34 protein-coding genes, 1 tRNA gene and 1 riboswitch are annotated in these 41645 nt (G+C 59.5%); of the genes, 15 read left to right on the top strand and 20 right to left on the bottom strand.

What is annotated here, in order from left to right; all coding sequences use genetic code 11:
* Positions 1 to 118: 118 nt before the first annotated feature.
* From LBK75_05255 to LBK75_05240, 4 genes are all read right to left on the bottom strand, one after another.
* Positions 119 to 2086, bottom strand: coding sequence for an Ig-like domain-containing protein (locus tag LBK75_05255; GenBank protein MDR1157700.1), 1968 nt, complete (start codon positions 2084 to 2086; stop codon positions 119 to 121).
* An 82-nt stretch (positions 2087 to 2168) separates the two neighbouring features.
* Positions 2169 to 3575: a hypothetical protein gene (locus LBK75_05250; protein ID MDR1157699.1), complete on the bottom strand. Its 1407-nt coding sequence runs from the start codon at positions 3573 to 3575 to the stop codon at positions 2169 to 2171.
* A 371-nt stretch (positions 3576 to 3946) separates the two neighbouring features.
* On the bottom strand, positions 3947 to 4849 hold the full coding sequence (locus LBK75_05245; GenBank protein MDR1157698.1) for an SH3 domain-containing protein: 903 nt from the start codon (positions 4847 to 4849) through the stop codon (positions 3947 to 3949).
* Between the two features lie 173 nt (positions 4850 to 5022).
* On the bottom strand, positions 5023 to 5328 hold the full coding sequence (locus LBK75_05240; GenBank protein ID MDR1157697.1) for a hypothetical protein: 306 nt from the start codon (positions 5326 to 5328) through the stop codon (positions 5023 to 5025).
* 348 nt (positions 5329 to 5676) lie between these two features.
* Positions 5677 to 5814, top strand: a riboswitch (TPP riboswitch).
* Between the two features lie 60 nt (positions 5815 to 5874).
* Between LBK75_05240 and LBK75_05235 the strand changes: the two genes are divergently transcribed.
* Genes LBK75_05235 through LBK75_05220 form a run of 4 tightly spaced genes read left to right on the top strand, consistent with a single transcriptional unit; the run spans position 5875 to position 8731 of the window.
* On the top strand, positions 5875 to 6180 hold the full coding sequence (locus LBK75_05235) for a thiamine-binding protein (GenBank protein ID MDR1157696.1): 306 nt from the start codon (positions 5875 to 5877) through the stop codon (positions 6178 to 6180).
* Positions 6181 to 6196: 16 nt separating this feature from the next.
* Positions 6197 to 6928, top strand: a complete 732-nt coding sequence (locus LBK75_05230) for an ABC transporter permease (GenBank protein ID MDR1157695.1) — start codon at positions 6197 to 6199, stop codon at positions 6926 to 6928.
* Positions 6929 to 6974: 46 nt separating this feature from the next.
* Entirely contained in the window at positions 6975 to 7958 is a 984-nt protein-coding gene (locus LBK75_05225; GenBank protein MDR1157694.1) for an ABC transporter substrate-binding protein, read from the top strand.
* Positions 7955 to 8731 (top strand): ABC transporter ATP-binding protein, encoded by a 777-nt coding sequence (locus tag LBK75_05220; GenBank protein MDR1157693.1) that lies wholly within the window; start codon positions 7955 to 7957, stop codon positions 8729 to 8731. Before LBK75_05225 ends, LBK75_05220 begins: the two co-directional genes overlap by 4 nt.
* Positions 8732 to 8828: 97 nt before the next feature.
* Here the strand turns inward: LBK75_05220 and LBK75_05215 are convergent, their stop codons facing one another.
* The 3 genes from LBK75_05215 to LBK75_05205 form a co-directional block, all read right to left on the bottom strand.
* Positions 8829 to 10037 carry a CapA family protein gene (locus LBK75_05215; protein ID MDR1157692.1) on the bottom strand — a complete coding sequence of 403 codons (1209 nt, stop codon included), beginning with the start codon at positions 10035 to 10037 and terminating at the stop codon, positions 8829 to 8831.
* 187 nt (positions 10038 to 10224) lie between these two features.
* Positions 10225 to 10818: a flavodoxin family protein gene (locus tag LBK75_05210; GenBank protein ID MDR1157691.1), complete on the bottom strand. Its 594-nt coding sequence runs from the start codon at positions 10816 to 10818 to the stop codon at positions 10225 to 10227.
* A 111-nt stretch (positions 10819 to 10929) separates the two neighbouring features.
* A complete protein-coding gene (locus LBK75_05205) occupies positions 10930 to 11466 on the bottom strand; it encodes a hypothetical protein (protein ID MDR1157690.1) in 537 nt (178 codons plus the stop codon).
* Between the two features lie 477 nt (positions 11467 to 11943).
* Between LBK75_05205 and LBK75_05200 the strand changes: the two genes are divergently transcribed.
* From LBK75_05200 to LBK75_05190, 3 genes are all read left to right on the top strand, one after another.
* The gene (locus LBK75_05200) at positions 11944 to 13137 is read left to right on the top strand and encodes a PLP-dependent aspartate aminotransferase family protein (GenBank protein ID MDR1157689.1); all 1194 of its coding nucleotides are present in this window, start codon (positions 11944 to 11946) and stop codon (positions 13135 to 13137) included.
* 109 nt (positions 13138 to 13246) lie between these two features.
* Positions 13247 to 14176 carry a LysR family transcriptional regulator gene (locus LBK75_05195; protein MDR1157688.1) on the top strand — a complete coding sequence of 310 codons (930 nt, stop codon included), beginning with the start codon at positions 13247 to 13249 and terminating at the stop codon, positions 14174 to 14176.
* 96 nt (positions 14177 to 14272) lie between these two features.
* Positions 14273 to 15433 carry a cobalamin-independent methionine synthase II family protein gene (locus LBK75_05190; GenBank protein ID MDR1157687.1) on the top strand — a complete coding sequence of 387 codons (1161 nt, stop codon included), beginning with the start codon at positions 14273 to 14275 and terminating at the stop codon, positions 15431 to 15433.
* A 173-nt stretch (positions 15434 to 15606) separates the two neighbouring features.
* Here the strand turns inward: LBK75_05190 and LBK75_05185 are convergent, their stop codons facing one another.
* The 7 genes from LBK75_05185 to LBK75_05155 all read right to left on the bottom strand — a co-directional run bounded on the left by LBK75_05185 (position 15607) and on the right by LBK75_05155 (position 22525).
* Positions 15607 to 16041, bottom strand: a complete 435-nt coding sequence (locus LBK75_05185; GenBank protein MDR1157686.1) for an FMN-binding protein — start codon at positions 16039 to 16041, stop codon at positions 15607 to 15609.
* A gap of 17 nt (positions 16042 to 16058) precedes the next feature.
* Positions 16059 to 16715 (bottom strand): ABC transporter ATP-binding protein, encoded by a 657-nt coding sequence (locus LBK75_05180; protein MDR1157685.1) that lies wholly within the window; start codon positions 16713 to 16715, stop codon positions 16059 to 16061.
* An 18-nt stretch (positions 16716 to 16733) separates the two neighbouring features.
* Positions 16734 to 17867: an ABC transporter permease gene (locus LBK75_05175; protein ID MDR1157684.1), complete on the bottom strand. Its 1134-nt coding sequence runs from the start codon at positions 17865 to 17867 to the stop codon at positions 16734 to 16736.
* A 73-nt stretch (positions 17868 to 17940) separates the two neighbouring features.
* Complete coding sequence (locus tag LBK75_05170; GenBank protein MDR1157683.1) at positions 17941 to 19230, bottom strand: ABC transporter permease; 1290 nt, start codon at positions 19228 to 19230, stop codon at positions 17941 to 17943.
* 11 nt (positions 19231 to 19241) lie between these two features.
* Positions 19242 to 20501: a DUF2318 domain-containing protein gene (locus LBK75_05165; GenBank protein MDR1157682.1), complete on the bottom strand. Its 1260-nt coding sequence runs from the start codon at positions 20499 to 20501 to the stop codon at positions 19242 to 19244.
* A 157-nt stretch (positions 20502 to 20658) separates the two neighbouring features.
* The gene (locus tag LBK75_05160) at positions 20659 to 21264 is read right to left on the bottom strand and encodes an iron transporter (protein MDR1157681.1); all 606 of its coding nucleotides are present in this window, start codon (positions 21262 to 21264) and stop codon (positions 20659 to 20661) included.
* A 52-nt stretch (positions 21265 to 21316) separates the two neighbouring features.
* On the bottom strand, positions 21317 to 22525 hold the full coding sequence (locus LBK75_05155; GenBank protein ID MDR1157680.1) for an FTR1 family iron permease: 1209 nt from the start codon (positions 22523 to 22525) through the stop codon (positions 21317 to 21319).
* 218 nt (positions 22526 to 22743) lie between these two features.
* On the opposite strand from LBK75_05155, the gene LBK75_05150 reads away from it, so the two are divergent.
* Together LBK75_05150 and LBK75_05145 are read left to right on the top strand one after the other, a co-directional pair.
* Positions 22744 to 23310: a DUF3793 family protein gene (locus LBK75_05150; GenBank protein MDR1157679.1), complete on the top strand. Its 567-nt coding sequence runs from the start codon at positions 22744 to 22746 to the stop codon at positions 23308 to 23310.
* Positions 23311 to 23329: 19 nt separating this feature from the next.
* The gene (locus LBK75_05145; protein ID MDR1157678.1) at positions 23330 to 23749 is read left to right on the top strand and encodes a flavodoxin; all 420 of its coding nucleotides are present in this window, start codon (positions 23330 to 23332) and stop codon (positions 23747 to 23749) included.
* A gap of 66 nt (positions 23750 to 23815) precedes the next feature.
* Here LBK75_05145 and copZ read toward each other — a convergent pair whose 3' ends face one another.
* From copZ to LBK75_05120, 5 genes are read right to left on the bottom strand one after another with little or no spacing between them, the layout of a single operon-like run.
* On the bottom strand, positions 23816 to 24022 hold the full coding sequence (gene copZ, locus LBK75_05140) for a copper chaperone CopZ (protein ID MDR1157677.1): 207 nt from the start codon (positions 24020 to 24022) through the stop codon (positions 23816 to 23818).
* Between the two features lie 57 nt (positions 24023 to 24079).
* On the bottom strand, positions 24080 to 24736 hold the full coding sequence (locus LBK75_05135; protein ID MDR1157676.1) for a hypothetical protein: 657 nt from the start codon (positions 24734 to 24736) through the stop codon (positions 24080 to 24082).
* The gene (locus tag LBK75_05130; GenBank protein ID MDR1157675.1) at positions 24733 to 27210 is read right to left on the bottom strand and encodes a heavy metal translocating P-type ATPase; all 2478 of its coding nucleotides are present in this window, start codon (positions 27208 to 27210) and stop codon (positions 24733 to 24735) included. Before LBK75_05130 ends, LBK75_05135 begins: the two co-directional genes overlap by 4 nt.
* 34 nt (positions 27211 to 27244) lie before the next feature.
* A complete protein-coding gene (locus LBK75_05125; GenBank protein MDR1157674.1) occupies positions 27245 to 28120 on the bottom strand; it encodes a DUF2318 domain-containing protein in 876 nt (291 codons plus the stop codon).
* Between the two features lie 46 nt (positions 28121 to 28166).
* Positions 28167 to 29561 carry a sulfite exporter TauE/SafE family protein gene (locus LBK75_05120; protein ID MDR1157673.1) on the bottom strand — a complete coding sequence of 465 codons (1395 nt, stop codon included), beginning with the start codon at positions 29559 to 29561 and terminating at the stop codon, positions 28167 to 28169.
* A gap of 326 nt (positions 29562 to 29887) precedes the next feature.
* Between LBK75_05120 and putP the strand changes: the two genes are divergently transcribed.
* The 5 genes from putP to LBK75_05095 all read left to right on the top strand — a co-directional run bounded on the left by putP (position 29888) and on the right by LBK75_05095 (position 35609).
* Positions 29888 to 31459 (top strand): sodium/proline symporter PutP, encoded by a 1572-nt coding sequence (gene putP / locus LBK75_05115; protein ID MDR1157672.1) that lies wholly within the window; start codon positions 29888 to 29890, stop codon positions 31457 to 31459.
* A 109-nt stretch (positions 31460 to 31568) separates the two neighbouring features.
* Positions 31569 to 32129 carry a nucleotide exchange factor GrpE gene (gene grpE, locus LBK75_05110; protein ID MDR1157671.1) on the top strand — a complete coding sequence of 187 codons (561 nt, stop codon included), beginning with the start codon at positions 31569 to 31571 and terminating at the stop codon, positions 32127 to 32129.
* On the top strand, positions 32122 to 33798 hold the full coding sequence (locus LBK75_05105; GenBank protein ID MDR1157670.1) for an Hsp70 family protein: 1677 nt from the start codon (positions 32122 to 32124) through the stop codon (positions 33796 to 33798). Before grpE ends, LBK75_05105 begins: the two co-directional genes overlap by 8 nt.
* Positions 33795 to 34292, top strand: a complete 498-nt coding sequence (locus LBK75_05100) for a tetratricopeptide repeat protein (protein ID MDR1157669.1) — start codon at positions 33795 to 33797, stop codon at positions 34290 to 34292. Before LBK75_05105 ends, LBK75_05100 begins: the two co-directional genes overlap by 4 nt.
* Entirely contained in the window at positions 34293 to 35609 is a 1317-nt protein-coding gene (locus LBK75_05095; protein MDR1157668.1) for a DnaJ domain-containing protein, read from the top strand.
* 101 nt (positions 35610 to 35710) lie between these two features.
* Here LBK75_05095 and LBK75_05090 read toward each other — a convergent pair.
* A tRNA-Pro gene (locus tag LBK75_05090) sits at positions 35711 to 35787 on the bottom strand.
* 151 nt (positions 35788 to 35938) lie between these two features.
* Between LBK75_05090 and LBK75_05085 the strand changes: the two genes are divergently transcribed.
* Positions 35939 to 41584 carry a family 43 glycosylhydrolase gene (locus LBK75_05085; protein MDR1157667.1) on the top strand — a complete coding sequence of 1882 codons (5646 nt, stop codon included), beginning with the start codon at positions 35939 to 35941 and terminating at the stop codon, positions 41582 to 41584.
* The last annotated feature ends 61 nt before the right edge of the window (positions 41585 to 41645 follow it).

Raw genomic sequence — 41645 nt, 5'->3', positions numbered from 1 at the left:
ACCGAAAGGTTGCGCGCCAGCCTACACATCGAAACAAAAACCCAAGCACAAGCGGGGGCGCCCACCAAAACCAAAGGCCGAACTGGATTTATAGTACAAAGACGCGTAAAACTCATGGTCAGGAGACACTGACGACGACGCCGGAGGTGATGTCGCTGCCGTCCGTTGTGTGGATCGTGACGAGCGCCGTACCGGCCTTCAGCCCCGTGAGCTGGCCGCTCTCGTCCACCGTCACGACGGTCGGATTGCTGGAAGCAAATTCATAGCTCTCACTGTCGGTTCGGAAATTGAGCTGACTCTTCTGCTTCATGCGGAGAGAGATGCGGGCCGAACTGTGCGCTTCAGCGTAAGTGGCAAGCGGCGTCAGCCGTTCAAACCGCGCCTCAAGGTACCGGTCTACCACCGCGTTGAAGACATAGATCGCCTCCGCCTGGGTCAGCTTGATGCCATTCTCATACCAGCCTTCGAACACATAGTTCTCCTCCGGTGCGGCCGCCACCGTGACGCTCTCGCCCGGCGTGTACCGGCCGGCGCCGGCCACCGTGCCGCCCCTGCCTGCCGAAACCGTGATATCATAGGCTGTGCCCTCGTAGGCTACAGGCTCGTCCACAAGGCCGATCTCCCATTTCAGCCACTCAGGCGCGTCCGCGTGCGGCGTGCGGGCCGGCTCGCTGAAGATCATCGTCAGCGCGCAATCCTTGAAACCCTCGCCCATGATCTGCTGATCCGGCGGCGCCTCACCCAGACGCTGCTGGGCGGCGGATGTGTAGATCCAGACGTTCTCATAGCGTTTCTGAGCCGTGCCGCGCTGTCCATCCGTCACAGTTCCCAGATAATCCCATTTATCTTGGAAACTGCTGCTCCAGGCCGCGTCGTCCCAGCGGTAATGGCTGTCGTTGGCGGGGTTGGCCGTGGGGGTACCGGCACTGTACACTTCCACGGTGTAGGCGTGGGTACCCAGACGCCCATAGGCCCAGTCGATCAGCTCCGCAGAGGTCGGGTAGTCGTAGTAGGACTGCTTGACGTAGAAGCGGGCGTTGGGCCGCACGGTCTGCACTGTCTTCTCATAGGTCGCCCGCATGGCCTCTCCCGTCGTCTCAAAGAAGGCGACGTCCTCCGCAGGCATGTTCGTTGCTTCGTCGTTCGGCGCATAGCACCAGGGGTACAACACACACTGGATGCCCGTGTGGGCCGAGATCAGTGCGGCGGGCGGATGCGCAGTGAGGAAATTTTGAATCGCCCGCACCTCCGGCTCGGTGGCCGCATCGGGCCCCGCCGAGGACCAGGCGTTCGCGCCCTTCGAGGGCGTCTCATAGGGCCGGTAGAAGTTCCATAGATAGTCGAAAGACCGGTTCAGGTCGATGTTGCTGCCCTTCAAGTCGTCTCCGAATATACCGTTTCCGTCGCTGTCGCGGCTCTCATAGCCCAGCAAGTTGGCGCTCGGCCGACTGGCCGGCGGCGTGTCAGCCGTACCGCCCAGATACATCTGGCCGATCTTTCCGTCGTCGTTCAAGTCCACATAGGAATCGCTGTATGGCCCGCCAATGTCGTTTTTATCCATGGGCCGCATGTTCTGACGGGTACCGCGGTGGAACGAATTGGCGTAGCCGTCCGGGTTCATGACGGGAATGACATAGGTGACATACCCCTCCATGGCCCGCTTGGCCTCCGGGTCGCCGGCCGCATAGGCGGAGGGCAGCCACCAGGCCGTGTAGGCCACGCTCTCCCCGCTCTCCTGCTCACCGCCGTGAATGTTGCCAATCAGGGCGATCGGCGTCTTACCGGCGGTCTGCGGGGAACGCACATCCGCCGAGATCTCCAAACACCACAGCGGACGCTCCTCCCAGGTGTGGCCGATGGAGTACAGTTTGACGGTGTCTGGATACGTCGCCGCGAGTTCCTTGTAGAGGGTCTCAAACTCCCCCAGTGTATGTCTTTGATCCCAGAACGTCTTGACGTCCTCGGGCTCGCGGATGTTCGGCCCCGCATCGGTCCCCAGCACGGCGGCGGAGAAGACCGCGGACGGAAGCAGGCAGACGGATATGACGAGGATCACGCTGATCCCGATTTTGATTGACTTTTTCAATGCGCACAACCCCCTTACGATATTTGGGCGTTTTCACCCATTTCAGCACTTTTCAGCATCTTTATCAGCCGTGACATTCGTCTCACGACGGAAGGATCTGCGGGCCTTCACTGAAGATCATCACGAGCGCGCTGTTCTTGAAGCCCTCGCCCATGATCTGCTGATCCGGCGGTGCGTGCCCCAGCAACTGCTGCGAGCGCGCATTCCAGATCCACACATCCTGATAGGTCACCCGGCTGCTTGCGCTTCGGCCGTCCGAGATGTCGCCCAGATACACCCAGTCGCCCTCGTTGGCCGACGGCCTCGGATCCTGCCATTGATCCTGCCCGGTACCCCTCGCGTAGACCTCCACGGTGTAGGCGTGAATGCCCAGCCGCCCGTAGGCCCAATCGATCAGCTCCGCCGAGGTCGGGTAATCCTCGTACGACCGCTTGACATAGAAGGTGGCCTTCTCGCCCCGGACTGGTACCACGGTGTTTTCAAAGGCCGCCCGCATCGCCTCGGCCGTGGCCGCGAAGAATGCGTCGTCCGGCGAGGGGGTCGGGGCATAGCACCACGGGTACAGCACACACTGAATGCCCGTGTGGGCCGTAATCAGCGCCGCGGGTCGGCGGACCCGGAGGAAATTCTGAATCGCTTCCACCTCCGGCTCGGTGGCCGCGTCCGACCCAGCGGAGGACCAGGCGTTCGCGCCCAGCGGAGGCGTCTCGTAGGGCCGATTGTAGTTCCACAGGTAGTCGAATGTGCGGTTCAAGTCGATGGCGCTGCCCTTCGGATCGTCGCCAAATATGCCGTTTCCGTCGCGATCGCGGCTCTCATACCCCAGCAGGTTTTCACTCGATCGGTCAGCCGGCGGCGCCTCTTTGGTGCCTCCGGTGTACATCTGACCGACGACGCCGTCGCCGTTTACGTCGAGATAGGGGTCGCTGAACGGCCCGCCGACACCGTTTCTGTCGGTGGGACGCATGTTCTGGCGCGTGTTTACAGTGAAGGAATTGACATAACCGTCCGGATTCATGACGGGGATGATGTAGGTGACGTATTCGTTCATGACCCGCGCGGCCTGCGCGTCGCCGGCCGCGGCGGCGGACAGCAGCCACCAGGCCGTGTAGGCCACGCTCTCCCCGCTCTCCTGCTCACCGCCGTGGATGTTGCCAATCAGAGCGATCGGCGTCTTCCCGTCGGTCCGGGCCGTTTTCACGCCGCCGGAGACCTCAAGACACCACAGCGGCCGTTCCTCCCAGGTGTGGCCGACGGAGTAAAGCTTGGCGGTATTCGGATAGGCCGCCGCGAGGTCCTTGAGAAGTTGTTCCAGCTCCTCAAAGGTATGCCGCTGGTCCCAAAACGCCTTCACCGCCTCGCTGTCGCCGAAAGCCGGCCCCGCCTCCGAGGCAGCTGCTTCATCCACGGCGGAAAACGCCGCGGAGGGAAGCAGACCGAAGGAGAGCACCAGGGTCACCACCAGCAGCAGTTCCAGTACTTTTCTCAATGCACAAACCTCCCTTGTTCATTCTTCTTCCCACAAATTCTACACCCAAGCACTTCTCCCTTTTCTTACCCCCTCTCCCCTTTTGACCAGACGCAAAACAGACGAAAAAAGGAAAAAAGACGCCACAGGATAATCCTTTACAGCGTCTTTGCCGATGATACAAACAATATACAACCAACTCACCGTCTTGTCAAGGAAAAAACCGAAAATAACCCAAAGTCCACGGAAAATGGGAGCGGCGCGGCGGCACTGACGCGCTTTTGCCGCACACGCCGGATGCGATGAAGACTCTTGAGAGAAAAGTCTGAAGAAAGCCAAACGGCAGCCCGTCGTGGGCTGCCGTTTGCATCTTACGCCGCGAAGGCGGGGTGTCAGTTGATGATCCGGCGGGCTCCGATGTAGTATTTGTTGTAATAGTAATCGCTCAGGGAATTGTACTTCACGCCGCCGCCGCGGGAGGAACTGTGGATGAACTGCCCCTTGCCCACATAGATACCCACGTGGCTGGCCGCGCCGCGGTTGATGGAAGGGTCGCGGAAGAGTACGACGTCACCGAGCTTCAGCTCGTCGCGGCTCGCGACTTTTTTGCCGTTGGAGACCTGGCTCGACGCGCTGCGCCCCAATGAATAGCCGAAATGTTTGTACACATACGAGGTAAACCCCGAACAGTCAAAGGTCTTGCCGTTCATCGACCCGTAACGGTACTTGCACCCCAAGAACTCCTTGGCGTAAGCGACGACCTCGGCCCTGCGCGCCGCTTTTTCGTCGTCTGTGTCCGCCGCCTCAGCCAACGGCACGTCGTTCGCCGCCTCAACCACCATCTCGGCCACCGATTTGGCGATCTGCAGGAAATCGGGATGTATGTAACCGGTCTTATCTCCGGACTTGACCTTGTACCAACCGCTCTCGACGCCGACGACCTCCACCTGTACGTCCTTGTCTAAACGCCCCAGCACCGTCGCGTCCGTCGAAGGCATTTTGCGGAAATTGACCGACGAACCCGTGATCACACCGCCCCCCACCGGGAAATCCGCCCCCAGGCTGACTGTCAGGTAGTCGCTGTGCATGTAACCCTCGCCGCCCTGGTACACAACCCGGTACCAGTCGCCTTCCTGCTCCAGCACCACCACCTTCTCGCCGTTCTCGGCGGTCTCCAGCGACTGGGCGCCGGTGGACGGTTCCTGACGCAGATGCAGAGAACTCGCGCCAACGACGCCCACCTTCACTTCGGCGGCCAGCGCCGACACAGACGCCGCCGTCAACAACCCGCTCAAGGCCAACCCACAACAAAGGCATCTTTTCATGCCATGTTTGATCATGTCTCAAAAACCCCCACAACTCTATCTCGTTCTTGTTCTATCTAGGCCGGCGCTGGCGCCGGCATGCGACTTATCAGCTTTCGAAAGCCGGATTTTATCTAATGTGTGAAAAGGTTTTCAGCGGGCTCTCAGTTGGCGGCCAAGGCTCTCTCCAGCCAAACGGACGCCACGTCCATCGCGTTGTAGAGCCCCTCTTTCTCCGTCTTCTTCACCACACGGTCCCTGCTTTTGAGATCGGGATCCGTCAGTTGGAGCTGGATAGACACACGGGTGGCTACGTCCAGATCCTTTACCTTCTTGGCGTCGAGCACCTGCATCATGATGATATATTTCTCCGCCATGCTGCCATAATAGACAAGATTGTCCCTGCGCATCAGCGGATGGCCCTTGTAGATAAGGCCCTCATCCTTTTTCTTCTTCGTCGTTGTCGCCATCCATTCACCTCAGTCCTTACAATTTCGCTGTTGTCTCGTTACTAAAGATTTACTCTTTTGTAACCGAATTGTAACACATGTTTTTCGCTTTGTCAAATCATTTTTTCTTTTTTTGAAAATTCAGAAGGCCTTCGGCCGAAGGACCGGTTAAAAACGCCAAATGAGACATCTGACGCCCTCGGCGCTTCGAAAGGCCTAATTTGCGCGCGCCCAATTGACATTTTCAAAATACGCGATATAATAAAAGTGTCGTATATCGCTTCGGCATACTCTAACAGTACTACACCTGGTAGGGGACCACAAGATGTAGTAGGCGAGGGCGCCGGCGCGGCACGGTGCAAAACTGAATACGCATGAACGGGGAGCTGGACCTATCCGGCTGAGAGTAAGCTGATCTGGAGCTTTAACCCAAAGGGGGCGACCCGTAAGGCCGCCCCGGACCTGATCCGGGTAATGCCGGCGGAGGGAAATCATGAGAGCGGTCTTCCGCGCGGATTTCCCGTGCGGATTCTTTTTTGCCAAAAATACAAAAGGAGCTGACCGCACATGAAACAACCGCTCGCAAGTCTTGCGATCCAGGTACTCCCGCGTGTAGAGAACGGAGACGTCATCCCCATCATCGACAAAGTCATCGTCTATCTCAAAGGGACAGGCCTCAACACTTTCGTGGGCCCCTTCGAGACGACGGTGGAGGGCGATTTCGACAGGCTGTGCGAGATCGCCAAGGAGTGCCAGCTCATCTGCCTGCGCGAGGGAGCTTCGAGCGTGTCCGCCTATATCAAGATGGTCTATAACCCGTCCGAGGGAGTGTGGAGCATTGAGAAAAAAGTTTCGAAACACCACGGCGCCTAGGCGCTGGCCGCCCTTTCTGCTCGCGGCGGCGCTGGTCCTGCTCTGGCAGGGCGTCAGCGCGTCCGGCCTGCTGCCCGTCTTTTTGCTGCCGAGCCCCGTGCGGGTCGTCCTCGCCTTTGTCGGCGACTTCCCGCTGCTCATGCGCCACCTCGGGGTCACGCTGCTGGAGGCGGCCTGCGGACTGGCGCTGTCGGTCGCCGCGGCGTTTGTGCTGGCCACGCTGATGGACAACAGCGTTTTTCTGCGGCAGTCGGTGACGCCGGTTCTGCTCTTCACACAGACGATCCCCACCGTCGCCATCGCGCCGCTGCTCGTGCTGTGGATGGGGTACGGCGCCGCACCCAAGATCACGCTGATCTTCCTCACCTGCTTCTTCCCAATGACCATCGGGCTGCTGGGCGGGTTCTCCCAGGCGGACGTGGACGCCATCCGCCTGCTGCAGTCGATGGGCGCGGGCCGCCGGCAGATTTACCGCTACATCAAGCTGCCCTCCGCGATGCCCGCATTTGCTTCGGGCCTCAAAATCTCAACCACATATTCCATCGTCGGGGCCGTGATCTCGGAGTGGCTCGGCGGCACCGCCGGGCTCGGGGTCTATATGACCCGCGTGCGCAAATCGTATTCGTTTGACAAGATGTTCGCCGTGATCCTGCTGGTCTCCGCCCTGAGCGTCGCGCTGGTCACGTTGACGACCCGCCTCGCGCGCCGGCTCATGCCGTGGGACCGCTCATCTCATTCGTCGTCTTGAGATGATGAATTTTTTAAAATATGGAAATTAAAAGGGGCTGTCATTTTTGAAGAAGAAACTGTGCCGGCTTCTGGCCGCCGCGTGTCTGCTCGCCGCATGCACCGCCTGCCGGGGCGGACATGAAGGGAGCGGTGTCGTCCGCTTTGTGCTGGACTGGACACCGAACACCAACCACACCGGTCTCTATGTGGCACAAGAGAAGGGATATTTCGAAAACGAAGGTCTCAAGGTGGAGATCATGCAGCCGCCGGAGGACGGCGCGCTGGTGCTGCTCGGCGCGGGCAACGCGGAATTTGCCGTGGACGTGCAGGAGGGGCTCGGCCCCGCCATCGCCCGGAAAACGGATGCCCTACCCGTCACAGCCGTCGCGGCGATCGTCTGTCACAACACGAGCGGCCTCCTGTCGCTAAAGAAGAGCGGCATCGAGCGTCCGCGGGACCTGGAAGGCAAGCGGTTCGCGACCTGGGAGACACCGCTGGTCGACGCGGTGATCCGCCGTATCGTGGAAGCGGACGGCGGGGTTTTTGAAAACGTCAAAATGATCCCGAATCATGCGACCGACGCATTCTCCGCACTCCAGACCGATGTGGATTCCATTTGGATCTACTACGCGTGGGACGGCGTCGCGGCGGAGAAAAACAACATTGACGCAACCTTTCTCGATCTGGGGCAGCTCGATCCCACGCTGGACTTCTATACGCCGGTGATTGTGACCAACACGGACTACGCCGCCGCCAACCCGGACGAGGTCAGGGCCTTTCTCCGCGCGGTCAGCCGCGGATATCAGTTCGCGATGGAAAATCCGGACGAGGCCGCCGACATCCTTCTGCGGTACGCGCCGGAGCTCGACGAAACGCTGGTGCGACGCAGCCAGGCCTATCTGGCCACGCGTTATCAGGCGGATGCGCCCCGCTGGGGCGAGATCGACCCGGTGCGCTGGGGCGCCTTCTACGCTTGGATGTTCGAAAACGGCCTGCTGCAAGAGGACATCCGCGAGCAGGGCTTCACGAACGAGTATCTGCCCACATGACGCCGCTGTTCGCCTGTGAACACATCACCCGACGCTACGAGGGCGTCCCGGTGGTGGAGGATATCTCTCTGACACTGCCGGCGGGTGGCTGCGTGTCGCTGCTTGGCCCTTCGGGCGTCGGCAAAACGACGCTCTTCCATGTGCTGGCCGGGGTGGACGCACCCGACGCCGGCCGTGTCCTGCTCTCCGGCGGCGAGATCACCGGCGTAGCCGGCCGCGTGAGCTACATGCTGCAAAAGGACCTGCTGCTCGAATATCGCACCGTACTGGACAATGTGATCCTGCCGCTGGTGATCCGGGGCGAGACCCGCGCGCGGGCCCGGGCGCACGCCGCGCCTTTCTTTGCGCCGTTCGGGCTCGAAGGCTTCGAACAGAAGTACCCCTATCAGCTCTCCGGCGGCATGCGTCAGCGGGCCGCCTTGCTGCGAACCTGCCTGATGAACAATCCGGTGATTTTGCTGGACGAACCCTTTTCCGCACTCGACGCCATCACCCGGCGGCAGTTGCACGCCTGGTATCTGGACATCGCCGACCAGATGCAACTCTCGACGATCTTCATCACACACGACGTGGACGAGGCGATCACCCTGTCGGACACGGTGTATATCCTGACCGGCAAACCCGGCCGCATCACCCGCCGGTTCGATATCTCTACCCCTCGCCCCCGCGACGAGACATTTCTTTTTTCCCCTAGCTTTGCCCAAATCAAACGTGATATCCTGGAGGCCATCGACGCGGACGCGCCATCGCCAGGAGAGGCTTTTGATGCTTGAACCATATATTTCAGCGGCGCCCACTTTAGTACCTTGTTGCCGCGAAGCGGCAACAAAAAACAAGAATTTGGGTTGTGGGTTGCAGGTGCAACCCACGTTAGGGTTCGGCCGTCACTCTCCCCAGTTCGTCGATTTGGACGCCGGGGGAGAGCGCGGCCAGTGCGCGGCGGCGGGCTTCCCAGACATCGGGATCCGTCACCAGGCCGGTCGCCATCGATTGGATCCGACAGAAAAGCACCTCCGGGCGGATGCCGTCCGGGGTGAGCGTCAGCCGGAGCACCATCGTGTCACGGGCCGCATCTGTGAAGATCAGATTGCCCAGACTGTAAGCAATCAGCTTGCCCTCATAGAACGTCAGCGGCTGGAGTACGTGCGGGTGGGCGCCGACGACGGCATCCGCACCGGCGTCGATGTAGTCGCGCGCCAGCCGGACCTGGTAGGGCTCCGGCTGTGTCGCGCGCTCCACGCCCCAATGGACGTATACAATCACGTAGTCGGCGTGCGGGCGGACCGCGCGTATGGCCTCGCAGAGCGCCGCAGGGTCATAGGTGATAAACAGCCCCGGACGTTCGGGGCCGGCCGCCCAGCCGGCCACCGGAATCACGCGTGTGGCCCCCAAAAAGGCCACCGTATACGCGCCCGCCTGCATCAGGACGGGCGTCCCGGCCGCCTTGAGGTCGGCGCCCGCCCCCACATGGGCTATTCCATAATCATCCAAGTGCGTGAGCGTGTCCAACATGGCGTCCGTACCGAAATCCAGTGTGTGGTTGTTGGCCAGCGTAACCGCGTCGACGCCCATGTAGTCTCGCAAAAACGGCAGCTGCTCCGGATCTCCGCGGAAGGTGAACTCTTTGTTCGGCATGGCCGCTCCGCGCGTGGAGACGGGCATCTCTAAATTGACGACCGCGAGGTCCGCCGCGGCGAAGACAGCGGCCAGCTCTGGCGCCATGACCCATGGGAAGCGGTCGGGCTCCCACAGGCGCTGCTCAATCCCCAGATCGATCAGCACGTCTCCGCCAATGACCAGCGTTGCCTCCGCGGCGGGCGGTGTGGACGCGTCGTCGGGCGTTGGTGTGAACACGGCGGCGGAGGGAGGCGCGGGCGTCGGCGGTTGCGCCGCCGGCGGCCGCGTCGCCACCGAGACAGCCGGCCGATCGGCCGCACGCTCCAGAACCCCAACGCCGACCCATTGCGCGCTGTACCAGACGCAGAGAGCGAACACGACCAACGTGAGGATCTTTCTCGCAATCCCGTTCCCCCGCGGGCACGTCCGGCGCCGTTTCGTCGCTAATCTGTTGATGGGCACCGCCCCCTTCCTTTGTCATATCGTGTGCGAAGGGACGGCCGCCGGGCCGTCCCTTCGCGGCGTTTCCGCGTCTTCATTTTACCACACCCGTCCCATACCCCGCAACCCGCGGCAGACATCTTGGCGGCTTGTTCCGGGTTTTCGTGTTCTCGGAATGTATCGAAATGTATCAAATATATCCATAGTCTTACTTATCCTCTGCGCCTTTTTCAGTCTGAAACATGAGCGCGAGTTTTTGTCCAGATTCCCGCAAAGTGGCGCGTAGATCGGCGTTACCACTTGCTTGTCCGCCGCGCGTCCCGGTCACAATAATCATATCTCGAATGTCAAACTCCAGCATTCGGAACATATTCTTTGTATAGTCATAGTACGCCTGAAACCTGCTTTGGTCTGGATTGCCCTGCGTAAACACGAGGATCAATTTCTTTCCGGCGTTTTCCTCTTTGAAACGCGGCGAGAATCGCGGGGTGATTTGCGCGAACAGTCTGTCCGTGAACACCTTCGCCTGCCCGCTCATCTGCGCCATATACAGCGGCGATCCGAGAACAAGCGCGTCGGCCTGTTTGAGCGCGGTGTAGATTTTTTGCATATCGTCATCGACGACGCACCCGTCGCCTTTCACGCAGCCCAAACAGCCTTTACATGGGCTGATAGTAAGCGCGTCGGAATGGAAGATTCGCGTTTTCGCGCCGCCGTTCGCCGCGCTTTCGAGGATTTGGCTTATAGCCCACGCGGTGTTGCCATTCTTTCGCGGGCTTGCGTTAAATCCAATGATTTTCATAAAAAGAACCATTCCTTTCGCCACTTTTACGCAATTTCACGCTATTTTATTATGTCAAGGCAGACGTCGAGGCGGGAAATGTCAGGCAGTAGTTTATGATGTCTTGACGGGTCATACGTTGTCGTCCTCCCCGAACACAAACCAGCAGATGTCATTTCGAAGCCGTTGGTCGTCAAGCACAAGTTCCCATATCGGCTCTGGCAGCCTGCTCCGCTGCCAATCGCGCTCCGCGAGCCTGGCCGCTTCCCGTTCCTGTTTCGGGACGGATTCCATAACGGCGCGGATCGCGTATGCCGCCGCGCCGAGTTCGTGCGCCGCGACATGCGCCGAAGCCGCTGCCTGCCCCGCCGCGAGCGCCGTAAGCCGAGCCGCTTCCGATACGCCCTTCGCCGCCCGTGCCGCGTCCTGCGCCGCGCCCGCGAAGTCACGCGCCTGCATCATCTTGATTTCGCCGCGCACCCACGCACGGGCGGCCTCAATGGCACGGCGCGGGCGAGCGTCGTTTGAGCAAACATCCTCAAACAAGTGCAGGACGTGTTCGGCGCACTCCGCCGCCCAAAGCACGAGCAGATGATGGTCGCCATCGGTTAATTCCCCGCCTCTGCGGATTGTGATGAAACGTTTGTCGCGGATTTTAGAAAGTATCATAACAGAACCTTCCGAGAGAATGTCTCAATCGGCGCTGACCAGAAAATCACATTGCTGATGATCGTACAACTGTGAGTGCTGACTTGAATATGGCGATAAAAATGTCTTGACTTGGAGCCCGCTCCAAGTGGTATTATTGCATGTGGCGGGCTGTTTGTCAACAATTTTCAGATATGCTGAAAAACATTGAGGAATTAAAGCATCTTACAGTGAATGCGGATTTCTCCGGTTGATAACCGTATCGTTTGGAGCTTGTCTCAGGCAAGACGTTGATTGCCTTTGCCCACAAACTTTCTATTTCTGTTTGACAATCCGGAGAAGTCGCGATACAATATTAACGGTTCTGATTTCGGTTTGCGACACCGTTCTCATTATGCCATATGGGGCGTTTCCTTTTACCACACCCACTCCTGCTTGTTCTACTCTCCCAAGCATAGCTGGGGGTTAAGCCGTCAATTAAACCAGGAGGGAATCAAAATGGCAGATAAAAACATCAACGGTGAGTTTGGCTTTTTGACCCGTGCCGTTCACGGCGGCAACGAAGTTGACAGAGAAACCGGAGCAATCCGACGCCCTATCACAATGGCGAACAGCTATGAGCTGCCCTACGACCCGTCGGATATGAACTGGTCGAGCGCGGAGGGGCAGATTTACACCCGTAACGGCGGTGCGAACCAGCGGTATTTGCAGGAAAAACTTGCCTTGCTTCATAACGCTCCCGATTGCGTTGTGTTGGCCAGCGGCGTGGCGGCTTTGTCTGGCGCCTTCTTCACGTTCCTGAAATCGGGCGACCACGTTGTGATGTCCGACTCTACCTACATTGCGGCGTACAGGCTGATGAACGAATTGTTCCCTGACAAATTCGGCGTGGAGAAAACCCTTGTGGACAGCAGCGACCTTGAAGCCGTAAAAGCAGCTATCAAACCGAACACAGAACTGATTCACATTGAAACGCCGTCCAATCCGACTATTAAAATCAGCAACATCGAGGCAATTGCCGAGATTGCCCACACGCACGACGCACTGTTGTCCGTTGACAATACCTTCGCTTCGCCGTATAACCAGCGGCCATATGAACTGGGTGCGGATTTGACCATTGAGAGTCTGACAAAGTATATCAATGGCCACGGTGATGCGATGGGCGGTGCGGTGTTGGGCGAGAGATCGCTGATTGACAAAATTCGTTCGCAGGCGATGGTCAATCTCGGTGGGGCGATTAGCCCGTTTAACGCTTGGCTGATTATGCGCGGCGCGGTAACGCTGCCCCTCAGAATGAAACAGCATAATGAATCGGCGCAAAAAGTGGCGGAGTTTTTACAAACGCTCCCACAGGTGAGATTTGTGGCTTATCCCGGTTTGCCGAGCCACAAGAACCACAAAATTGCAGGAACACAAATGCACGGTGGTTTTGGCGGTGTGATGGCGTTTGGCCTGCACACCGACCACGATGGGCATAACCGCTTTGTGAGCAAACTTCGGGTCGTCACAAACGCGGTATCCCTCGGTCACGATGAAAGCCTGATTGTATTCCTCGGCAAGAACGATGAGCGGCAGTATCTTTACGGGAAGGAGTTTAGCGGCGGCTTTTTCCGTTTGAGTGTCGGGCTTGAGGATACAGAGGACTTGATCGCGGACATCAGGCAAGCCCTTTCAGCCGCTGAAATCGTATGAATATCGCTGAATGTGGTTAAAGATTGCAGCGGATGTACGTTCCGTATAAGAGAGAAAACTACGGCGAGGTCATGAAGCGAATCGCAGAAGTGAATCAGGAGGAACGAGAATGACCTTACAACAGCTTAAATACTTCATTGAAATCGTGAACTGCGGGTCAATTAACAAGGCTGCCGAACGCCTATTTATCGCCCAACCGAGCCTTTCAAATGCTCTAAAAGACTTGGAGAATGAATTCTCACTTGACCTTATCACCCGCACGCCGCGCGGCATTTCTTTGACGAGCGATGGCGCGGAGTTTTTGAGCTATGCCCGTCAAGTTGTGGAGCAGTCTGGCTTGCTCGAAGAGCGGTTCCTGCATAACAAACCGTCTCGTAAAATCCTCTCGGTGTCGATGCAACACTATGCTTTCGCCATAAACGCCTTTGTTAATATGGTGAAAAAATCGAAGGCGGACGAGTATGAGTACACCCTGCGCGAGGCACGGACGTTTGAAATCATTGAGGATGTGAAAAATCTGCGGAGCGAAATCGGAATTTTATTTGTGAGCGCATTTAACCGCAAGGTGATGGAGAAAACCTTTCGCGAAAACGGCTTGACATTTCATTCGCTGTTTACGTCAAAGCCGCATATTTTTACGGGTTCCGGCAGTCCTCTGGCAAAGAAAAAGTCTGTTACGCTTGCAGACTTGGCGGACTATCCGCGCCTCTCTTTTGAGCAGGGCGACTTTAACTCGTTTTACTTTTCGGAGGAAATTCTAAGCACGGAATTCTCAAAGAAGGACATAAAGGTCGGAGACAGGGCAACAATCTTCAATCTGATGATAGGTCTTAATGGCTACACCATATCCACAGGCATTGTCAGTGCGGACTTGAACGGCGAGAACATAAAAGCCATTCCGTTGCTCGTGGACGATGAAATTGAGGTTGGATACATCGCGCACAAGGACATTGGACTGACCCGCCAATCGGAAATGTATCTTGAAGAATTAAAAGCGGTCGTGGCCGAATACAGTGTGGAGATTGGAAACGAGTTATAGCTAAACGCTATAACTTCATATATTATTTTTGTCTTACCTATAAGCCCTCTTTCGATGGTATAATATGCTTATACTGAATCAGGAGGGCTTTATTCTATGAGTATTAAATTCCAAACAGTGGGCAGCTTGCTTCGCCCGGCAGATTTGCTGAAATACAAGCACAAAATCGAGGGCAGAGATAACATCGCCTACCCGTTCTACGCCGCGTTGCCCGGCTATGAGCAGTGCGAGGCAGAGGCTACCCGCACGGTTGTGGCAAAGCAAATCGAGCACGAACTGTCTGTTATCACGGACGGCGAGTATTCCAAATCAATGTGGCACCTTGACTTTGTCTGGGGTCTGGGCGGCATAGAGCGTTACATCGCCGAACACGGCTACTTCTTCCGCGACAAGGACGAGACACAAAAATATGAAACTCGCCGCGACATCGGTTTGCGTATCACTGGCAAACTCAGCGGCAAAAATCACCACTTTATCACGGTATGGGGGCGCCTGAAAAATATTGCGGGCAATAGGGAAACAAAGCTCTGCGTCCCTTCGCCGTCGCATATTTTCGGCGAATTGTCGTGGTCGGACAATATCGGCGGTGCAAACTCTGCGTATTCAACCCCGCAGGAACTTAAAAGCGGGCTTACCAACGCCTATAAGGAGTTTGTGGAAGAGTACGCCAAAGCGGGCGGTAAAATCCTGCAATTCGACGACTGCCTTTGGGAGATTTTTGCCGACGACAACCCCAACTCGCCTTACACAGGCGAGAACATCGACCAAGCAACCATACAGGCATTGGCGGCGGAGTTTATCGACATCAACAATGCGCTGATTGACTTTGGTCACAGCTTGGGGCTTACAATGTGGACGCACAACTGCCGCGGCAACTATGACAGCCGCAATATGGGCGGCGGTTCGTATATTAAGATTGCGAATCTCTTCTTAAAGCAACTGAAATACGACCGTTTCTTCCTCGAATGGGACGACGAACGTGCGGGTTCTTTGGAAGCGCTCACTGTTTTTAAGAACAAACCGAACACCGAGATAGTCCTCGGTCTGCTTTCAAGCAAGACAAACACACTCGACGATGAAACCCGTGTTATCAGAATGCTTGACGAAGCGGCGAGGATGATTCCGAAAGAGCGTCTCTTGCTTTCGCACCAGTGCGGCTTTGCCTCCTGCGACGGTGGCAACGAATTGACCGAGAACGAGCAGTGGGCGAAAATTGACCAAGGGCAAAAAATCGCCTTACAGTATTGGGGCGAATAGGGCGAAAACAAATATGCGAACATCTATGGTTCAGGTGTTAGAAGTGCGTCTGCCGAAGGCCGAGTCAATTTTTTCGTCAGATACAACAAAAAACGCGCGGTGTGTATACGCGCCTATAGACGGCGGCTCCCAAGGTTGTCTTGAGAGCCGCCGTCTGCTGTGAGAGTCTGCGATCACTGCGCCGTCGCGAGCGCGGCGTCGATCGCTTCGGTGAACTGGTTGTACGCAATGGTGGCGCCGCTCACCACGTCCACGCCGGACAGTGCGCCTGTCTCCTCAAACTGCGCCGCGTACCGGGCCATCGCTCGGACAGCGAGCTGTGCCTTCTCATAATAGTCCCGATTTTCGATCTCGCCGTTCACTTTGCCGTAGTCCTCGTCCTTAATACTGCCATCCTCCTGCCAAGTGACAAAGAGGCACTTGGCGACACGGCCGGACGCAATCGTGACGGTGACCTCACCGTACGCACCCCGGTCATCCTCGCCGCTCACGCCGGTGTAAACGCCGTCCTTGTATTTGGGGCTGGCGGCGCAGCCCATGAGCAGCAACACGGTCAGCAGACCCAGCGCCGCCGGCTTCAGGCAGGCCTCCATCATTTTCGCTCTCATCACAGTTTCCTCCCGTGTCACATCAGAATTCTGGCCACATGCCCGTGTTCCAACACGACAGTGCGCTGGGCCTCTTCGGCCACTTCCGGGTCGTGCGTGACCACGATGATCGTGCTTCCCTCTCGGTGTAAGGTACGGAAGATCTCCAGCACGATCCCCTCGTTGGTCTCGTCCAGATTGCCCGTCGGCTCGTCCGCCAGAATCAGCATGGGGTAGTTGATCAGCGCGCGGGCGATGCACACGCGCTGCTGCTCGCCACCGGAGAGCTGACTCGGCAGGTGCCGCGCCCTGTCCCGCAGACCGACGCGGTTTAGCGCCGCGAGCGCCTCACTCTCGTCCGGCATGCTGTGATAATACTGCGCCACCATCACATTCTCAAGTGCGGTCAGATACCCGATCAGGTGGAACTGCTGGAAGATGAGGCCGATCTTGTCGCGGCGGATGGCCGTCAGATTTCTGGGGCTCTCCGCCGCGATGTCGACGCCGTCCAAAAAGACGGAGCCGTTTGTCGGCTTGTCCATGCATCCGATGATGTTCATGAGCGTGGTTTTCCCGGAACCGGACGGCCCCATGATGGCCAGCCACTCGCCCTGCCGGACCGTCAGATCGACGTCCCGTAGTGCGTGGACAGCGCCGTAGATTTTCGAAATTCCCTTCAGTTCCAACAGATCCATCAATACCCTTCCCCTCTCTTATTCCCCCCGCAGCACAATCGCCGGATCCACATCTGTGGCGCTGCGGACGGGGAGCAGGCAGGCCAAAGCCGTCACCGCAATCGAGGCCGCCAGAGTGATGGGGATAAGGAGCGGCTGAAACGCGATGGAGCGGCTGAAAACATTCTGGCCCACCACCTGCGCGAAGAGGAAGCCGAGCACGTCGCCGAGCAGCCCCCCAATACCACCCAAAAAGATCCCCTCGCCCAAAAATCCCGAGACAATACTCCGATTCGCGGCGCCGAGGGCCTTTTTGAGTCCAATCTCCCGCCGACGCTCCGCGACGACGGCCATCATCGTGGTCGCCACACAGATCATCGTCAGCAGCAGCACCACCACCGTGACAAGGTACACGAGAGACTGCAGTTTCGTCAGCACCGCGCCCTCCGATTGCGTCACGCGCCGCACAAGGCGCGCGCTCACACCGGGTACGCCGGACTCGATCCGTGCCGCGATATCCGCCAACGCGCTGCCGGAGGCGGAGACACTGCACTCGACCACATCGATCCGGTCCCGACCCGTCATTGCCACGAAGTCGTCCAGCGCCATGAAGACAAACGCCTCCTCCGCGCCGCCCGTCTGCACGACGCCGGACACCGCAAAGGTTTGGCTGAATGTCCCGCCGTCCGCACCGGGCCCGACCATTGTGAAAGATTGACCGGGCAGCAGACGGACGACGTCGGATACCTCCTGGCCAATCAACACCTCGCCGCCGCGCTCCGGCCACCGGCCGGAGACGAACCAATAGGGGCTTGCCTTCCGGGCTTCGTCCAGCGCGGTGCCCGCCGCCATAAACGGCTGTTCGTTGATTTTGACCATCTGGTAGCAGTAAGGGGCGACGCCGACGGCTCCGTCCGACGGGAGCATGTCCGCCGCCCGGCGGACTGTGTCCACGCCGAAGGACACCTCGTCGCCCGCAGGGACAAGGAGCAGGTTTGCGCCGTAGGAACGAAATTCCTGCCCCATCTGCCGCGGAATGTCATAGTAGACAGTGATCAACCCGGAGAGGATGGTCGCGCCGATGGCCACGGCTAGCAGCGCCACCAACATCCGGGATCGACGCCGGACCAAAGAGCCAACGATCATCTTGAGAAAAAATTGTTGTCTGTTCATACTGCATCCAATCCCCATTGTCTTTTGACTCCGCCGGCGGTCCGCGTCCGGCGATCGGCGCGCCCTCGGACCCTCAGCGCCCATGCAACACCTCCGCCGGGCGCAGAGAGAGCAGCAGCCGGATCGACGGGATGCTGCCGGCCAGCGTCACGAGGCACACGAGGATCGAGACGATCGGCAGCACCATCGGCCGCACATTCACGGCCGAGCCGAAGACGGAGTGTCCGATGACCTGCGCGAAGCCGAGACCGACAAAGTACCCGACCATGCCGCCGACCATTCCTGTGAGCAGAATCTCCGTCAACACGAGCCACGAGACAGGCGCGTCGTGCGCGCCCACCGCTTTGAGCAGCCCGATTTCGCCGCCGCGCTCCATTACGCTGGCCGTGACAAGGTTCGAGATGCCGAGCGCGGACCCCACAAGGCTCAGCAGCGTGATCAGCAACATGAGAAGCTGCGTTTTTTCAAGGATAGCGCCCTCCGACTCGGCCACCTGTCGGATCGGTTTGGCCACCGCGTCCGCGACGACCTCGCCAATCTGGTAGCAGATCGCGCTGACGTACGCCGTGCAGTACCAGGTCTCCCACTCCTTGATCGAGAGGCTCTGGGGGTTTTGCGCCGCCCGCCGGGAGAGTTCGTTGTCAGGTGTCGTCAAGGCGCTGACCTCCACGCTGCTGACAAGCCCCGTGCGGTCCGTCAGCGCCTGCACAACGGAGAGAGCCGCAAAAAGCTGCTCGTCCTCATCTCCGCCGGCGTTGAACACCCCCCGGACCGTAAGCGTTCGCCGGGCCGTCCGCGTCTCGACGGTAACCTTGGCGCCCGGGGTCAGACCGTGGCGGACCGCCAGCAGTCGCCCCACCATGACACCCTCCTCGTCCCCATCGGTCAGCCACGCGCCCGTCACCTCCCACCATGCCTTCATCGGGCGCATGCCGGTGTCGAGTTCCTCCCCCGTGGGCAAGGTCATACGGTGGCTGAACCAGGTACCTGTGATGCGCGCATCGATCTCCGCGCCCCCGGCGGACAACCGAACGGTAGCGTTCAAATAGGGAGTAAAGTCCACGATGTTGAAGGCCCAGAAGATCGTCTTGATACGACCGAGTTCCGATTCTTTGAGGTAGCGGTTCGATACGCCGGAACCGTCATCGACGCCATACAAGTCGCTCAGCAGGGAGGCTCCCTTGGGAATGACATTGATATTCGCGCCGTAAGTTTTGAGCTCCTGATTTACCTTGTCGCCCACGTCGAGCATCACGCTCAGCATCGCGGTGGAAAGAGAGGCGCCCAGCGCCACCGTAAAGGCGATCATCAACATCTTTTCCCGCTGCCGAAACAGCGCGCCGCGTACCATTCTCCAGAACATGTTGTCCTCCCCTACGAAGCTCTGCTGCCAAAACGGCTTTTTTCATTTTCTAAGTCTTCGATCTGAATGACCATCTGACCGCCGCGGACAGCATAGGCCAGAGGTACCGGGTTGCAGCCGCCCTTGAACCCGATGGTCTGCCGGTTCATGACCACATCGCACAGTTTGCAGACCACTTCGTCGTCGCGCTCGTAGTAGCCGGTGGCGCCGCAGATGTCACAGGCGTCCAGCCCCACGCCAAAAGCGGCCTCATTTTTTTGTACGACAATGAAACGCACCTCCGTGCCATCCGAGGCGATGTGCGCAAAGCGGTGCAGATGCCAGTCTCCCACCTGCTCCAGCGGGATCAGAATCTCTCCGTTCGCAATCGTCATCGGCTCCGCGGGAGAGAGGACGACCTCGCGTTCGCTGTATGCCTTGCCCATGGTCATCGTCAGCACGGCGAGCACATAGCCGGATGCGGCCACGGCGCTCCAGCGGCGGCGGCGGCGGCGGGCGGCCCGCAGCTTGCGCCGTTCGGCGGGGTTTTGTCCTCCTTCCCCCGGCCCTCGGTTTTGGAGCCAGGTGAGCAGCGGCAAAAGAACGCTCAGCAGCATCAGCGCGTACAGGAAGTACACGTTGTGATTGATGACGGGCCGCAGCAGATTGAACAGCCATCGCATCATCGGAATGATGCGGCGGGCGAGGAGAAACTGCAGAATTGACGAGAGCTGGTTTGCCATATGGATCGCGAGCGCGGCGGTGAGCAGCGCGCGCAGGAGGCGCGCCGACAACGTCTGGCCAACCCGGTGCAGCGCCAGCGCAGACAGCAGCACGAGCAGCACTCCGGCCAGATAGCCGATGAAACTGAATAGGAAATCGGTGCTGATCATACTCTCGCCTGCGAGTACAAATTCCGTGGGATAGAGAAACAGATCGGGCAGGGCGTAAAACGCCTGCAGGCCGACAAGCACAGCCGCCGCCGCGTCGCGCGCCTGCGCGCGAAACGCCCCGCGTTTTCGAAACAACACGCTCCAGATCAGCAGGAGAAAGAAAATTCCCACAAAGATCGAGAACGCGAGCGTCCCAGTGTTCCAGTATTCCCTGTTGATGTAACGGGTCGTGCGCCGCAGCACGGCAATGACCAGCGCCGCGGCGGCACCCGCTCCAAAGGCGGCGCCGAGCCGCCGTCTGCCCTCGCCGCTCTCCTTTTGCACGAACGCGAGCGTGAGGCTCGTGAGGATCGCCGTCGTCAGCATGTTCTGAACCACCAAGATCAGGTATTTCAGCAAAATGCGCACCGCCTTTGCCTTCCGCTACCTTACCATGAGAACCCGCGCGCGTGCGCGGGTTCTCATGGTAAGGTAGGCTCTATCATATCAGAGACCGGGGCGTGTCAGGCCCGGCACACCCCGGGTGGAAAACCGATCCGGAGCAATATCCCGGTATTTACCATTCGTGCGGGACATACGCAAAGTCCCACTCTGCGACCAACGGCGTCGTCCAAAAACGCCCGGGTACGCCGGTGGTCGGATCCACATGCAGCAGGTAACCCTGACCCTCGGGACTCTCGATCGTGAATTTGACTTTGTAATCGCCGGCCTCACCGAGCTTGATGTTGGCGCCGTAGTGCGGGCCGTCGCTTGCGCTCATCGGCATGAAGTTACCCTCGGAGGCCACAGTGCCGTCCTCCCGGGTGATGGTATAGGAGACCTGCAGCCAGGGCACAAAGTCACCCACGCCGTACCCGAGGTCGTTGCCCTCGGCCGCGGAGATGTCGGCCTCAATGTGCATGTCGGCCTCGCTGGCGGGCAGGCTGCCGGAGGCGGGCTCCATGTCGACCGGCTGGAAATACACGGCCGCCACGTTCAGCGGGCCCAGCACAAGATCGTCGCCGATCGGAAACTCTTCAAACCCGGCCACATCGCCCGGCGCCACCGGCGCGCCGCTCTGATCGTCGTCCTTGCCGCCGGCGGGCTGGTTGGCGCAGGCGGCCAGCAGCGCCGCCATCAGGACCGCCGCCAGAATCCACGCGAACAGTTTTGTGTGTTTCATCTTTTTTCCTCCCAATTATTTACACATATAATGCTTTCCGCATTTGGGGACGTCACGAAGCCGCCGGCGCCGCCGGGCGATGCTGTTTCCACCGCCGGATCTGGACCGCAAAGGTGACGACGGTGGCGGCCAGCAGCAGGACCTGCGGGAGCAATGTTTCCAGCGTGGGATAGATGCCGAGGAGATCCACCGAACTGATGCCAGGCAGCGGCGTCACGCCGATGACGTTGCCCTCCTGAAGCTCCTTGACGCCCGCCCCCACGAAGGTGATGGACATTAGGAACAGCAACACGCTGGTGCCGAGGAAGAAGGGCTTTAGCGGCAGACGGATGCTCAGCACGCGGATCAGCAGATAGATGACGACGAGCCCCACGAGACCGACGCTCAACCCGATCCAGACCATACTGAAGTAAGTCTGCGTCTCCGCCAGCAACGCGTCATAAAAGAGAATTGTCTCGGCACCCTCACGGAAGACGGCCAAAAACGCCGCGAACGCGAGCGAAAACACGCTACCCCGCGTGAGCGAACTGGCCACTTTGCCCTCGATGTAGGTCGTCCAGACGGCCGCTTCGGCCTTGGAGACCATCCAGTTGCTGACGTAGAACAACACCGCGACGGCGACCAGCATAGTCGCACCCTCGATGATCTCCTGATTCGCTCCGCTGACGCTTGAGAGCCCGCTGAGGACAAAGGCCATCAGCACGCTGGCGCCCAGTGCGGCCAGAGAACCCCAATAGACCGCCCGCGTCTTGTCTTTGTGGCCGCTCTTCACCAAGTAGGCGATGATCGCGCCGACGATGATGATGGCCTCAAACCCCTCGCGGGTGATGATGAGCAGCGCGGCGGCAAACACGCCGGCGGGGCTCTCCTCCTTGCCGTCCAGCCGGTCCGCGTCTTCCCGCAGCCAAGCCGCCAGCGTGTCGAGCGAGGCCCGCACCTCCGCCGGATTGGCGCCGTCCGTCATGGCCCGCTTTGCGTCGCTGAACTGGTACTCGACCTGCGCCGCGCGGTCGCCGGACAGATACGCCATGACCGTCTTCTCAAACCCCAATTTTTCATAAAACTGATAATAGATCACGTCGACCTGCGCCTTGGCGCCGGCCACGTCCCCCGCGACGTATAAATCATACGCCTCGTCGGCGACAACCCCCATCGCGTCCACCATCTCGCCCCAACTGCCGTAGTCGGATGCCAGCGCCACCACGGAAAAAATGTTAGTAGATACTAACAAAATGGCCGCGATGAGTAGCTTTTTGCGCACTGCAATCCCCCCTTCTTCCTCAACCCGGCGTACCGCATCCGCACACAGGTTAGCAGTGCCTGACAGCCACAAGATTAGCACTATCTAACTTTTTTGTCAAGAGAAATTTTCTTTCCAAAGGAAATTTCTTTCAAGGCTTGCATTTTGCCGTCATGCGTGTTACAATCTTCTTACATTGTTAGCTATATCTAACCTCGATGTGCCGACAGGAGGGTTTTATGCACACATCACTTGAGAGAGCGCTGGCCCGGCACGGCGGCCCCGTGCTGTTGGGGCGCAAGCCGGCGGCCATGTTTCCGCTGCCGGTGTCCGGGGCGGCGCACGCGCACCCCGCCCGTCTCTGCGACGGCGCCTTGTCTCTGAACATACTGTGGCGGCGTCCCTGTCATGAGCTGATTCTCATCTACCGGCCGCCGCTTTTGGAGAAGACGCTGGCCGCTCCCGATGCGCGGGCGGCGCTGATCGATCTGGGCTATCCAGCCCATGGCGGCGCGGAGGCGCTGCTGGCGTGTCTGAGGCGCCGTTTTCAGACGGCGGAGGACTTCCCCCACGAGGTGGGGTTCTTTCTCGGCTATCCGACGGAGGATGTGACTGGCTTCATCGAACACAAGGGGCGCGGCTGCAAACTCAGCGGGCCTTGGAAGGTGTACGGTGACGTGGCGCGCGCCCAGGCGCTTTTTTCGGAATACGAGCAGTGCCGAACCTACCTGCTGGCCCACATTGCGCGCGGCGGTTCGCTGCAGACGCTGTCACCAGCCTGCGAGCTTGCGATATCATATCACTGACAGATGGGAGGATTTCACTATGGCAGACACAGCGATTGTATTTTGGAGCGGCACGGGGAACACGAAGGCCATGGCGGAGAGCATCGCGTCCGGCCTGCGAGCCGTGGGTGCGGAGGCGGATGTATTTGAGGTGCCGGACGTGACGGCCGCAGACATTGCCGGCCATGCGAAGATCGCCTTCGGCTGCCCGTCCATGGGTAGCGAGGTCCTGGAGGAAGCGGAATTTGAGCCCTTCTTCGCCGAGGTGGAGGGGTCTCTCGCCGGAAAAAAAGTGGCGCTGTTTGGTTCCTACGGCTGGGGCGACGGGGAATGGATGCGCGACTGGGTGGAGCGCGCCAAAGCCGCGGGCGCCACGCTCTTCGACGACGGTTTCATTGTCCAGGAGACCCCCGACGAAGCCGCCTGCCTGGACCATGGCAGCCGTTTCGCCGCTTTTTAGAAAAAAGCAAAAAAGGGCCCGGTGAGGGTCCTTTTTTGCTTTTGGCCTTTTGGCACGTGTCACGCGTCACCCCACATCGTACCCCTGATCCTCAATCTCAGCTTTGATTTGGTCCAGCGGCGTCTGAGCCGGGTCGTAGTCCAGCGTCACGGTCCCGGCGCCCAGGTCCACGGCCACGCCGGCGACGCCGGGCAACCCCCCTACAGCACCCGTGACGGCCTTTACGCAGTGTTCGCAGGACATCCCATCCACCCGCAGGATTGTCTTCTCCATACATCTCCCCCCCTCTCCCGAATCATCATCAGCCATCAACATAATAATACGATATTTTCAGCCGATGTCAAAGGGTTTGAGTAGCTTCTCCACTTCGATCGGCCGGCCGGCTTCGTCCATGGTCTCCACCATCGCCAACGCCCAGCCCTCGATGGCGCCGACGTCGGCGCCGGCCTGCCGGAAGGGCTCGGGGTTCAGCACGAAGACGATGTCCTTGTCATTGGCCGCCATGTCTCGCGCCCACTCAAACATGAAACCGCCGTCCAAGTCGACGCCGAAATGGTCCATCGCCGCATGGTGGCCGACGCGCGCGCGCTGTTGCGTCACAATCTGCTCGTAAGACAGTACGGGGCTCTCCGATACCCCCGGCGCCGGGGCCTGCGCACCCAATGACGCGCCCGTAACCAACCGGCCGCCCTGTGCCATACCGCCCGGCAGTCGGTCTGGATCCAGGCCGGCTGCCACAAAGGGAGCCGCGTCCAGTTCCAGCCAAACGTCGTACACGCCCGTCCGGCTGAAATCCCCGCTCCAGACAAACGCGGCGGCCCCGTCCGGCGCCGTCAGCATCCAAGTGTCCCCGACCGCGGCGGCCGGTAGAGCGTCCAGCACCCCGGCCAAAGACGTCACCGACCCATTGCCGATCACGTCGAGCGCGCGGCAGGCGGTGAGCAGCAAGAGCGCCGCGCACAGGGCGCACAGCAAAAGCCTCCTCATGCCGCACTCACCTCCTCCCGGTCCGCTCGAAAACGCTTAAGCCGCAGGGCGTTTGTCAGCACCGACACCGAGGAGAGACTCATGGCGGCGGCGGCGAAAATGGGACTCAGCAGCGGCCCGCCCAACAGGTAGAGAACCCCGGCCGCCACGGGGATGCCGATTGTGTTGTACCCGAAGGCCCAAAACAGATTCTGTTTGATGTTGCGGATTGTGCGGCGACTCAGGCGGATCGCGGTCGGCACATCCATGAGGTCCGAGCGCATGAGCACGATGTCGGCCGACTCCATCGCCACATCCGTACCGGAGCCAATGGCGATACCGACGTCCGCCTGCACCAGCGCCGGCGCGTCGTTGATGCCGTCGCCCACCATGGCGACCCGCTTCCCCTCCCGCTGGAGTTTTTGGATCTCGGAGGATTTGTCCTGGGGAAGCACCTCCGAGAGCACCCTGTCGATACCGACCTGCCGCGCGATGGCCGCGGCAGTCCTGTGGTTGTCGCCCGTGATCATGGCCACCTCGATGCCCATGCGGTGCAGACTCTCGATGGCCGCGCGGCTCGACGGCTTGACCACGTCGGCCACGGCGACGACGCCGGAGAGCTGCCCGTCACGCGCCACATACATCGGCGTCTTGCCCTCTTCGGCCAGGCGGTCCGACCAGGCCTGGGTCAGCGCGACGCCCCGCTCCTCCATCAACGCGGCGTTGCCGACAAGGACCGCCGCGCCGTCGACCACGGCCTCGACACCTCGCCCGGTCAGCGCCGTGAACCTCTCCGTGGGAGAGAGCGCCAGCCCCTCCGCCCGTGCGCCGTGCACGATCGCCTGGCCCAGCGGGTGTTCGGAGCCCTGTTCCGCCGACGCCGTGAGCCGCCAGAGTTCCTCTTTCGACAGCGCGCCCGCGGGCAGGATGTCCGTCACGGTTGGTTTGCCCTCGGTGACGGTGCCCGTCTTGTCGAACACGATGGTATTCACCTTGTGGGCGGTCTCCAGCGCCTCGCCGCCCTTAATGAGAATGCCGTTTTCGGCGCCCTTGCCGGTGCCGACCATGATGGCGGTCGGCGTCGCCAGCCCCAGGGCGCAGGGACATGCGATGACCAGAACGGAGATAAAGATCGTCAACGCGAAAGACACGTCGCCTCTTCCGATGTACCACGCGACACCGGATACCAGCGCGATGGCGCACACGATCGGCACAAAGTAGCCGGACACGATATCGGCGAGCTGCGCGATGGGGGCCTTTGACCCCTGCGCATCCTCCACCAATTTGATGATCCGCGCGAGCGCCGTATCGCCGCCGACCCGCGTCGCCGTCACCCGGACCGCGCCGTTTGTGTTGAGCGTCGCGGCGTAGACCTCGTCCCCGGCCTGTTTGTCAACCGGCATGCTCTCCCCGGTCAGCATGGACTCATCCACGGCCGTGTGACCTTCGAGCACCGTGCCGTCCACCGGGATTTTCGCGCCGGGCCGCACAAGCAGGACGTCTCCGATCTCGACTTCGTCGATGGAGATCTCTGTCTCCACGCCGTCCCGAAGGACAATGGCCGTCTTCGGCGCGAGACCCATCAGCTTTTTAATCGCCTCCGAGGTCCGTCCTTTGGAGACGGCCTCCAGGGATTTCCCAAGTAAAATCAACGTGATGATGACGCCCGCCGTCTCAAAGTAGAGCGCGTCGACCGCATGGAAGTCGCCCTGTGTGATCCGCCACATGTTGTAAGCGCTGTAGAGGAAAGCCGCCGAGGTGCCGACGGCAATCAGAGAGTCCATGTTGGGGCTGCGCTGCCAGAGCGCCTTGAAGCCGACCGTGTAAAACCGGTACCCGACGGCGATGACCGGCACGACCAGAATGAGCTCGGCCACCGCATATACGAGCGGGAACTGCATCGGCGCGAGCGACGCTGGGAAGGGCAGCCGGACCCAGGTGATCATCGGCGCCATCGCGAGGTAGAGGAGCGGCAGAGAGAACACGGCGGCGACGACAAAGCGAATCCAGAGAGCGCGGATCTCTCGCTGTTTGCGGCGCCGATCCTCCTCCGCCGCGTCGACTCGGTCGGCCTCCAACGCCTTATAACCGAGCTTCTCAATGGCCGCTCGGAGCGCGGACACGCGGATACGCTTTGGGTCATACGTCACAAACGCCTTCTCCGTCGCGAGGTTGACGGAGGCCTCAAGCACGCCGTCCAGCCGCCGCAGCGTCTTCTCGATCCGCCCCGCGCAGGCCGCGCAGGTCATGCCCCCCACGGGAATGGTGACGGTGCCGCCCGGCGGTTTCTCCAACACCGCGTAACCGATCTTCACCACCGCCTCCTTGATGGCGGAGAGCGGCACGCTGGCCCCATCGTATTCTACAAACAGCTTCTCGCTGGCCAGGTTCACGGCGGCGCGGCGCACGCCCGGGAGCTTGCCCACCACCCGTTCGATCCGCCCCGCGCAAGCCGCGCAAGTCATGCCGCCGATGCTGAGTATCTGGTTGTCCATACAAACCCTCCTCTTCTTCCCCTTTCGACCGTCTTCAATAGGATGCTTTCCAATTTTGGAAGATGACCGTCGCCTCCTCAAGAAACGCCCCCGAGATTGTGATGTTTTCTTCGTCCACCGTCTTGTAGTCGGCATAAATCGGTACCGGGTTACAGCCGCCCTGCGCTTTCTCGACCCGATCCATCGTGAAAAGGCTGCCGCAGTTCTGGCAGACGAGGGCGTTTCCCTCCTGCTTGTAGTAACCCTGCCCGGAGTCGTAGCAAACCTGGCAGGTATTGAACGCCGTGCGGAGCGTGCCGTCCGGCGCCTTCACCGCGATGACCTCCAACTGGGTGCCGTTCACCTCCACCGGATAAAAAGACGCCTGTTCGGTAAGCTCGGCGATGGGAATGACCAGATCGTTGACGCTCCCCGCCGTCCCGGGGTCCGCCGGCGGGATATCCGGCGCGGCGGATTCGGCCACCGGCGGCGGATCCGCCGGTGCGGGGCGATTCGGCATGCCGTCCCCCTCTTTCGGCGGCGCGGGTGTGTCTGCCGGAGCAGCCGATTCACCCGGATCTGCACCGGACGGCGCCGGTCCGTCTCCGCCTGTCTCCGGTGTCTCCGATGCCGGGATCTTCGGGGTCTCCGCCGGAGCCGCGCCGGACACGCCCGGGGACGCCGGCACATCCGGCGGCGCGTCGGCGCGCGCACACCCCGCCGCCGTGACCAGCAACGTCAGTGCCAGCAGCATCAGCCGTGTGCTCCACGGCCCGCGCGGGCCTCTCGAGGGTCTTCGCTTCACAGCATTCTCCGCCGTTGTCCCGTTCGCCTTCCGGCGGTGCCACTTTGACGCCTTCGCCAAAAAACACCCGGCGGCGAGCAGGATGACAGGCACCACGCAGTGCCAGTGGCTGAGCAAAACACGCATCTCTCATGCCCCTCTTCCAATGAAATCGGAGGCGCCGCCCCCGGGTTCAGCCGTCCACGACGGTGATCGTACTGCGGATCATCCCCATCCAGCAGGAGTAGGCAAACGTGCCCGTCCGGGTCGGCGTGAATTCGATCAGATTGGCTCCGAGCTGAAAAGGGACTTCGATTCCATATTCTGGAATATACATGCGGTTGTTACAGCCGTTGAGGCTGCCCTCCGGAGCGTCCACGGTCCATTCCACCGGCACGCCCACCCGGACTGTGATGGGGGTGTAGCGCCCTGGCTTGAGTGTGGTATTCACCCGCTGCACCTCGGCCGCCCCTGCCGGCGCGTCCGCCGAGATCCCTTCCGAGAGCGTCTCTGCCGCCGGCGGGGGCTCCGGCGCCTCCGCCTCCTGCTCCGAAGCGGAGCCGCTCCAAAGGGAGAGTCCGGAGAGCGTCCAGCCGTTTGTGAACATCGAAAGACCGAGCACCACGACCAGCGCCGCGCCGGCGGTCATGGCCTTTTTGGTAAAGGTCCGGCTCAGCACCGAGCTGAGCGCGCCGAGGCCGAACATCAGCGGTACGGTCCCCAACGAAAATACCAGCATAGCAAGCGCCCCCCGGACCGGACCGCCAGTGGAGAGCGCATAGAGCTGCATGGCCTGCAGCGGTCCGCACGGCATAAGGCCGTTCAGCAGCCCCACATACAACGGGCCGAGCTTGCGGGCGCCGCCGGCGCCGCCGATCCGCCGGGTGAAGAGACGCGGCATCCGCGGCACCAACCGGCGCAGTCCGGGAAAAAGCCCCAGCATTGTCAAACCCATGAGGATCATAAACACCCCTGCGAGGAGTTGTACGGCTCCTTTGGCCACACCCGAGAGGCTGATCACCGCCCCCAGCGCGCCGACGCCGGCGCCGACCAGCGTATAAGAGAGCACGCGGCCGAGATTGTATAGCAGGCTTGGCCGCAGCACGACACGCCGCCCGCCGCCCGCTGCCGGCGTGTCCGGCGCCTGCGGGAGGCACTGCGAGAGGTTGAGCCCGCCGCACATTGCCAGACAGTGCACCGAAGTCGTAAGTCCGATGACAAAGAGCATGCCATACCCCATGCCCGCCTGCGCGGTGGGAAATGCACCCAGCCACCCGGTGAGACCCAGCTGCCGCAGAATCATATACAGCGCAAGCACAATCAAGAGGATGCCCACGGCCCGCGCCGCGCCCGCCCCCTGCTCGGTTCCGTCGAGCACCCGGTAGTCCAGCCCAGTGATGATGCGGACGACGTCGCGCAGCGCAACGATGTCCGCATCGTAAGTCACGACGGCTGTACCCGCGCTGTAGCTCACCCGCACACTGCGGATACCGGCGGTGCTACGCAGCGCTTTTTCGATCCTGCTCTGGCAGTGCGCACAGGTCATGCCGCCGATGCGCAGCGTCTTCGTCTTCAGTCCGGCGCCCACGGCTCATCCCTCCCCCGTTCGTCCCGGCCGTTTGGAGTCCGTACGGAACCCCTTCGACACCTGCTTCGATACTTGCATTGTATCAGGACGATGTGTAGATTTTGTGTAGACAAAAAAATTTTCCCATTCTGTCAAATTTTCTGAATTGCACTCTGGTAATCCGATGTTTTTTGTGGTATAGTCTTTGAGTGTACGGCAAAAAGCGGTCTCCATCCGAAGCGCCCAGCGTACCTCAATACAAATGGGCGTCTCCCGCAGCTCCGTGCCCGACGCTGCATCCGGCAGAAGTTGTCAGAGGCGCCCAAGTCAAGGAGTGTGTCGTGAGTATGGATGCAAACACCATACAGGTACTGATCGCCGTGGCCTCCTACATGATCGTCGTCGTCGTCATCGGTTTTGTGTACGCACGCAAAGCCAATGAAAACAGCGAAAACTACTTCATCGGGGGCCGTTCCCTGGGGCCGTGGGTGGCCGCCATGAGCGCGGAAGCCAGCGACATGAGCGGCTGGCTGCTGATGGGCGTACCGGGCCTCGCCTATTGGTGCGGTTTTGCGGACGCCGCGTGGACCGCCATCGGTCTGCTCGCGGGCACGTACCTCAACTGGCTGATCGTGGCCAAGCCCCTGCGCCGCTATTCCACCCTGGCGGGCAACTCCATCACGATCCCCGAGTTCTTCTCCAACCGCTTTAAAGAGCGAAGCAACAAACCGCTCCTCACCATCGCCTCGCTGATGATCCTCATCTTTTTTGCCGTATACGCGGGGAGCTGTTTTGTCGCGGGCGGAAAGCTCTTCGCCCAGCTTTTCCAGATGCCATACATCCCGATGATGCTCATCGGCGCGTTTTTCGTGATCCTTTACACCTTTTTGGGCGGCTTTTTGGCCGAGAGCCTGTCCGACTTCCTTCAGGGCATCATCATGATCATCGCGCTGGTGGCCGTGCTGGGCGCGGCGGTCATCGCGGCGGGCGGCCTGGGCGCCGTGTCCGAAAACATCAAAAACATCCCTGGGTTTGTGGACTTCTTTGGCCTCGCGACCCCCGTGACAGACGCCAACGGCATACAGCAAGTTTCAAACGGCGTGCCGCTGTTCGGGTCGGCGGCCCCCTACGGTCTGCTCACGATTCTCTCCACGCTGTCGTGGGGGCTCGGCTACTTCGGCATGCCGCAGGTCCTGCTCCGGTTCTTCGCGATCCGCCGGTCCCACGAACTGACGCGTTCTCGCCGGATCGCCACGACTTGGTGTGCCATCTCGCTGGCCGCCGCGCTGTTCATCGGCCTTACCGGCCGGGCGCTCTTCCCCGCGTCGGCGGAGCTGTCCACTTACGCGGCTGCGGAAAACGTCTTCATCGTCATCTCTCGCACGCTGTTCCACCCGTTGCTGGCCGGCGTTATGATCGCCGGCATTCTCGCGGCGATCATGAGTTCCTCCGACTCCTATCTGTTGATCGCCTCCAGCGCCGTAGCGAAGGATCTCTTTCAGGGTGTGATCAAAAAGAACGCGACCGACAAACAGGTGATGCTTGTCAGCCGCATCACGCTGCTGGCCGTGGCTGTGGCGGGCATACTCGTTGCGCTGAACGAGAACAGCGTCATCTTCACTGTCGTCAGCTTCGCCTGGGCGGGTTTCGGCGCCAGTTTCGGGCCGCTCGTTTTGTTCTCCCTCTTCTGGAAACGCTGCACCCACGCCGGCGCGGTGGCCGGGGTGGTCACGGGCGGGGCCATGGTGTTCATCTGGAATTTACTCATCAAACCGCTGGGCGGCGCGTTTGGCATCTATGAGCTGCTGCCCGCTTTCCTGCTCTCCTGTGCGGCCATCGTCATCGTGTCGCTGCTGACGCCGCCGCCGAGCCGCGAGATCCAAAAGGAATTTGAGGCCGCCAAGACGTTCGTCTGCTGAAAGCGGTCATCATACGGGCCAAAATCCTCCCGGGCCGCACAACGCCCGGGAAGGTTTTGGCCCGTTGCGGCCCGTGTGCAGCTCGTTATAGAAAGGCGGCTTCACGTGTATGTTTGATTTCAAGCGGGCGCTTACTATGTTGCTGGAACAGGAAACGAGGCCTCTGCCTGAAAACGAGTTTGCCGAAATCGCTTTGGATGGGCAGCGGACATTGACGTCACTGCGCAAAAAGCAATCGGAGCTTTCTATGCAGGTGGAGGAAATATACGATATCGTTGGAAACATGGATACCACTGCGCTGCAAGATGCGATGCGGTCCGAGAAACGGCGCGCCGACGCTCTGGCGGACGCGGTCGTGGGTCTGTGCGATATTCTTGAGGATTTTTGTGCATACGCTCGGGACAGCGGAGACGCCGGGCTGGATAAACAGGCTTGGATGATGTGGCGCAATTCAGGGAGCCTGCTGGAGCGCTACGGCTTTGTCCGCTTGGGGGCGGACGGCCAGCCGCTGGACCCGGAGATTCATACGGTACGGTCGGCGGTGGTTTCATCCGTTCCGCGCGAGCATGTGGCGCGGGTGCTGCAAAGCGGCTACCGATATCTTGGGGCGGTTGTGCGAAAAGCCGTTGTGATATTAAGTAAAGGGATGGGAGACAAAACGGATGAATAGGATTGTTGGTATCGATCTGGGAACATCCACGTCGGAAATCGCGTGCGTTATAGACGGAAAGCCGGTCTTGATCCCGAACAGTCTGGGGAAGGTGATAACGCCGTCGGTGGTGCATATCGGCGTGGACGGTGAAATCCTGGTGGGAGAACCTGCCGTCGAATATCTGCTCACCCGTCCAGACTGCACCTTTATGGAGATCAAACGGATGACAGGCGGCGGACAGACCCTGTGTGCCCACGGCAAAAAATATTCCCCTGAGGAACTTCAAAGCTATCTTCTGCGCCATCTCACCGAATGCGCGGAAAAATACCTGGGCGAAACGATCAGCCGTGCCGTCATCACCGTGCCGGCCTATTTTACCGACGTCCAGCGCCGGGCCACAGTGAAGGCCGGTGAGCTCGCGGGGCTCACAGTGGAACGCATACTCAACGAGCCCACGGCGGCCGCACTGGATTATGGCCTGGAAAATCTTTCGCAGTGCAAAAACATACTGGTGTACGACCTTGGCGGCGGCACGCTGGACATCACAGTGCTGGAATTGTTCGAAGGCGTTATTGACGTCAAGGCCGGCGCCGGAAACAATCATCTGGGCGGCAAGGACTTCGACGAGGCCCTTATGTGTTTCCTCGCCGACCCGGGCGGGGACGCGCGCGCCCTTATGCGGCTGAAAAAGGCGGCGGAGGAATGCAAACGCGCGCTGAGCACAGAAGAAAGCTATGAGATATCCCTGCCTTTTTTGTTTTCCTCCGCTGGCGGAGCGCCGGTTTCAGTGGAGAAAACCGTTACAAGAGCTGATTTCGACGGCCTGATACGGGAAAAGATCGAATCCACCAGAGCGCTTATGCTGTCGGCGCTGTCTGACGCGGGGCTGTCTCCGGCGGATTTGGAGATTGTACTGCTGGCGGGCGGTTCCACCCGCATCCCCTGCGTAAAACAACTGGTGGCAGACACCCTGAACATCGTTCCCCGCTTGTTGGTTGACCCGGATCTGACGGTTGCCCGGGGCGCGGCCATACAGGCAGCCATTTTAGACGGCAGCTTGGACGGCCGCGCGGAACTCGTGCTGACCGACGTGTGTCCCTACACATTGGGCACGGCGGTGCTGCTGGAGGGTATGTACGGCGACAGAATCGTATTCGACCCGGTCATTCCCCGTAACACCCCCGTACCGGCCGATGTCTCTAAAATTTACTTTCCCGCTCGGGATTACCAGTCCTCTGTGACAATCGAGGCATACCAGGGAGAGTCGCTGGATCCGGAAAACAACGAGCACCTCGGAAAAGTACAGCTCACCGGGATCCCTCCCGCCCGTCGGGGCAAGGAACCGGTGGAGGTAACTTTTTCCTATGATATGAACGGTATTTTACAGGTCAAGGCGAAGGCGATATCCACAAGAAATGAGGTCTCCGCCGAAATCAGTACCACCGGTGTGGAGCCGCTGCCAGCATTGGATCTTTCCAAATGGGGAAGTGCCTCCAGCGCGAAACGCTACCGCCCTATTGTACGCAAAGCGGAGAAGCTGATAGCGGCCGAGGTGGAAGGCGCCGGCGAACTTGAAGTGCTGGTGCAGCAGCTCAAAGAAGCTTTGCTTCTGGAGCGCGGAGAACAGGCCGAGGCTCTGCGGGAGGAACTTATGGCTCTTCTGGAAGCATTGGAGGCAGCGCATTGATGGAGGAACTTGGCCGCAAGTACTATCTGCTTGCGCTTTCGGCGGCGGAGCGGGGGGATCTGAGCGGAGCCGCACGGCTCTCGTTTTGCGCCTTCTCGCTGGACGAAGGACAAGCGAAGGCCCGTAGACTGCTGGGACTTTGTCTTCTTGAACTGGGGAATACGGAGGACGCGGCAAAAATTCTCGCGGAATTTCCCGATCTGGCAGGCGGGGCGTCGGAGGCGCGAGCGCTCACAAAAGCCGGACTGGAGACGGTAGAGCGGCTTATCCGGCGCGGTAAATGGCGGGCGGCTCTGAAAGCGGCGGAGAAGATTCCGCACCAAAGCGTGCGGTTGTTGAACATACGAGGGTGCATCTTGGCCGGAGCAAAGCGCTACGCCGAGGCAGGCAGACTATTTGCCTTGGCGGAGGAAAAGGACCGAGGCGGAGTCGAAGCGTCGGAATATCTCAGGGAAACGGCAAAGCGCGCGAAATCCCTTTGGGGGTTGTGGTAAATGAAGGAAAATTATTATGAGTGGTTCGGCGTGGAAAAAACGGCGGATGCACAGCAGATCAAGCGGGCTTATTACACGCTTGTAAAAAAATATCCCCCGGAGCGGTTTCCGGAAGAATACAAAAGACTGCGGGCCGCATATGACATTCTTTCGAATGAGAGAAAGCGGGCCGCATACGACCAAAACCGCTCTTTGCCGAAGCTCGCAGCTTATCTTTTTGAGCAGGCGGAGAACCTTGAACGCCTTGGCCGCCACGCCCAGGCCGCTGATGTATACGAACAAACTCTGAAGCTGCACCCCGAACTTACGCAGGCGCAGGCAGCATTGGCCCGCGCCTTTGAAAGGCAGGGGAAGATTGGCAAGGCGATCTCCACATGGGAAAAACTCTGCAAGAAAGAGCCGAGAAACGCGGAGTACGCCTACAAGCTCGCTTTGGACTATGACCACCGCGGCTGGAATAAAAAAGCACACGCACAGTACCGGCAAGCGCTGGAACTCGACGGCGGCAACGCCGAGTATTGGGGAGCGCTGCTCAATTTCCATCAGAATTCACCCGACCGGGCAGAAGCGCAGCTCGTCTGTGAACGGGGTTTGCGCGCGATGGAAGAGCGTGGGATAGAAAGCATTCGGCTCTATGCTCATGCTGCTGTATTTCACGCGCAAAGCGACATGGAGGCGGCGGAACGGTATTTAGACAAAATCGTCCGTGTCATGCGCGCCGGCGGTGGCCAGCATGAGGATCCGGCACAAACTGTTTGTTTTTTGCTGGAAAGCGCGCGGGAGATGCACAAACCGGCTTTTGTTAAGTACATACAGGAAATGGCGGCGATGCTTCCGCACATTGACGCCGACCTGCAAGAACAGCTTGCGGAAGCAAACCGTGTGGTAGAGATAGAATCGCTCATGGAACATGGCTTTCCCTCCCTGTTCCACGACCTTTTTGCCACGCTAAACAACGACTGCGACTGTGAGCAGTGTAAGCTCAATCTGGTCGCTATGGAAGCCCATATTTTAGCAGAGAAAAACGCCTATCGCTCGAAGCTTTTGCGGCTGCGCAAGGAATATCCCCACTTATACGCTCTCCACGCCGACTTTTTCAATCAGGTTCTGCATACCCGAGACACACAAAAGCTGCTGTATTGGCGAATGAAGATTCTTACCAAAGAAGGATGGGATCTCGCAGAATTTGACGACAATGAGGAGTCCGGTCCACCAACTCCCACACAAACCGTACGCAGGACAGGGCCGAAAATCGGGCGCAACGATCCCTGTCCCTGCGGGAGCGGCAAAAAATACAAGAAATGCTGCGGACAGTGAGGAGCCCAAATTCATCCTCAATCACCGCGCGCACACTGTTTCGCACCAAAGAAGAAATCCCCCAATCGCTTGAAACACAAGCGGTTGAAGGATTTCACGATTGGTCCGAGTGACAGGAGTCGAACCTGCGGCCTCTTGAACCCCATTCAAGCGCGCTACCAAGCTGCGCCACACCCGGATACCAACGGTCTTCATTATAGCACAACAGTTTTCACATTTCAAGCTTTTTCCCCGCAGCTTTTCTTAAAAATCACAGGAACGTTCGCCGCAGGAAAAAAGAACCCGACGAATAGACAAATAAGAGCTGAAGTTGAGAAAGGTATGATCATATGTCTATGAAAAAAGCTGTCAGTCTTGTCATGTCGCTGATGATGTGTCTGTCGATGACGTCCATGTTTTCGGCCTATGTATCCGCCGCTCCGGACGGCGCTTCGGAAGACGCCGCTATCGTTACCGAACAAATCGACGAAGCCGGCGCGCCTTGTGTGATTGATTTTAACGACAATTGGAAGTTCTTCCTTGCGACGCGCACGCCAAGCGTCGCTCAAGGCGCAAACAATGCCGCCAACTTCAGGCTTTATGGCCTGGCGGATGCGGGCGGCGTGACAACGGCGGATGTAATAACCCCCGCGTTTAATGACAGCGCATGGCGCACCGTAACCGTGCCCCATGATTTCAGCATTGAGGGAGAAAAGGTATCGGGCGGTACTTCGGCCAACCACGGCTACATAGGGGCCGGCCTCGGTTGGTACAGAAAAACCTTTGTCGTCTCCGAATCTTTGCGCAGCAAGACGATCACGATTGATTTTGAGGGCGTTTATCAAAACTCCGTCGTGTATGTGAACGGCACGCTTGTCGGCAATTATCCCAATGGCTACACGGGATTTTCGTATGATATAACCGAATTCCTTCACTATGGCACGGCAGCTCCCAATGTGGTTGTCGTCAAAGTGCAAAATATGTCGCCGTCCGGCCGTTGGTATACGGGTACCGGCATCACCCGTCCGGTCAGCCTTGTCGTCACGGAACAGCAGGCAAGGTATGCTCGGCACGGCGTCGTCATCACCACGCCCACCATAGAGAACGACTTCAAAACCAAATCGCCCGCCGTTCGCGTAACCGCGAAAGCGTATGTCGGCGCGAAGGGTAGCCTCTCGATAAAAACAAACGTATATGACGCATCGGGCGCACTCGTTTTGTCGAGCGATTCAGCGCCGGTGATATGCGGCGCTGAGGGCACCTATCAGCTGGACGACAATTTTGTGCTTTCAGACGTTCACCTGTGGTCCACGGACGACCCGTACCGTTATACTATCACGGCCGATTTATTTTTCGACGCGGGCGGGGGTCCCGTACTTGTCGACAGCGCCGCGTACAAATACGGTTTCAGATATTTTCAGGCCGACCCTGAAAAAGGATTCTTCGTGAACGGCGAACACTTGAAACTGAACGGCGTCAATAACCACCACGACGTCGGGGCCTTGGGCGGCGTCGAAAGCTACGACGCTTTGAAACGCGAACTGCTCATCTGCAAGTCGATGGGCATAAACGCGCTGCGCACATCTCACAACCCTCCGTCCAAGGCCTGTATCGATCTGTGCTCAGAACTTGGCATTGTCGTCGTTGAAGAGGCATTCGACGGATGGGGCGGCACAAAAGCCGCATATGATTTTGGCAATTTTTTCCTTGTCGAGGTGCCCTCGGACTGGCCCGGCGCGCCGGAGGCACAGCCCGCGCACACCATGTGGTCAGATTGGGTGATCAAGGAGATGGTGTCGCGCGACATCAATGAGCCGAGCGTGGCCATGTGGTCTCTCGGCAATGAGCTAAACGGCGTCGGCACAAAACCGGCTTGGTATGACTGGCACGATTACTTGCTGCCCGGCGACCCCGTGCCGACATCGTTCGCACGCGGAGAAACCGACACAAACACGGCGACTACAAACATCAATTTCAATTATTACGGCGAGACGCTGCGGCTGCGCAACGACATCAAATCGCTCGATCTGTCGCGGTATATCGTCCACGGCACGGACAAGGAAAAGCCGAGCGCGCCCGCACCGGATACCGTTTGGGGTTATATCAACGCGGTCGTGGACGGTATTGGCACAAACTATAACCTCGCGGCGACAAGCGACTTGCTGCACGCGGCGTATCCGGATACGTTCTTCTTCTGTTCAGAGGCCGCGTCTCAAACGAGCGTGCGCGGTTATTATTACGACCCGTCGCTGCCCAATACCATGCAGGATATGACGCCGGGACACAGGGGCACGTCTTCGTACGACAACAACCTGTCCAGCTGGACATATCCGCATGAATACGGGTTGAAACGGGCGCGTGACCGCGAGCACTTCATTGGCTCGTTCGTATGGAGCGGCTTCGACTATATCGGCGAGCCCACTCCGTTTGGCGTTTATCCCGTCGGCGTTTCGTTGTTTGGCGCCGTCGACACGGCGGGATTCCCAAAAGATGCGTATTACGCATACAAAAGTCAGTGGTCCCAAGACCCGTTCGCGCACATTGTTCCGATGAACTGGAACGACTGGCGCCCGGGAGAGGATGTCGAGGTCTGGGTGTACACAAACGCGGTGAAGGCCGAACTATTCCTGAACGGCGTATCGTTGGGAGAGCGGAGTTTTGCCCTGAAAACAACGGAGTTCGGATTGAAATACTATGAGACGCACGAACCGACGCAGGATTCATCCGGCGGCAATGTGCTGGCAAACAACCAGAGCGACATCAATCCCGGCGGTTATGTGAGTCCCAACGGCGAATACGGCAAACTGCATCTCACATGGCATGTACCTTTTGCGCCGGGCGAACTGAAAGTCGTCGCGACAGACGTGGATGGACGCGAAGTGGCCGCCGACGTGATCAAAACGGCGGGACAGGCGTATACGATCCGCATGAAAGCCGACAAGTCCGTGATTAAGGCGGATGGCCGCAGCCTCGCCTACATTGAATGCGATGTCGTGGATGAAAACGGCGTGACGCTGCCGTCAGCCGGCCAGCGCATCAAATTCGACGTCACGGGCGGTTACATTGTCGGTGTGGACAACGGGCAACAGGAGAGCGCCGAGCCGTACAAATGGGAAGGCGTGGAAAAAAATACGCACTCGGAACGCTCCGCCTTCAACGGTAGAGCCCTCGTCGTCATCCAGTCGGATCACGACGCCGGCGACATAACGGTCACAGCTTCGTCCGAGTATATGGCGCCGTCGACGATCACGGTCAGGGCCACGGACGACGGAAACGGCGATTACACGGCTGTCTGCGCGCCGGAACCTCTCGGCACACCGGTCCGCGTCTCCGAGCTCGTGCTCACGACGGCCGTCGGCCGCGTACCGGCGATTCCGACAGCCGTAAACGTGACATACGACAGCGGGATCACACTGGTCAAAAAAGCCGTTTGGGACAACATCAAGGCCGCGGATTTTACGGCGTCCAAAACCATTGAGGTTTCCGGAACGGTTCCACTGACGGAGAATGGCGTCGATTTACCTGCCAGGGCGGTCATCACGATTGATGGAACCGCTTCCGCCGACAACATCGCGCTGAACACGGCGGCGATAAATACCGCCACCGTTTCAGACATGGGCGCACTGGCGACAGCCTCTTATACCAGCGGCACGAATTATCCCAACAATATGCTAAACGGAAATACCACATCTAGGTGGACAAATAAGTATACAACCAGCACGTCGAACGCGGCGGGCAAGGTGGTGCGGCTGGTTAAGGATGCCCGCCCGTATGAATTTGTCGAGGTCTATTGGCCGAGCCCAAAGACTTTCGCGGAAATCGATCTGTACTTCGTCATCGACGCCGCAAGCACAGCCGGCCCCGGTTCGAATATACCAAAATCCCTGAGCGTGCAGTATTGGGACGGATTCGCGTGGGTTGACGCAGCCAACCAAAAGACGCAACTGGCGACAGAAACGCTTGCCGCCTCGAAAATCACCTTTGACCGCGTGATCGCTTCCCGGGTGCGCGTCGGCATGGAAAACGCCACGCCGTATTCTCAGGAGACAGGCGCGATGACCATCGCCAAGTTTGAGGTCTATGACAGTTCGGAATATACAGTGACAAACGCGACGTTCCACAACGACGCGTCGTCTCAGGGGGCCGACCCATACGTCCTGTATGATGCGGCCAGCGGCTATTATTACGCGTACTCCACGGATGGAGCCAGATCGGGGTACCGATTCGGCATCTACAGGTCGGCGGATCTCACCACATGGGAAAGGCTGTCCGGCGCGATCCCTACAAACGATCCGAACACATGGGCAAACGACTGGTTCTGGGCGCCCGAGTGCTACTACAACCCGAACAACGGGTACTATTACCTGTTTTATGCCGGGCGCATGACCCGCAACGAGGACAAACTGACGCACTTCGGCTTTACCAGTTTTGAAGAAGCCTGTAAGACAGGCGTCGCCGTATCGAAATCACCGGAAGGCCCGTTTTACAACATCGAAAAAGCGCCCATCGACTACTATCCGTACGACCCGAACTACCACGACGTCAACCTGATTATGGACGCCACCCAAAAATCGCCTCCTACAACCCTTGCGGAGGGAGAGACCGCACCGCTGGGCGTTTATCTGCCGTTCATCGACCCCAATGTCTTCTTTGACGACAACGGCGATATATACCTGTACTATTCGCGCAACGCCTACCGCAACTGGGTGTGGGACACCACGCTGGGCAAGTACATTGAGGAGTCCAACATCTACGCTGTCAAGATGACAACGGGCTGGTGGAACGCCAACGAACCGGTCATGCCTACGGTGGATGCGTCCTATATCAACGCAAACAAGCCTCTAAACGACACTTCCTCCGCGCGTAAAGACGGGTTTGTGCCGGTGATCAGCTACAGAGACGAACCGCAGGCGTGGGAAAACGCCCATGTGGACGACTTCGCCTCGACAAACGGAGCGAACAAGGACCGGCGCTGGGCTGAAGGTTCCACTACCATGAAATTCACGTATACCCTCGACGGCGAGGCGCGCAGCCAGTATTACATGGTCTATTCCTGCAACAATTATGCCAACATTTGGTATGGCGAGGGCTATGCCGTGGCCGACGACCCGCTGGGGCCCTGGAAGAAGTACGCCGGCAACCCCATCGTCAAGATGACCGAGACCGAAGGCAGGAGCGTATACAGCACCGGGCACGGTTCCTTCGTCAACTCGCCGGACGGCACGGAACTCTACCATGTCTATCACGCGCGGCCCACGAACACCGGCGGCCGGTACCTGTACACCGACGAGGTCGTCTTTGACACGCAGAACCTGGACGGGGACGGCCACCCGATTTTGCGCGTGAAACAGACCCTGGGCGACCAGCCGGTCCCGTCGGGCACGGCGCCTTACCGCGTGTCCGTGGCCTTCTCGGAATCGCAGAGCGGCCTTGCGCTCTCGTTTGCCGTCAAAAACGCGGACGGCGGCGCGCTGGCTTTAAGCAGCACGGCGAACAGGGTCGCCGTGGCGGTCAGCGACCCAGACGCCGCCGAATATGTGTCCGGCGGCGTCGGCGGCGGCACGCTGAGGATACTGTCCCCCGCGGAGCCGTTCACTGTGACGTTCACGTACCAGCGCCGAAAGGCCGACGGCACCTATTTCGACGTGTACAACGACATCGGCGATCCGTCCAGCCTGGCGCGCTACCAACTGGATATCGCGCCCGGCCTGTACACGGACGCCGCGCTCAAGGACGGCGCCGTGTCCGTGTCCGTCATCAACAACACGGAGGAAGTCCAATCCGTCCGGCTGATAGCGGCGGCGTATGACGCGGCCAGCGGCCGGCTGCTGCAGACGGCCGGCGCCGAGAGCCTTGTGAGCGCCGGCGGCCTGGCCGTCCGCACGCTGGCGTTCGACACGTCAAAGCTGACGGAGGCATACACCGTGAAAGTATTCACCTGGGACAGCGGGACACTTGTCCCGCTGGGCGAGCCCGTCATCGCGCAGCCCGCTTAGGCGCGCAGTTCCACAAGGGAGTGGAGGCCGGCCCCGCCGGCGTCCCCACCCGTAACTATTG

The organism is Oscillospiraceae bacterium (genome assembly GCA_031265355.1).
Classification (GTDB): domain Bacteria; phylum Bacillota; class Clostridia; order Oscillospirales; family UBA929; genus JAIRTA01.
This window is presented reverse-complemented; position numbering and strand designations above follow the sequence as displayed.

Bases quoted from the DNA above. Each gene is read 5' to 3' on its own strand.
- putP (MDR1157672.1), top strand. From the start codon at position 29,888: ATGGATGCAAACACCATACAGGTACTGATCGCCGTGGCCTCCTACATG.
- grpE (MDR1157671.1), top strand. From the start codon at position 31,569: ATGTTTGATTTCAAGCGGGCGCTTACTATGTTGCTGGAACAGGAAACG.
- LBK75_05160 (MDR1157681.1), bottom strand. From the start codon at position 21,264: ATGAAACACACAAAACTGTTCGCGTGGATTCTGGCGGCGGTCCTGATG.
- LBK75_05190 (MDR1157687.1), top strand. From the start codon at position 14,273: ATGAGTATTAAATTCCAAACAGTGGGCAGCTTGCTTCGCCCGGCAGAT.
- LBK75_05130 (MDR1157675.1), bottom strand. From the start codon at position 27,210: ATGGACAACCAGATACTCAGCATCGGCGGCATGACTTGCGCGGCTTGC.
- LBK75_05095 (MDR1157668.1), top strand. From the start codon at position 34,293: ATGAAGGAAAATTATTATGAGTGGTTCGGCGTGGAAAAAACGGCGGAT.
- LBK75_05200 (MDR1157689.1), top strand. From the start codon at position 11,944: ATGGCAGATAAAAACATCAACGGTGAGTTTGGCTTTTTGACCCGTGCC.
- LBK75_05135 (MDR1157676.1), bottom strand. From the start codon at position 24,736: ATGAGGAGGCTTTTGCTGTGCGCCCTGTGCGCGGCGCTCTTGCTGCTC.
- LBK75_05240 (MDR1157697.1), bottom strand. From the start codon at position 5,328: ATGGCGACAACGACGAAGAAGAAAAAGGATGAGGGCCTTATCTACAAG.
- LBK75_05220 (MDR1157693.1), top strand. From the start codon at position 7,955: ATGACGCCGCTGTTCGCCTGTGAACACATCACCCGACGCTACGAGGGC.
- copZ (MDR1157677.1), bottom strand. From the start codon at position 24,022: ATGGAGAAGACAATCCTGCGGGTGGATGGGATGTCCTGCGAACACTGC.
- LBK75_05105 (MDR1157670.1), top strand. From the start codon at position 32,122: ATGAATAGGATTGTTGGTATCGATCTGGGAACATCCACGTCGGAAATC.
- LBK75_05195 (MDR1157688.1), top strand. From the start codon at position 13,247: ATGACCTTACAACAGCTTAAATACTTCATTGAAATCGTGAACTGCGGG.
- LBK75_05205 (MDR1157690.1), bottom strand. From the start codon at position 11,466: ATGATACTTTCTAAAATCCGCGACAAACGTTTCATCACAATCCGCAGA.
- LBK75_05235 (MDR1157696.1), top strand. From the start codon at position 5,875: ATGAAACAACCGCTCGCAAGTCTTGCGATCCAGGTACTCCCGCGTGTA.
- LBK75_05150 (MDR1157679.1), top strand. From the start codon at position 22,744: ATGCACACATCACTTGAGAGAGCGCTGGCCCGGCACGGCGGCCCCGTG.
- LBK75_05175 (MDR1157684.1), bottom strand. From the start codon at position 17,867: ATGAACAGACAACAATTTTTTCTCAAGATGATCGTTGGCTCTTTGGTC.
- LBK75_05180 (MDR1157685.1), bottom strand. From the start codon at position 16,715: ATGGATCTGTTGGAACTGAAGGGAATTTCGAAAATCTACGGCGCTGTC.
- LBK75_05170 (MDR1157683.1), bottom strand. From the start codon at position 19,230: ATGTTCTGGAGAATGGTACGCGGCGCGCTGTTTCGGCAGCGGGAAAAG.
- LBK75_05125 (MDR1157674.1), bottom strand. From the start codon at position 28,120: ATGCGTGTTTTGCTCAGCCACTGGCACTGCGTGGTGCCTGTCATCCTG.
- LBK75_05185 (MDR1157686.1), bottom strand. From the start codon at position 16,041: ATGAGAGCGAAAATGATGGAGGCCTGCCTGAAGCCGGCGGCGCTGGGT.
- LBK75_05145 (MDR1157678.1), top strand. From the start codon at position 23,330: ATGGCAGACACAGCGATTGTATTTTGGAGCGGCACGGGGAACACGAAG.
- LBK75_05085 (MDR1157667.1), top strand. From the start codon at position 35,939: ATGTCTATGAAAAAAGCTGTCAGTCTTGTCATGTCGCTGATGATGTGT.
- LBK75_05210 (MDR1157691.1), bottom strand. From the start codon at position 10,818: ATGAAAATCATTGGATTTAACGCAAGCCCGCGAAAGAATGGCAACACC.